Annotated in this window: 42 protein-coding genes and 1 riboswitch (1 of these 43 running past the window's edge); of the genes, 33 read left to right on the forward strand and 9 right to left on the reverse strand. The window is 69.6% G+C overall.

Annotation, left to right across the window (positions count from 1 at the left end):
- The 13 genes from J4030_RS04700 to gcvP all read left to right on the forward strand — a co-directional run.
- Positions 1-813: the 3' portion of a nucleotide sugar dehydrogenase gene (locus J4030_RS04700; protein WP_208048046.1), read on the forward strand. 372 nt of this gene lie to the left of the window's left edge; 813 of the gene's 1185 nt are visible here — the last part of the coding sequence; its start codon lies off the left edge, out of view; it ends in the stop codon at positions 811-813.
- Between the two features lie 44 nt (positions 814-857).
- Positions 858-3146: an FdhF/YdeP family oxidoreductase gene (locus J4030_RS04705; protein WP_307864558.1), complete on the forward strand. Its 2289-nt coding sequence runs from the start codon at positions 858-860 to the stop codon at positions 3144-3146.
- Entirely contained in the window at positions 3146-4036 is an 891-nt protein-coding gene (fdhD, locus tag J4030_RS04710; protein WP_208048047.1) for a formate dehydrogenase accessory sulfurtransferase FdhD, read from the forward strand. Before J4030_RS04705 ends, fdhD begins: the two co-directional genes overlap by 1 nt.
- Before the next feature lie 10 nt (positions 4037-4046).
- Positions 4047-4679, forward strand: a complete 633-nt coding sequence (locus tag J4030_RS04715) for a CDP-alcohol phosphatidyltransferase family protein (protein ID WP_208048048.1) — start codon at positions 4047-4049, stop codon at positions 4677-4679.
- On the forward strand, positions 4679-5566 hold the full coding sequence (locus J4030_RS04720) for a DUF881 domain-containing protein (RefSeq protein WP_208048049.1): 888 nt from the start codon (positions 4679-4681) through the stop codon (positions 5564-5566). Before J4030_RS04715 ends, J4030_RS04720 begins: the two co-directional genes overlap by 1 nt.
- A complete protein-coding gene (locus J4030_RS04725) occupies positions 5563-5895 on the forward strand; it encodes a small basic family protein (RefSeq protein WP_208048050.1) in 333 nt (110 codons plus the stop codon). Before J4030_RS04720 ends, J4030_RS04725 begins: the two co-directional genes overlap by 4 nt.
- On the forward strand, positions 5892-6632 hold the full coding sequence (locus J4030_RS04730; RefSeq protein ID WP_208048051.1) for a DUF881 domain-containing protein: 741 nt from the start codon (positions 5892-5894) through the stop codon (positions 6630-6632). The genes J4030_RS04725 and J4030_RS04730 overlap by 4 nt, the downstream gene beginning before the upstream one ends.
- Before the next feature lie 44 nt (positions 6633-6676).
- The gene (gcvH, locus tag J4030_RS04735) at positions 6677-7063 is read left to right on the forward strand and encodes a glycine cleavage system protein GcvH (RefSeq protein ID WP_208048052.1); all 387 of its coding nucleotides are present in this window, start codon (positions 6677-6679) and stop codon (positions 7061-7063) included.
- Between the two features lie 78 nt (positions 7064-7141).
- The gene (locus J4030_RS04740) at positions 7142-7576 is read left to right on the forward strand and encodes an FHA domain-containing protein (RefSeq protein WP_208048053.1); all 435 of its coding nucleotides are present in this window, start codon (positions 7142-7144) and stop codon (positions 7574-7576) included.
- Positions 7560-8270 carry a MerR family transcriptional regulator gene (locus J4030_RS04745; RefSeq protein WP_208048054.1) on the forward strand — a complete coding sequence of 237 codons (711 nt, stop codon included), beginning with the start codon at positions 7560-7562 and terminating at the stop codon, positions 8268-8270. Before J4030_RS04740 ends, J4030_RS04745 begins: the two co-directional genes overlap by 17 nt.
- Positions 8267-8797, forward strand: coding sequence for a bifunctional nuclease family protein (locus J4030_RS04750; protein ID WP_208048055.1), 531 nt, complete (start codon positions 8267-8269; stop codon positions 8795-8797). The genes J4030_RS04745 and J4030_RS04750 overlap by 4 nt, the downstream gene beginning before the upstream one ends.
- Before the next feature lie 225 nt (positions 8798-9022).
- Positions 9023-9613 (forward strand): MerR family transcriptional regulator, encoded by a 591-nt coding sequence (locus J4030_RS04755; RefSeq protein ID WP_208048056.1) that lies wholly within the window; start codon positions 9023-9025, stop codon positions 9611-9613.
- 51 nt (positions 9614-9664) lie between these two features.
- Positions 9665-9762, forward strand: a riboswitch (glycine riboswitch).
- 100 nt (positions 9763-9862) lie between these two features.
- Complete coding sequence (gene gcvP / locus J4030_RS04760) at positions 9863-12757, forward strand: aminomethyl-transferring glycine dehydrogenase (protein ID WP_208048057.1); 2895 nt, start codon at positions 9863-9865, stop codon at positions 12755-12757.
- A 73-nt stretch (positions 12758-12830) separates the two neighbouring features.
- Here gcvP and J4030_RS04765 read toward each other — a convergent pair whose 3' ends face one another.
- The 3 genes from J4030_RS04765 to J4030_RS04775 form a co-directional block, all read right to left on the reverse strand.
- Positions 12831-14048, reverse strand: coding sequence for a pyridoxal phosphate-dependent aminotransferase (locus J4030_RS04765; protein ID WP_208048058.1), 1218 nt, complete (start codon positions 14046-14048; stop codon positions 12831-12833).
- A 64-nt stretch (positions 14049-14112) separates the two neighbouring features.
- Positions 14113-17202: an AAA family ATPase gene (locus tag J4030_RS04770; protein ID WP_208048059.1), complete on the reverse strand. Its 3090-nt coding sequence runs from the start codon at positions 17200-17202 to the stop codon at positions 14113-14115.
- The gene (locus tag J4030_RS04775) at positions 17199-18374 is read right to left on the reverse strand and encodes an exonuclease SbcCD subunit D (protein ID WP_208048060.1); all 1176 of its coding nucleotides are present in this window, start codon (positions 18372-18374) and stop codon (positions 17199-17201) included. Before J4030_RS04775 ends, J4030_RS04770 begins: the two co-directional genes overlap by 4 nt.
- A 108-nt stretch (positions 18375-18482) precedes the next feature.
- Here J4030_RS04775 and J4030_RS04780 point away from each other — a divergent pair, with 108 nt between their 5' ends.
- Together J4030_RS04780 and J4030_RS04785 are read left to right on the forward strand one after the other, a co-directional pair.
- Entirely contained in the window at positions 18483-19406 is a 924-nt protein-coding gene (locus J4030_RS04780) for an HNH endonuclease (RefSeq protein WP_307864560.1), read from the forward strand.
- A gap of 265 nt (positions 19407-19671) precedes the next feature.
- A complete protein-coding gene (locus tag J4030_RS04785; protein WP_208048061.1) occupies positions 19672-21159 on the forward strand; it encodes a glutamate--cysteine ligase in 1488 nt (495 codons plus the stop codon).
- Between the two features lie 9 nt (positions 21160-21168).
- Here the strand turns inward: J4030_RS04785 and J4030_RS04790 are convergent, their stop codons facing one another.
- Positions 21169-21786 carry a histidine phosphatase family protein gene (locus J4030_RS04790; protein WP_208048062.1) on the reverse strand — a complete coding sequence of 206 codons (618 nt, stop codon included), beginning with the start codon at positions 21784-21786 and terminating at the stop codon, positions 21169-21171.
- 29 nt (positions 21787-21815) lie between these two features.
- Here J4030_RS04790 and J4030_RS04795 point away from each other — a divergent pair, with 29 nt between their 5' ends.
- On the forward strand, positions 21816-22355 hold the full coding sequence (locus tag J4030_RS04795) for a DUF1697 domain-containing protein (protein WP_208048063.1): 540 nt from the start codon (positions 21816-21818) through the stop codon (positions 22353-22355).
- A 154-nt stretch (positions 22356-22509) separates the two neighbouring features.
- Here the strand turns inward: J4030_RS04795 and J4030_RS04800 are convergent, their stop codons facing one another.
- Positions 22510-22986 (reverse strand): cupin domain-containing protein, encoded by a 477-nt coding sequence (locus tag J4030_RS04800; protein ID WP_208048064.1) that lies wholly within the window; start codon positions 22984-22986, stop codon positions 22510-22512.
- 23 nt (positions 22987-23009) lie between these two features.
- On the opposite strand from J4030_RS04800, the gene J4030_RS04805 reads away from it, so the two are divergent.
- The 14 genes from J4030_RS04805 to J4030_RS04870 all read left to right on the forward strand — a co-directional run bounded on the left by J4030_RS04805 (position 23010) and on the right by J4030_RS04870 (position 37457).
- Positions 23010-23630 carry an L-threonylcarbamoyladenylate synthase gene (locus tag J4030_RS04805; RefSeq protein ID WP_208048065.1) on the forward strand — a complete coding sequence of 207 codons (621 nt, stop codon included), beginning with the start codon at positions 23010-23012 and terminating at the stop codon, positions 23628-23630.
- 24 nt (positions 23631-23654) lie between these two features.
- Positions 23655-24638 carry a quinone oxidoreductase gene (locus J4030_RS04810; RefSeq protein WP_208048066.1) on the forward strand — a complete coding sequence of 328 codons (984 nt, stop codon included), beginning with the start codon at positions 23655-23657 and terminating at the stop codon, positions 24636-24638.
- Between the two features lie 285 nt (positions 24639-24923).
- Positions 24924-26291: an HNH endonuclease signature motif containing protein gene (locus J4030_RS04815; protein ID WP_208048067.1), complete on the forward strand. Its 1368-nt coding sequence runs from the start codon at positions 24924-24926 to the stop codon at positions 26289-26291.
- A gap of 263 nt (positions 26292-26554) precedes the next feature.
- Positions 26555-27775: an acetyl-CoA C-acetyltransferase gene (locus tag J4030_RS04820; protein WP_208048068.1), complete on the forward strand. Its 1221-nt coding sequence runs from the start codon at positions 26555-26557 to the stop codon at positions 27773-27775.
- Positions 27776-27835: 60 nt separating this feature from the next.
- Positions 27836-28588: an SDR family oxidoreductase gene (locus J4030_RS04825; protein WP_208048069.1), complete on the forward strand. Its 753-nt coding sequence runs from the start codon at positions 27836-27838 to the stop codon at positions 28586-28588.
- A gap of 1 nt (position 28589) precedes the next feature.
- Positions 28590-29393 (forward strand): SDR family oxidoreductase, encoded by an 804-nt coding sequence (locus tag J4030_RS04830; protein WP_208048070.1) that lies wholly within the window; start codon positions 28590-28592, stop codon positions 29391-29393.
- A gap of 6 nt (positions 29394-29399) precedes the next feature.
- Positions 29400-30392 carry an NADPH:quinone oxidoreductase family protein gene (locus J4030_RS04835; RefSeq protein ID WP_243762847.1) on the forward strand — a complete coding sequence of 331 codons (993 nt, stop codon included), beginning with the start codon at positions 29400-29402 and terminating at the stop codon, positions 30390-30392.
- Between the two features lie 61 nt (positions 30393-30453).
- Complete coding sequence (locus J4030_RS04840) at positions 30454-31107, forward strand: HAD family phosphatase (RefSeq protein ID WP_208048071.1); 654 nt, start codon at positions 30454-30456, stop codon at positions 31105-31107.
- Positions 31108-31142: 35 nt separating this feature from the next.
- Positions 31143-31595 (forward strand): MaoC family dehydratase, encoded by a 453-nt coding sequence (locus tag J4030_RS04845; RefSeq protein ID WP_208048072.1) that lies wholly within the window; start codon positions 31143-31145, stop codon positions 31593-31595.
- Positions 31592-32614, forward strand: a complete 1023-nt coding sequence (locus tag J4030_RS04850; protein WP_208048073.1) for a phosphotransferase family protein — start codon at positions 31592-31594, stop codon at positions 32612-32614. The genes J4030_RS04845 and J4030_RS04850 overlap by 4 nt, the downstream gene beginning before the upstream one ends.
- Position 32615: 1 nt before the next feature.
- The gene (locus J4030_RS04855; protein ID WP_208048074.1) at positions 32616-33839 is read left to right on the forward strand and encodes an acyl-CoA dehydrogenase family protein; all 1224 of its coding nucleotides are present in this window, start codon (positions 32616-32618) and stop codon (positions 33837-33839) included.
- 1 nt (position 33840) lies between these two features.
- Positions 33841-34989, forward strand: coding sequence for an acyl-CoA dehydrogenase family protein (locus J4030_RS04860; protein ID WP_208048075.1), 1149 nt, complete (start codon positions 33841-33843; stop codon positions 34987-34989).
- Between the two features lie 64 nt (positions 34990-35053).
- A complete protein-coding gene (locus tag J4030_RS04865) occupies positions 35054-36568 on the forward strand; it encodes a long-chain fatty acid--CoA ligase (protein WP_208048076.1) in 1515 nt (504 codons plus the stop codon).
- 7 nt (positions 36569-36575) lie between these two features.
- On the forward strand, positions 36576-37457 hold the full coding sequence (locus J4030_RS04870) for a YhjD/YihY/BrkB family envelope integrity protein (protein ID WP_208048077.1): 882 nt from the start codon (positions 36576-36578) through the stop codon (positions 37455-37457).
- Positions 37458-37484: 27 nt separating this feature from the next.
- Here J4030_RS04870 and J4030_RS04875 read toward each other — a convergent pair whose 3' ends face one another.
- Together J4030_RS04875 and J4030_RS04880 are read right to left on the reverse strand one after the other, a co-directional pair.
- Entirely contained in the window at positions 37485-38159 is a 675-nt protein-coding gene (locus J4030_RS04875) for a hypothetical protein (RefSeq protein WP_208048078.1), read from the reverse strand.
- Positions 38160-38162: 3 nt separating this feature from the next.
- Positions 38163-38690, reverse strand: a complete 528-nt coding sequence (locus tag J4030_RS04880) for a GNAT family N-acetyltransferase (protein ID WP_208048079.1) — start codon at positions 38688-38690, stop codon at positions 38163-38165.
- Positions 38691-38851: 161 nt separating this feature from the next.
- Here J4030_RS04880 and J4030_RS04885 point away from each other — a divergent pair, with 161 nt between their 5' ends.
- Complete coding sequence (locus J4030_RS04885) at positions 38852-40582, forward strand: choline dehydrogenase (protein WP_208048080.1); 1731 nt, start codon at positions 38852-38854, stop codon at positions 40580-40582.
- 24 nt (positions 40583-40606) lie between these two features.
- Here J4030_RS04885 and J4030_RS04890 read toward each other — a convergent pair whose 3' ends face one another.
- Positions 40607-41455, reverse strand: a complete 849-nt coding sequence (locus tag J4030_RS04890; protein ID WP_179480634.1) for a PAC2 family protein — start codon at positions 41453-41455, stop codon at positions 40607-40609.
- A 243-nt stretch (positions 41456-41698) separates the two neighbouring features.
- Here J4030_RS04890 and metH point away from each other — a divergent pair, with 243 nt between their 5' ends.
- The gene (metH, locus tag J4030_RS04895) at positions 41699-45412 is read left to right on the forward strand and encodes a methionine synthase (RefSeq protein ID WP_208048101.1); all 3714 of its coding nucleotides are present in this window, start codon (positions 41699-41701) and stop codon (positions 45410-45412) included.
- Positions 45409-46083, forward strand: a complete 675-nt coding sequence (locus J4030_RS04900) for an HAD family phosphatase (RefSeq protein ID WP_243762907.1) — start codon at positions 45409-45411, stop codon at positions 46081-46083. The genes metH and J4030_RS04900 overlap by 4 nt, the downstream gene beginning before the upstream one ends.
- A gap of 13 nt (positions 46084-46096) precedes the next feature.
- On the opposite strand, the gene J4030_RS04905 is transcribed toward J4030_RS04900, so the two are convergent.
- A complete protein-coding gene (locus J4030_RS04905; RefSeq protein ID WP_208048081.1) occupies positions 46097-46960 on the reverse strand; it encodes a PD-(D/E)XK nuclease family protein in 864 nt (287 codons plus the stop codon).
- Positions 46961-47039: the final 79 nt, after the last annotated feature.

A 47039-nucleotide genomic window follows, 5' to 3' on the forward strand; every position in this document is an offset into this window, starting at 1 on the left:
TGCGTGCACGCGCTGCGCGAGCAGTTCGGCACCGAGGCGATCCTGCACTCCCCGGAGTTCCTGCGGGAGGGTCGCGCCCTGTACGACAACCTGCACCCGTCGCGCATCATCGTGGGCGCGCAGACGCAGGAGGCGAAGGAGTTCGGCGAGCTGCTGCGCGAGGGCGCCGAGGCAGACGGGACCGACGGCGAGATCGCGATGCTGCTCACCTCCAGCAAGGAGGCCGAGGCGATCAAGCTCTTCTCCAACACCTTCCTCGCGATGCGGGTCGCCTACTTCAACGAGCTCGACACCTTCGCGATCACCCACGGCGTCGACAGCCGCCAGATCATCGACGGCGTCAGCCTCGACCCGCGCATCGGCAGCCACTACAACAACCCGTCCTTCGGGTACGGGGGTTACTGCCTCCCCAAGGACACCAAGCAGTTGCTCGCCAACTACCGGGACGTCCCGCAGAAGCTGGTGGAGGCCATCGTCGGCGCGAACACCACCCGCAAGGACTTCATCGCCACGGACATCCTGCGCCGCAACCCCTCCGTCGTCGGGATCCACCGGCTCATCATGAAGACCGGCTCGGACAACTTCCGGGCCAGCAGTGTGCAGGGAATCATGAAGCGCATCAAGGCCAAGGGCGTCGAGGTGATCGTCTACGAGCCGGAGCTGGAGGGCGACACCTTCTTCGGCTCCCGCATCGTGTCCGACCTGCAGGAGTTCATCGCCGCAGCCGACGTGATCGTGGCGAACCGGCATTCCGCGGAGCTTGCCGTGGCCGGTGAGAAGGTCTACACCCGCGACCTCTTCGGCGGAGACTGACCGAGGGCCGCCTCAGCCCGACGCGCGCGGCGTACCGTGATCGGGTGGCACGCGAACTGAAGGTCGAAGACAGCGACGATCACCTCGAGGTGAGCCCGCCGCTGCACTCCGCCGCCGGCGTTCCCGCGGTCACCCGCGCGATGCGGATGGCGATGAAGCAGATGGGCCCGGCACGCTCCGGGCGCACGCTGCTGCGACTGAACAAGCCCGGCGGCTTCGACTGTCCGGGCTGCGCCTGGCCCGACCCGGGTCACACCCACGCCGCGGAGTTCTGCGAGAACGGCGTCAAGGCCGTCGCGGAGGAAGCCACCACCCGCCGGGTCACCCCGGACTTCTTCGCGCAGCACAGCATCGAGGACCTGCGCGGCCGCACCGACTACTGGCTCGGTCAGCAGGGGCGCCTCACCACGCCGATGCACAAGGCAGCGGGTGACACCCACTACCGACCGGTCAGCTGGGACGCCGCACTCGACATCGTCGCGAATCACCTTCGCGGGCTGAACGATCCGAACGAGGCGGTGTTCTACACCTCGGGCCGCACCAGCAACGAGGCGGCGTTCTGCTATCAGCTCTTCGCGCGCTCGTACGGCACCAACAACATGCCCGACTGCTCCAACATGTGCCACGAGTCGAGCGGCACTGCCCTGACGGAGTCGATCGGGATCGGCAAGGGCACCGTGACCCTGACCGACGTGGAGAACGCCGAGCTGCTCGTCGTGGCCGGACAGAACCCCGGCACCAACCACCCGCGGATGCTCTCGGCGCTGGAGGCGGCCAAGCAGCGCGGCGCGCGCATCGTGGCCATCAACCCGCTGCCGGAGGCGGGACTGATCAAGTTCCGCAACCCGCAGACCCCCCGTGGCGTCGTCGGACCCGGGACGCCCCTGGCCGACCTCTACCTGCAGGTGCGACTCGGCGGTGACCAGGCGCTCTTCCAGGCGCTGGGGCACCTGCTGCTGCAACGCCCCGACGTGCTCGATCGGGACTTCATCGCGGAGCACACCAGCGGGTTCGAGGAGTACGCCGCGTCGCTGGCGACGCTGGACTGGGACGCCACCGGCCGCGCCACCGGGCTCGAACGCAGCGAGATCGAAGCACTGGCCGACGAGTTCGCCCGCTCCCACGCGACGATCGTGTGCTGGGCGATGGGGCTGACCCAGCATCGGCACTCGGTCGCGACGATCCAGGACCTGACCGACGTGCTGTTGCTGCAGGGCAACATCGGCAAGCCCGGTGCCGGGGTGTGCCCCGTGCGCGGGCACTCCAACGTGCAGGGCGACCGCACGATGGGCGTCTGGGAGAAGCCCGGTGAGCCGTTCCTGCAGGCGCTGGACGACGAGTTCACGATGAACGCTCCCCGCGAGCACGGGTACGACGTGGTCGACGCGGTCCGTGCGTTCCGGGACGGGCACGCGAAGGTCTTCATGGCCGTGGGCGGCAACTTCGTACGCGCCACGTCCGACACCGACGTGACCGCCGCCTCCTTGGAGAAGGCGGCACTCACCGTGCATGTCTCCACCAAGCTGAACGGCTCGCACGCGGTCACCGGCGACGAGGCACTGATCCTGCCGACCATCGGCCGCACCGAGCAGGACCTGCAGGTCTCCGGGCAGCAACGGGTGAGCGTCGAGGACTCGATGAGCATGGTGCACGCCTCACAGGGGCAGTTGCGGCCGGCCGATCCGACCCTGCTCAGCGAGGTCGCGATCATCTGCGAGCTCGCCCGCAAGACGTTGCCGGACAGCACCATCGACTGGGCGTCCATGCGGGGCGACTACCGGGTGATCCGTTCGCACATCGCGGCGGTGGTGCCCGGGTTCGAACACTTCGAGACCCGGCTGGAGCACCCCGGTGGCTTCCTCCTGCCGAGCCCGCCACGCGACGAACGCCGATTCGTGACCGACTCCGGCAAAGCAACCTTCACCACCCACGAGATGTGGGCGCCGGACTGCCCGTCCGGTCATCTGTTGCTGCAGACGGTGCGCAGCCACGATCAGTACAACACCACGATCTACGGGATGGACGACCACTACCGCGGCATCAAGAACGGCCGTCGGGTGATCTTCGTCAATCCCGACGACCTGGCCGACCTGGGCCTGCAGGACGCCCAGCTCGTCGACATCGTCTCGGTGTGGCGTGGCGACGAGGGCACCGACGAGGTGCAGGAGCGCCGGGCCGACCGCTTCCGGATCGTCTCCTACCCGACCGCTCGCAGCTGCGCCGCCGCGTACTTCCCCGAGACGAACGTGCTGGTGCCGCTGGACTCCACGGCGAAGCGCAGCAACACCCCGACCTCGAAGACCGTCGTGGTCCGTCTGGAGCCCTCGATCTGATGGGCCGGATCACCACGCGCCACAAGGCCGTCCGCTTCGATATGGCGGGGGAGTCGCGCGGCCGGATCGACACGGTCGCCGTCGAGGAACCCCTGGAGATCCGGGTCGGCGGTGAGCAACTGACCGTCACGATGCGCACGCCCGGTCACGACATGGAGCTGGTCCACGGCTTCCTGCTCGCCGAGGGAGTCATCCGGCACCGGGACGACGTCCTCCTCGCCAGGTACTGCAGCGACACCGAGACGCTCAACGTCGTCGACGTGACGCTGCGCGACGCGACTCGGCCGCTGCCGGTGAGCGCGCAGCGCAGCCTGGTCATGCACGGCGGCTGCGGGCTGTGCGGCAAGACCACCATCGACGCCGTCCTGGCCGCGACACCGCCGGCGGCCGACGCGCAGGCGGGCGATGCGACCGAGCCGGCCTGGACGCCGCAGATCCTGGCGCGGTGCGCGGCCGGGTTGCGTGAGGGGCAGGCGGTGTTCGAGCGGACCGGGGGAGTGCATGCGGCGGGGCTGTTCAACGCGAGTGCACGTGCGCTGGTGGTGCGCGAGGACATCGGCCGGCACAACGCGGTGGACAAGGCGATCGGCTGGTCGGTCATGCACGAGGAGCCCGGCGCCGACCGCTCCGCCCTGGGGCTGATCGTGACGTCCCGGGCGTCGTTCGAGATCGTCCAGAAGGCGGCGATGGCCGGCATCCGGCTGCTGGCCTGCGTGTCGGCGCCGTCGAGCCTGGCGATCGAGGCGGCCCAGGAGCTGGGGTTGACCCTGGTGGGTTTCCTGCGCGAGGACCGGATGACCGCGTTCGCCCACCCGCAGCGGTTACAGGCTGGGAAGGGACACGGGCAGGCTCAGGCACGGGTCGCCGAGGGGCGGATGGTCACCAACTAGGCTGCGCGCTGTGCGGGACAAGGGTGCGGAGGGTGAAGCGGCGCGGACGCCGCAGCCCGTCAGCCACCGCATCGTGACCGTCCCCAACATCCTGTCGACCGCCCGGCTCGTCGGCGTGCCCATCTTCCTGGTCCTGATCCTGCAGCGGCAGGACCTGTGGGCGCTGCTGGTGCTGGTGCTGTCGGGGATCACCGACTACCTCGACGGGAAGATCGCCCGCGCGTACGGGCTGGTCTCACGCTTGGGCCAGTTGCTCGACCCCACCGCCGACCGTCTCTACATCCTGTCCACCTTGCTCGGGCTGGCCTGGCGGCACATCATCCCCTGGTGGCTCGTCGGCCTGCTCGTCCTGCGCGAGCTGTTCGTCCTCGCCCTCGGTCCGGTCCTGCAGATCCACCACCTGCCGATCCCACCGGTGCACTTCATCGGCAAGGCCGCGACATTCAACCTCATCTACGCGTTCCCATTGGTGCTGCTCGGGCAGCAGTCCGGGGTGGTCGGCACTGTCGCGCTGCCCGTCGGCTGGGCCTTCGTGTGGTGGGGGACGGGGCTGTACTGGGTCGCCGGCGTGCTGTACGCCGAGCACGTACGTCAGATGGTGCGCGACCGGCCCGGCACGACTCGCGAGCAGGTGGACGCGTGATGTCCGGTGCCACCGACCAGCAGGCCACCCGGCCGCCCCGGGATCCGGCGGCCTCCATGTCGCTGATCACCGAGCTGATGAAGAACCCGGTGGACCCGGCCTACCGCCAGGAGGCCGACCGCCGGAAGGCCGCCGGTGACATCGTCTCGACCGGCCGCCGCTCGCCGATCCTGATCGCCGTGGTGATCCTGCTCGGGTTCGCTTTGGCCACAGCGGTGTCCGCCCTGCGGGTGCCTCGTACGCAACTGGATCGGCAGCGCACCACGCTGATCTCCAGGATCCACCAGGAACAGGGCGACATCGCCGCCAGCTCACGACGCATCACCGGTCTGCGAGGCGAGATCGGCACCCTGCAGAACAAGGCATTGGCGCGTAACAACGGAGCCAGCACCGCCGCACAGCTGAACGCGCTCGGCGCCAGCACCGGGCTCGTGGCCGTGCACGGGCCGGGAGTGGTCCTCAGCGTGGACAACGCACCCACCGGCAGCGCGGGCGCGGGCGTCGACCCGCGGCACCAGCAGGGCACTGACACGACGTCCGCCGAGGGCCAGGTGACGTCGTCGGACCTGCAACTGGTCGTCGACGGCATGTGGCAGGGTGGCGCCGAAGCCATCGCGATCAACGGTCAGCGCCTCACCGCCCAGAGCGCCATTCGATCCGCCGGGGAGGCGATTCTCGTCAACTTCCAGCCTTTGCAACCGCCGTATGTCGTCTCGGCGATCGGGCCGCCGTCGCTGCGTTCTGCGTTCGGCGACTCCGAAGGAGGGATCTACCTGCACGGACTGGCCAGCGGATACGGCATCCGCACGAACCTGAGCTCCGACGGTTCGTTGAAACTGCCCGCCGCCGTCGTGGCCGACCCGCGCTACGCCAAGGCGACCCGGTGATCCCCGCACTCGGGCTGATCGGGGGCCTGCTCCTCGGACTCTTCCTGCACCCGGACGTGCCGCTCTGGCTGCAGCCCTACCTTCCGGTCGCGGTCATCGCCGCGCTGGACGCCGTCTTCGGCGCGGTCCGGTCGATGCTCGACGGGATCTTCAGCGACAAGGTCTTCGTCGTGTCGTTCCTGTCCAACGTCGTCGTCGCGGCCCTGATCGTCTTCATGGGCGACCAGCTCGGCGTCGGATCCCAGCTGTCGACCGCGGTGGTCGTCGTGCTGGGCCTGCGGATCTTCTCCAACGTCGCCGCGATCCGCCGGCACCTCTTCCACGCATGAGCGTCGGGTCGGGCGAGTCGGGGTGGCGGACGCTGGCCCGGATGGGCCGTCCCCGGGCGACGAAGGCCAACGCCCTGGCCGCCGTACTCGCCGCGGCGCTCGGATTCGCGATGGTCACCCAGGTCCATCAGAACCGCTCCTCGGGACTGGACAACCTCTCCCAGGACGACCTGGTCGCCCTCCTCGACGGCGAGGCGCAGCAGGCCGTCCGCCTGGGCCACGAGAGCGACACGCTCACCTACACCCGCGATCAGCTGCGCGGCAGCAGCGGCGATCAAGCGGCGCTCAGCGCAGCCCAGCAGCGTCTGACCCAGCTCGGCATCCTCGCGGGGACGCTGCCGGCCAAGGGGCCGGGCATCCGGGTGACCGTCGCCGATCCCAAGGCCGGCGTGCAGTCGGCCAACCTGCTGGATGCGGTCGAGGAGCTGCGCGATGCCGGCGCCGAGGCCATCCAGGTGAACTCGGTGCGCGTCGTGGCGAGCACCTACTTCTCGACCGGCAGTGACAACCGCCTGCAGGTCGACGGGACCGCGATCAGCCCGCCGTACGTGCTGCTGGCCATCGGCGACCCGCACACCATGTCGACCGCGATGGCCATTCCGGGTGGCGTGGTGAGCACGCTGCGCCAGTTGGGCGCCACGACCGTGGTGACCAGCTCGACGGCCGTGTCGGTGAGTGCGTTGCGAGCCCGAAGCGGCGATCGTTACGCTCAGCCCGACACCACGTCGACCGGCTGACCGGCCGAGCCCGACCTACCGCCTGCCTTATCTCGAGGAGCCCCATGTCCCAGCTGGAGTACCCCGCCGACCTGCGTTACACCGAGGATCACGAGTGGGTGCGAGAGCAGGGCGACGTGGTGCGGATCGGCATCACGGCCTTCGCACAGGACGCGCTCGGCGACGTGGTGTACGTCAGCCTTCCCGCTGTCGGCGACCAGCTCACCTCGGGTGACTCCTGCGGCGAGGTCGAGTCGACCAAGTCGGTCAGCGACCTCTACGCGCCGCTCGCCGGCGAGGTCACCGCGGTGAACGAAAGCCTCGACAGCACACCGGAGTTGATCAACACCGACCCCTACGGTGAAGGTTGGATGTTCGAGTTGCGCGTCGCCGACGCATCGGCGGTCGCGGCCCTGCAGGACGCCGACGCGTACACCGCGTCGCTGGGCTGAACCGAGCACTTCCATCGGGCCTGCCACGGCACGGCCCGCCTCACCGACCCCGATACACCGATCACATAGGGTGACGCAATGACCGAACAGCCGGCGTCCGGCGACACCACCGCACGCATCCCCGCAGCCGCGGCCGAGCCGGCCGATCCGGCCGCGTCGAACGAGGTGCGCCTGTCCAGCGTGGACCAGGCGACGATCGACGCGCTGCGTCCGGGAACGGCTCTTCTCATCTCTCAGCGCGGGCCCGGTTCGGGGGCGAGGTTCCTGCTCGACGCCGACGAGGTCAGTTCCGGGCGCCACCCGGACAGCGACATCTTCCTCGACGACGTCACCGTGTCGCGGCGGCACGCGATCTTCCGACGCACCGGCCAGGGGTACACGGTGCAGGACGTGGGGTCGCTCAACGGCACCTACGTGAACGGCCAGATCACCGACTCGGCACCGCTGCAGACCGGCACGGAGGTCCAGATCGGCAAGTTCCGCCTGGTCTACTACGGTGCCGCCGGCTCCTGAGGGCGGCAGCCACACCGTCGGCGCCGTCCTCGCGCTGCTGCGGGAGGACTTTCCCGACCTGACGATCTCCAAGGTCCGCTTCCTGGACGCCGAGGGTCTGGTCAGTCCGGGGCGCTCGCCGTCGGGATATCGCCGGTACAGCAACGCCGACCTCGATCGTCTGCGGTTCGTCCTCACCGCCCAGCGCGACCGCTTCTGGCCGTTGAAGGTCATCCGCGAGGCGCTCGACGCCTACGACCGCGGGCTCCAACCGCCCCAGGGTCCCGACGCACGTCCCGTTGCGCCACCACCCGTCGGCGATCCCGCGCTGCGCGCGCCCGATGCCCCACTCCGAGAAGAACGCGAGAAGCGCGCCGAGCCGCCCCTGCGACTGACCCTCGCCGAGGTGGCGCGCGGGTCAGGGCTGAACGAGGCGCAGGTGCGCGATCTCGCCGGCTTCGGGCTGATCACTCCGGACGCCGGCTACTTCGACCGTCAGGCCCTGGTCGTCGCCCGCAGTGCGGCGGCGCTGATGGCTCGCGGTCTCGGGGCCCGGCATCTGCGTACCTTCCGGCTGGCCGCCGAACGAGAGGCCGCGATGGTCGCGCAGCTGCGTGGCCGAGGCGGCCGGGGCGCCGAGAGCGAGCAGGTCGTCGGCGAGTGTTTGGCGCTGCATCTCGCCCTCCTGCGGGCGCAGGTAGCGTTACACCCATGAGACGGGTCGATGTCATGGGTGTGCGGGTCGAGATGCCGACCAACAAGCCGATCGTCCTGCTGCGTGAGCGGGACGGCGAGCTCTATGTGCCGATCTGGATCGGCGCGCCGGAGGCGACCGCGATCGCGTACGCGCAGCAAGGGGTGGCGCCCCCGCGGCCGCTCACCCACGACCTGCTGGTCAACGTGCTGACCGAGCTCGGACACACCCTGGAACACGTGGTGGTCAGCCGGATGGAGGACAGCGTCTTCTACGCCGAGCTCGTCGTCGACGGCGACACCACCATCAGCGCGCGATCCTCCGACGCGATCGCGATCGCGCTGCGGGCAGGGGTGTCGATCTACGTCGCGGACGAGATCTTCGACGAGGTCGGCGTCGCCGTGCCGGTCGAAGAGGACGACGAGGTCGAGAAATTCCGCGAATTCCTCGACAACGTGTCGGCCGAGGACTTCGAGACGTCCGAGGGCGAAGGGCCCGGCGAGGCGCCGGATAAGGGGCCGGATGACACACCCTCATCCTCCACTTGAGGGTTACTGTTGCACGAACTGCCGCGACACGCCGAAATTAGTGATCGCCGGTCGTTGACCCCGCCTGCAGCGAGCCATACGTTGCGAGCACGGTTCAGGTGGTTCGCGGGCCCTCCGCAAAGCCATTCCGGCCGTAGAATGCAGGTACAGCAGCCCGTTCGTCGGGTTGCTCACGCGGGTCGGTAGGACCCCGGAAACTGGAGGTCGACCGTGGCTGCGACAGGCATGACAGGCGATGCTGCGTCGGGACTGCAGGACGGAACCCGCGGTGCGCAACCGCTGCAGGGCGCGCTGTTCGCGCACCCCGGCGAGGCGGCCGACACCGAGTCCGTCGGTTACCGCGGTCCGGCTGCCTGCAACGCGGCGGGTGTCACCTACCGGCAGCTGGACTACTGGGCCCGCACCGGTCTGCTCGAGCCGTCGGTACGCAACCCGTCGGGCTCCGGTCACCAGCGTCTCTACAGCTTCCGCGACATCCTCGTGCTCAAGGTCGTCAAGCGGCTCCTGGACACCGGGGTCTCCCTGCAGCAGATCCGGATCGCGGTCGGTGCCCTCCGGGCCCGTGGTGTGTCCGACCTCGCCGGGATCACCCTCATGTCCGACGGTGCGAGCGTCTACGAGTGCACCTCCGACGAGGAGGTCATCGACCTGATGCGCGGCGGGCAGGGCGTCTTCGGGATCGCGCTCGGCTCGGTCTGGCGTGAGGTCGAAGGCACCTTGAGCGAACTGCCGAGCGAGCGGCCCGAGGCGCAGGAGCCTGCCGTGCACCCCGGTGACGAGCTGCGCCAGCGTCGCCAGGCCCGCCACGCCGGCTGATCCGGCCGTCGTACGACGCGGCGGGGAAGCGTAGTAATCTTGGGCACGCTCGCGACGCCGGCGGGAGAGAACTCGCACGATCCTGTGCGAGGACGCCGAAGGGGCAATTCTCCCCAGAACCTCTCAGGCTCCCGGACCGCCCGGTCGAGGCATCTCTGAAGGCACGTCCCCGCACGGTCGCAGTCTGGCCGGGGACCACCGACAGAAGGGGAGGCGACCGAACGCCGCCTGCCCTCTGCGAGGAACGCCATGAGCACCCCCACCCAGCACGACGCACCCGCCCCCGACTTCGTCCGCCGTCACGTCGCGCCCACCGAGGACGACGTCGCCGTGATGTTGAAGACGGTCGACCAACCCAGCCTCGAAGCCCTGCTGGACGCCGCGGTGCCCGGTCGCATCCGCGCGAACCACCCGCTGGAGTTGCAGGCCGCACCGTCCGAGCCCGCGGTGATCGAGGAGCTGCGCGCGATCGCGGCCCGCAACACGGTGCGCACCAGCATGATCGGCCTCGGCTACTACGGCACCCACACGCCCGCGGTGATCCGCCGCAACATCCTGGAGAACCCCGCCTGGTACACGGCGTACACGCCGTACCAGCCCGAGATCTCCCAGGGCCGCCTCGAGTCGCTGCTCAACTTCCAGACCGTCGTCCGCGACCTGACCGGGCTGCAGACGGCGGGCGCCTCGCTGCTCGACGAAGCCACCGCGGTCGCCGAGGCCATGACCCTGATGCGGCGCGGTAGCAAGGCCGCCGCCGACGCGGTACTGCTGGTGGACCAGCACGTGATGCCGCAGTCGATCGCCGTCACCCGGACCCGCGCCGTGCCGCTGGGCATCGAACTCGTGGTCGCCGACCTGCGCGGTGTGGACGATGCGGTGGCGTTGCGACAGGTCGCGGGGGACCGCGACGTCTTCGGTGTCGTCGTGCAGTACCCCGACGCGTCGGGGCGCATCGTCGACTGGACCGCGCTCACGCAGGCAGCTCATGACGCCGGCGCGTTGGTCACCGCCGCCGCCGACCTCCTGGCGTTGACGCTGCTGACCGCTCCCGGTTCCTGGGGTGCCGATGTGGCCGTGGGGACGACTCAGCGCTTCGGGGTGCCGATGGGCTTCGGCGGGCCGCACGCCGGGTACATGAGCGTCCGCGCCGGTCTGGAGCGCACGATGCCCGGCCGACTGGTCGGGGTGAGTGTCGACGCGGTCGGCAATCCGGCGTACCGGCTGGCGCTGCAGACCCGTGAGCAGCACATCCGCCGCGAGAAGGCCACCTCGAACATCTGCACCGCTCAGGTGCTCCTGGCGGTCATGGCCTCGATGTACGCGGTGTGGCACGGTCCGCAGGGCCTGACCCGGATCGCCCGCGAGGTGCACGCGAAGGCGACGGCCCTGGCCGCAGCGCTGCGCGAGGCGGGCGCGCAGGTCGCCGACGGCGACTTCTTCGACACGCTGACCGTGACGGTGTCCGGACGCGCCGACGACGTACGCGCCGCGGCGCTCGCGCAGGGCGTGAACCTGTGGCGGGTCGACGCCGACTCGGTCTGCCTGAGCGTCGACGAGACCACCACGGTTGACGACCTCGCAGCGGTGGCAACGGCATTCGGCGCGGCGGCACCGCAATACGCGGCCTCCGCGGCGGGGGAGCCCGACTGGGCCGACGCGATGCGGCGTACCGACGAGATCCTCACCCACCCGGTCTTCCACAGCCACCAGAGCGAGACGGCGATGCTGCGCTACCTGCGCACGCTGGCCGACCGCGACTACGCGCTGGACCGCGGGATGATCCCGCTCGGCTCCTGCACCATGAAGCTCAACGCCACCACCGAGATGGAGGCGATCACCTGGCCGGAATTCGCGAACCTGCACCCGTTCGCGCCCGCCGACCAGACCGAGGGGATCCGCTCGATCGTCGCCGACCTCGAGGGATGGCTCGCCACGATCACCGGCTACGACTCGGTGTCCCTGCAGCCGAACGCCGGCTCCCAGGGCGAGCTCGCAGGGCTGCTCGCGATCCACGCCTACCACCAGGCGAACGGCGACAACGACCGCCGGGTGTGCCTGATCCCCGCGTCCGCGCACGGCACGAACGCCGCCAGCGCCGTGATGGCCGGCCTCAAGGTCGTGGTCGTCAAGACCGCGCCGACTGGTGAGGTCGACCTGGACGACTTGCGCGCCAAGATCGACCAGCACGGCGACACGCTGGCCGCGGTGATGGTCACCTACCCCTCCACGCACGGGGTCTACGAGGACACCATCACCGAGTTGTGCGAGCTGGTGCACGAGGCCGGCGGCCAGGTCTACGTCGACGGCGCCAACCTCAACGCGCTCATCGGGATCGCCGAGCCGGGCAGCTTCGGCGGCGACGTGTCGCACCTGAACCTGCACAAGACGTTCTGCATCCCGCATGGTGGTGGCGGCCCCGGCGTCGGTCCGGTCGCCGTCCGCTCGCATCTGGCGCCGTACCTGCCGAACCACCCGCTGGCCGCGGAGGCCGGACCGGAGACAGGCATCGGCCCCATCTCGGCCGCGCCCTACGGCTCGGCGTCGATCCTGCCGATCTCGTGGGCCTACGTCCGCCTGATGGGCGGGCAAGGCCTCACCGACGCGACGCACACCGCAATCCTGTCGGCCAACTACGTCGCCGCGCGCCTGCGCGACTCCTACCCGGTGCTCTACTCCGGTGAGGGCGGCTTGGTCGCCCACGAGTGCATCCTCGACCTGCGCGGAATCACCAAGACCTCAGGGGTCACCGTGGACGACGTCGCCAAGCGCCTCGTCGACTACGGCTTCCACGCGCCGACGATGTCCTTCCCGGTGGCCGGCACGCTGATGGTCGAGCCGACCGAGAGCGAGAGCCTGGAGGAGCTCGACCGGTTCTGCGAGGCGATGATCGCCATCCGCGCCGAGATCCAGCAGGTCGAGGACGGCGTCGTACCGGCCGCGGACAGCGCGCTGCGGCACGCACCGCACACGGCGCAGTCGCTGACCCAGGACTGGGAGCACCCGTACTCGCGCGCCGAGGCGGTCTACCCGGCCGGCGTGGACCCGATGCGCAAGTACTGGGCGCCCGTGCGGCGGATCGACGGCGCGTACGGCGACCGCCACCTCATCTGCTCGTGCCCCTCACCGGAGGCGTTCGAGGACTGAGCGGTCCGTGGTTGTCAGCGGATTCCTGGCGGATGCGCCAGGAATCCGCTGACAATGGCGTGATGTACGCGCGTTACGCGCGGATCGTGCTGAGGTACCTACTGATCCGGCCGATCGCCTCGGTAAGCGTGTCGACGTCCGGCAGAGTGACCAGCCGGAAGTGATCCGGAGCGGCCCAGTTGAAGCCGGTGCCGTGGGTGACCAGGATCTTCTCGGCTCGTAGCAGGTCGATGACGAACGCCTGGTCGTCCTCGATCGGGTAGATCCCGGGATCCAACCGCGGGAAGCAGTAGAGCGCTCCCTCCGGCTTGACGCAGCTGACGCCGGGGATCTCGTTGAGCAGCCGCCACGCGAGCATCGACTGCTCGTAGAAGCGGCCGCCGGGCACGATCAGCTCGTCGATGGACTGGTATCCGCCGAGGGCGGTCTGGATGGCGTGCTGCGCGGGCACGTTGGCGCACATCCGCATGTTCGCCAGCAGCGTGAGACCTTCGAGGAAATCGGCTGCCAGATGTCGCGGCCCGGTGATGGCGAGCCACCCGGAGCGGTAGCCGCACACCCGGTAGGCCTTGGACAGCCCGCTGAAGGTCAGGCACAGCACGTCGTCGCCGGCGAACGTCGCGGCGTGGTGGTGCACCGCGTCGTCGAAGAGGATCTTCTCGTAGATCTCGTCGCACATCAGGACCAGTTCGTGGCGTCGGGCGATGTCCACGAACCCGCGGACGATCTCTTCGCTGTAGACCGCCCCGGTGGGGTTGTTGGGGTTGATGAGCACCAGCGCGTGCGTGTTCGGCGTGATCCGTGACTCGATGTCGGCCAGGTCGGGGTTCCAACCGTTGTCCTCGTCGCAGCGGTAGTGCACCGGCGTGCCTCCCGCCAGCGAGACCGCGCCGGTCCACAGCGGATAGTCCGGCGCCGGGATGAGGATCTCGTTGCCGTCGTCGACGAATGCCTGCAGCACCAGAGAGATGAGCTCACTGACCCCGTTGCCGATGAAGATGTCGTCGACCTCGACGTTCGTCAGGCCCTTGCTCTGGTAGTAGTTCGCGACTGCCGTACGCGCGGAGAAGATGCCGCGGGAGTCGCTGTACCCCTGGCTCTTGTGCAGGTGGTGGACGACGTCGCGCTGGATCGCGTCAGGTGCTTCGAAGCCGAACGGGGCAGGGTTGCCGATGTTCAACTTGAGGATGTGGTGGCCCTCGGCCTCGAGGCGCTCGGCCTCGACGAGGATCGGTCCGCGCACGTCGTACCGGACATGCTGAAGCTTCGCCGACTGCTTGATCTCACGCACGGCGCACAGCCTCGCACAGGGGCAGCGCCCGGCACCGACGCCACGGCGGGTGCCCGGTGTGTCGTTACGCGACCGCGTCCTGCGCCGCGCCGCGGACCTCGATGTGCGACCCGCTCTCTGTCTTGCGGACCTCGACGTGGCTGCGGATCCGCGCCCGGAGTTCACCCACGTGACTGACGATGCCGACGCTACGGCCGCCGGCGCGCAGCCCGTCGAGCACCTCCATCACCTGGTCGAGGGTCTGGTCGTCGAGCGACCCGAATCCCTCGTCGACGAAGAGCGTTCCGAGGGGGCGGCCGCCGGAATCGTGCAGGACGGCGTCCCCGAGTCCGAGTGCGAGGGCGAGCGATGCGGTGAACGCCTCGCCGCCGGAGAGGCTCGCGGTGTCGCGGGCACGACCGGTCCAGGCGTCGAGCACCCGCAGTCCGAGACCGCTGCGGGCGCCACCCCGGGCAAGCTGGTCGCTGTGCTCGAGGGTGAAGCGACCGTCCGACATGACCCGCAGGTGGTCGTTCGCCAGAGCTGTGACGAGCTCCAACCTGGCCGCCAGCACATAGGACGTCAGGCGCATCCGCAGCACGTTGTCGCCGTGGCCCGCCGCCGTGTCGGCCAATGGACCGAGGACCGCCAGCTCCTCCCGGGCGGGCGCCGATGCCGCAAGCAGGTCGCGGACCGCAGCGCCGATGGTGTCCAGGTCGCGCACGGCGCGATCGGCCGTCGATACCGCCTGTGCCGTCGTGGCGCGCCGGTGCTCGGCTGCGTGCGCCATTTCCTCGAGGGCGACCACATCCGGTGCCGGGGACCTCTCGGCATCGGCGACGTGCGGCTGATCCAGCACGCCGACAGCGCGGTTGTAGGCGGCGCGCTCGGCGACCGCCGCCTCCTCGAGGTGCTCGAGGCGCGCGGCGGAGAGCATCGCGTCCTCGGCATGCGGAAGGTCCGGAAAACCCTGTGCGGCGAGGATCTCGGTGAGGTCGCCGGCCGCACGCCCATCGGCGGTCTGCGCCACCTGCAGCGCCCGATCCGCGTCTCGCAGTGCATCGCCGGCTCGCACGAGCTCCACGTGGCGGGCCAGCGGATCGTCGCGATCGACGGGGTCGCAGCAGCACTCCAGGGTGTGCCGCCCTCGGCGCTCGGCCACGCGTCGGCCGATGTCGGTGAGCCGCTCGCGAGCATCGGTCAGCCGGTCGGCCGCCGTCGTACGACGGGCGTCGGCGCGGGCGAGCTCCTCCCGGGCCAGGGACAGGGCAGCGGACGCTTCGCCGAGCTGTTCGGTCAGGGTCCGGCGGTGGTCGCGGGTCGACGCCGCGCCGGCGGCAGCCCGCTCGGCCTGCGCCAACAACTCGTGCAGGGTCTCAGCGTCCGGGGCGGCATCCGTCTCGGTGCGCCCGGGCAACGCACTCAGCGCGAGCGTGTCGGCCGCGACACACTCCTCGTGGCGCCCACGAGCGGTCGCCAGCTCCGCCTGAGCGTCGGCGTGGGACGTGCGTGCTGCGGCGGCGTCGGCCTCCGCCTGCTCGACATCGGTGGCGGACACGGCGTCGTCGATCGGAGGTGCGGGCGACGGGTGCTGCTCGGAACCGCAGACGGGGCAGGGGCATCCGGGTTGCAGGCCGCCGCCGATCTCGCCGACCATGCCCGCCAGCCGCCGACGACGAAGGTCGAGCACGCGTTCTTCGGCGGCGACATAGACGGTGGCGATGCTGTCGGCTCGTGCGGTGGCCGCGTCGACGGCACGGTGCGCCTTGACGCGAGCCGTCAGTGAGCGTTGCGCGGTGCGGACCGAGTCCACGACCCGCTCCGCATCATGCACGGCATCCGGTCCGGGATCCTGCGCAGATACCAGCTCGGCATCGATCCGCTCAACCACCTCACGCGCCCCGGTGAGCTGCTGCGTCGCCGCCACCGACTGCTCCACCGCGATCCGCGCGCTGTCCTCGTGATTTCGGATGCTCTCTTCCTCGGTGATGCGTTGCGAGCTCAGCTCAGTCAGACCTGTGAGCGCCAGCCCACCGGCGGTGATCGCCGTCATGGTTGCGGATCGTTCCTCGGGCGAGTCGAGGGGACGGTCCGGACCGACGAGCGCGCGGACTCGGTCGATCGCGGCCCCGGCGGAGGACGACGCAGCGTGCAGGCTCTCGGCGGCCTCGCGGCGCCGCTGCGCGACCGGTCGGACCACGGCCGCGCGCCGGGAGGCCCGGACCGCCTCGCGTTCTGTCGTGCGCGCGTCCTCGCGCGCGGCGTACGCCTCACAGACCGAACGTGCTGCGCCGGCCTGGCGCTGCAGCTCGACGAGCCGGCCGCCCTGCGAGAAGGCGTCACGGGTCAGGTCGCGCTGCCGCGCAGCGTGATCGGCGTCGACGAGTGCGCGGGTCGCGTGATCGGCGGCCAGCCGGCGGCAGTCCTGGATCGTCGCGAGCAGGGCCGCGGCGCCCGGCCGGTCGCAGATCTCCGCAGGGGCCTCAGTAGCCGGAAGGTCCAGTTCCGCGAGCAGGTCGATGAGCCGGTCGGCCTGATGCCCGACGGCGGTGTCGGCGTCGCGCACCTGGGCCGCGAGGTCGCGTCGGCGATCGGCGAGCCAGTCCTGCGCCGCGCTGAACCGCTCGATGTCGAAAAGTCGCGCGAGCAGCGCGGCGCGATCCTCGGGTTTCGCGCGCAGGAACGTCGCGAACTCGCCTTGGGGGAGCAGTACCACCTGCGCGAACTGCTCCAATCCCAGACCCAGGTGATCGGCGACGATCTCGGCGGCCTCGTCCATCCGGGTGCTCTGCACGACCCACTCGGCGCCTCGTAGGACCTCCAACAGCACGGTCGCCGGACGACGGGTGGTGCCGTTGCCGCGTTTCTTGGGCGCGTCCCACTCCGGACTGCGCCGGATCCGCAATCGCTCACCCGCTGCGGTGAGCTCGATCCGCACGTAGGACTGGACGGTGGGGTCGGCGTGATCGCTGCGGATGGTCTCGCGATGCCCGGTGCGGCTGCCGGGAAGGGCGCCGTAGACGGCGTAGCAGACCGCGTCGAGGATCGAGGTCTTGCCGGCTCCGGTGGCACCGTGGATCAGATAGAGCCCGGCCGCATCGAGCGCATCGAAGTCGACCATCTCGACTCCCGCGAACGGCCCGAACGCCTGCACCTGCAACTGATGAAGTCTCATGCGACACCCCGGTCGCCCGATGCCATCCGGGCCGCGCCCTCGTCGACCGAGGCGTTCCGGGAAGTGCGACCGTGCTCGAACGCCGCACGCCAGACGGCGCGCTCGGCGTCCGTCGCGGCCACCCCATCGCGGACGTGCTCGGTGAAGTCGCAGCACAGGTCCAGGTCGTCGCGGCCGTCGACGCGCTCGGCGTAGCTGCGGCGGTCGATCGGGGTCGCCCCTTGGGCGAAGCCGAGTGTCAGCGTGTGCGGGAACCGGCGGCGCACCTGCTCCATGGCCGCAGGCGGGCGCGTCGGGTCGGTGAGGGTGACCTCGCACCAGGCGAGTTCGTGCTCCGCGAGGGTCGGGTCCGAGAGCAGATCGGCCAATGTGCCGCGCAGCCGGGCGATCGGGCGACGGACCGGAGCCGCGATCAGTTCGGTCCGCGACAGCCCGTCCTGCAGGTCGACCAGCACCGACGACTTCACCTGGCCGGCCTCCGAGAACGACATCGCGACGGGCGATCCGCTGTAGCGGATGCCGTCGGCCAACTCCATCGGACGGTGGATGTGGCCCAACGCGGCGTACGTCATCCCCGCGAAGACGGCGCGCGGCACGGCGGCCACCCCGCCGACCGCGATGTCCCGCTCGGAGTCGCTCGTGGTGGCCCCGGTGACGAAGGCGTGCGCCATCACGACCGTCGGGGTACGCCGGGTGGCGGCGTCCGCGCGCACCCGGCTCATCGCGGCGCGCAGCACATCGGCGTGCGTGGGTGCTGCGCCCAAGGTGGGTGCGACCACGGAGGGTTCGAGGTAGGGGAGCGGGTAGACCACTGCGCCGCCGAGATCGACGGGCCTGCCGATCCCGTCCAGCGACGTGCGGATGTGCAGCCCGGCGCGCTCCAGCACCCGGGAACCGAACCCCAATCGCGTCGCCGAGTCGTGGTTGCCGCTGGACAGCACCACCTGGGCACCGGCATCGAGCAGCCTCACCACGGCCTCGTCGAGCGCCGCGACGGTCGCGGGGGCGGGCAGCGCGCGGTCGTAGATGTCGCCGGACACCAGCACCGCGGCGACCTTTTCCTGGCGCACCACGTCGACCAGGTGGTCGAGGTAGTCCACCTGCGCGTCGAGCAGCCCGGCACCGTGGAAGGAACGGCCCAGGTGCCAGTCGGAGGTGTGGATGATGCGCACGTTCCGAAGGCTAGGAGCCACCCCCGACAGGCCCGCGCATTTGCCCCGGCGTGTGGCCGGGCACTCGAGGCGTACCTGCTCCAGGACTGGTTCTGCCAAGGTAAGCCCGTGAACCCCTGGCCGGCTGAGCGCGACATGCGCGTTCGCCATGAGGCAATGGCCTGGCTGAGTGCTCGCACCAACGACGGGTCGCTGCCGGTCAGGGGCGAAGACCTTGCGGACTTCCAATTCGACGGCGAGCGATTTGCCCTGGTCGACCGGCAACGGGGTATTCGTAAGCCGGCGGCGCTGGCGGCGGCCTTTTCGATTCGCACCGTCTATACCCAGCCCGGGCAACCGCGTCCTTATGACGATCTGCCGGGAGTGGATGGCCGCTTGAGGTACAAGTGGCGAGGCACCGACCCGCAACACCCCGAGAACGTTGCGCTCCGCCGGGCCATGCAGCATCGACTCCCGTTGATCTGGTTCTTCGGCGTCGGCCAGGGCCTCTATCAGCCGACGTTCCCGGTCTACCTGGTGGCTGAGGAAGTGGCTCGACACCAATTCGTCGTGGGTTACGAGCCGGAGCTTGCCGCTGCCGCACCGGACTCGCCGGTCGAGGCCGCATTACGTAGGTACGTCCTCCAAGAGACGAAGGTCCGCCTCCATCAGCCTGTCTTTCGCGCCACAGTGATGCGCGCTTACGGAACGCGATGCGCGGTGTGCTCGTTGCGACACGGCGAGTTGCTCGACGCCGCTCACATTGTCCCCGACTCGACAGAGGGCGGCATCGCATCGGTGACCAATGGGCTTGCCCTTTGCCGGATTCACCATGCGGCGTACGACCGTCGCATCCTCGGCATCAACCCGGACTACGTCGTGCACATCCGCCACGACCTCCTGGACGAGATTGACGGGCCGATGCTGGAGCACGGTCTCAAACGGCGGCACGGTCAACCGCTGATGGTGCTTCCGGAAATCGGTCGAGAACGGCCCGATCGTGATCTTCTCGCTCAGACGTGGGAGCAGTTCGCCTCGCGTGGGTCGAGCTGAGACTTCAACGCGGCGCACGTGCTGAAGGAAAGTGACCGCAGGGCCACAACCCACCCCGGCAGGCGGCTGCGCTGCGGGAAAGTGACCGCAGGGCCCACAACCCACCCCGGCAGGCGGGCGCGCTGCAGGAAAGTGACCGCAGGGCCCACAAATCCACCCCGGCACAGGGCGACCGTCAGCGTCGGGCGACAGAGCGATTCGTGGTCGGTGCAGCACGTCGGGTGCCGTCACCCCGTAGGTTGGGCCCGATCTTCGAGGAGGCCTGATGGGCGCGGAAGTTTCGGGCACGACGTACACCCGCGAGCAGCGACAGCGGTACCGCGAGAAGGTGCGCCAGGACCTGGACGTCTTCGAGCGGATGCTGTCGTCGCACCGTTTCGAGTACGAGCAGCAGCTGACCGGCATGGAGATCGAGCTCAACCTGGTCGGCCAGGACGCGATGCCGCTGATGTCGAACGCCGCGGTGCTGGAGAGCATCGCCGACACCGACTACCAGACCGAGCTCGGCCGCTACAACATCGAGCTCAACGTCAGCCCGCGTCCGATGCCGGGGGATTCGGCGATCCAACTGGAGCGGGAGCTGCGCGAGAGCCTCAACCGTGCCGAGGCGAAGGCGAACGAGGCCGGCGCGCGCATCGTGCAGGTCGGCATCCTGCCCACCCTGATGCCCGAGCACTTCTCACCGGACTGGATGAGCGCCAACGCCAGGTACGCCGCGCTGAACGAGTCGATCTTCGCCGCGCGCGGCGAGGACCTCTTCATCGATATCGAGGGCACTACCGGCGAACGCCTTGCGATGTATGCCGATTCGATCTACCCGGAGTCCGCGTGCACGTCGGTGCAATTGCACCTGCAGGTGCAGCCGAACCAGTTCGCGGCGTACTGGAACGCCGCCCAGGCGCTATCCGGCGTGCAGCTGGCGATCGGTGCGAACTCGCCGTACCTCTTCGGCAAGCAGCTGTGGCAGGAGACCCGCGTCGAGTTGTTCCTGCAGGCCACCGATACCCGCTCGGTCGAGCTGAAGTACCAAGGGGTGCGGCCGCGGGTGTGGTTCGGGGAGCGGTGGATCACCTCGATCTTCGACCTCTTCGAGGAGAACGTCCGCTACTTCCCGGCGCTGCTGCCGGAGACCACCGACGAGGACCCGATCGCCGTGCTCGACGACGGGCGCGCACCGGACCTGGCCGAGCTGAAGCTGCACAACGGCACGGTCTACCGCTGGAACAGGCCGATCTACGACACGGTCGACGGCGCACCGCACCTGCGGGTGGAGAACAGGGTGCTGCCCGCCGGACCCACGATCGCCGACACCCTGGCGAACTCGGCGTTCTACTACGGCGTCGTGCGGATGCTGGCCGAGCACGACCGGCCGGTGTGGTCCCGGATGAGTTTCGCCGCGGCCGAGCACAACTTCACCGAGGGTGCGCGGCGGGGGATCGACGCGACGATCTACTGGCCGGGGTACGGCGAGGTCGCGGCCGAGGAGCTCGTGCTGCGCCACCTGCTGCCGCTCGCGCACGAGGGCCTGCGCAAGTGGGGGGTCGCGACGGCGGTCCGCGAGCGCTACCTCGGGATCATCGAGGAACGGTGCCGCGTCGGACGCAACGGCGCGACCTGGCAGGTCGAGTGCGTGCAGGCGCTGGAGGCGAAGGGACTCAGCCGGATGGACGCCCTGGCGCAGATGGTGACGCTGTATCTGGACGGCATGCACAGCAACGAACCGGTGCACACCTGGAAGCTTCCGGGGGACTGAACCTCGCGGTCACACGCCTTCGCGGGTCGACCGGTTCCACACCTGGATGCACGGGTTGCCGTGGTAGTAGCCGAGCATCGAGATCGCACCGGCGTCCAGCATGAGCCGGGCGCCCAGACGCGGCACGTTCTGCAGGAACACGGTGGCGAGGATGCGTAGCGCATGACCGTGCGCGACCACCACGACGTTGCCCTCGTCGAGCAACGGCACCGAACGCTCGATGATGTGACTGACCCGTGCGGCGACGTCCTCGACGGTCTCGCCGGGCGTCTTGCCGGGCACCACGCCATCCTTGAAGATCTCCCAGCGCGGGTCGCCGGACCGCTCACGGATCTGGGGAGTGGTGAGACCTTCGTAGCCGCCGTAGTCCCATTCGCGCAGGTCGGCGTCGATGGTGTAGTCGGTGATTCCGGCCAGCTCGGCCGTACGACGTGCGCGCTGCATGGGCGACACGAACGACGCGACGCGCGGCATGTCCTTGATGACCTCACCCGCCCGGCGCGCGCAGTCCTCGCCCTCGGGAAGCAGCGGCAGATCGGTCGTCCCGGTGTGCTGACCGGTGCGCGACCACTCGGTTTCGCCGTGCCGAATGAGGATCAGGCTGAAGTTCGGGCTGTCGGCGCTCATCTGGGCAATCTAGTGGCAGCCTGAGCGACGTGCCGACCTACGTTGTGTTCCTGCGCGCGGTCAACGTGCGGCCACGCTGGGTGAAGATGGCGGTGCTGCGCGATCTGCTGTCGGACAACTCCTTCACCGACGTGGAGACCCACATCCAGAGCGGCAACCTGCGCATCGGCAGCACGATGCGGTCGGCGGCGAAGGTACGCACGGAGCTGGAGCGGCTGATCGGGGCCGAGTTCGGGTTCGAGGTGCCCTGTGTCGTGCGTACTCCCGCGGCTCTGGCCACAGTCGCGGTGTACGCGGAGGGGCTTCCGTCGCCGTTCCCCGACGACGAGCCGCGTCGGTACGTCACGTTCTGCGCGGCGCCGGTCACGGCGGACGCCGTCAGGCTGCTGGACGGGTGGGAGGAGCCCGGCGAGCGGCTGCGGGTGCACGGGTCCGAGGTCTACTGGTGGCTGACCAAGCCCGCGCACGAGGCGAAGATGACCAATGCGCGCCTGGAGAGGACCGTCGGCACCGCGACCACCCGCGACCTGAAGGTCGTGCGCACCCTCGCCGAACGCTGGGGGAGCTGAGCGCGCGTCCCGGCACCGCGTTGACCTGGACGAGTGCCGTACGCACGCGGGGCGCACGTTCGGGGCCGAGCGGCCCCCAACGAACCCCGCACCCACCGGCCGGCGCACGTTCGGGGCCGAGCGGGCCCAAACGCGCATCCCGTACGCCGGCGTGTCAGCCGTCGTACAACTCGAAGTCCGCGAAGTCGAAACCCGGGATCACCACGCAGCTGACGAGCACCGGCTCGGTCCGGCCCATCAGCCCGAACGGCGACGCGCGCTGCCAGTGCCCGGCGGGCACGAGCGCCTGGGGCACCGCGAAGTCGCGGTCGACGGCCGGACCGACGCCCAGGTACTCGGTGGTCCTGGCGTCGGGCACCTCGCCGTCACCGCCGAGCTGCAGCGCGAGCAGACCGCCGCGCTGGTGGATCCACAGCTCGTCCGAGGTCACCCGGTGCCACTCGCTCTGCTCGCCCGGCATCAGCAGGTACAAGATGGCGGTCGCGAGCGAACGGTGCCCGCCCGTACCGCCGGACAGGAAGTCCGGTATCTGCAGGTCGCTGCGGTAGGTCTCGCGGAACCAGCCGCCCTCCGGATGTCTCTGCAGGTCGAGCCGCTTCGCCCAGTCGGGCAGTTTGTTCCGGGCGGTCATCCTCGTCCCCTAACGTGTGCCGAATGGCGAGGTACTTCGATGTGCACCCTAGGGATCCCCAGCCGCGCAGCATCGCCCAGGCGGTGGCGATCGTGCGCGACGGCGGCCTCATCGCCTACCCGACCGACTCCGGTTACGCGCTCGGCTGCTCGCTCGACAACCCCGAGGGCAAGGAGCGGATCACCCGGATCCGGCACCTGGACAGCCATCACCACTTCACCGTCGTCTGCCACGACTTCGCCCAGGTGGGCCAGCTGGTCCACTTCGACAACCGGGTTTTCCGCGCGGTGAAGGCGGCGGCGCCCGGCTCGTACACGTTCATCCTCCCCGCCACGGGCGCGGTGCCGCGGCGGCTGCTGCACCCGAAGAAGCGCACCGTCGGCGTACGGATCGCCGCCCACCCGGTCGCGTGCGCGCTGCTGGAGGAGCTGGGCGACCCGATGCTGTCGAGCACGCTGATCCTGCCGGACCAGGAGGACCCGATGACGGACGGATGGCAGGTCAAGGAGGAGCTGGACCACCAGGTCGACGCCGTCATCGACTCCGGCGAGTGCGGCGACGAACCCACCACGGTGATCGACTGGTCGGGCGACACACCCGAGGTCGTGCGGGTCGGATCGGGCGATCCCGCCCCCTTCGAATGACGCCGCCGACCTAGGGTGGCCGGTATGACGCGCGCACTCTTCGTGACCGAGAACGGCGACCGTTCGGTGCTGGCGGTGCGGGACCACGACGTTCCCGCTCCGGCACCCGACGAGGTGCAGGTCCGGGTGGCCGCCACCGGTGTGAACTTCATCGACGTCTACAAACGCGAGGGCATCTACCCGGGTCCGACGCCGTTCGTGGCCGGCGACGAGGGCGCGGGCACCATCGAGGCAGTCGGCTCGCAGGTCACCGATCTGCACCCGGGTGCACGGGTCGCCTGGGCCTCCGGCCCCGGCTCGGCCGCCGAACTGGTCAACGTGTCCGCGGCGGCCGTCGTCCCCGTGCCGGACGGCGTCGACCTGCGGCTGGCCGCCGCGGCGATGCTGCAGGGGATGACCGCGCACTATCTGGTCGAGTCGACGTACGCGGTGCGCGAGGGCGACATCGCCCTGGTGCACGCCGCGGCCGGCGGTGTCGGACAGTTGCTCGTCCAGCTCATCGTCGCCAAGGGCGCCCACGTCGTCGCGACCGCCGGCAGCGCCGACAAGCTGGCCATCGCCTCGCGGCTCGGCGCACACCACACGATCGGTTACCACGAGTACGACGGGAAGCCGAAGGACCTTGCGGCGGCGGTGCGGGAGGCTGCCGGCCGGGGGGTCGACGTCGTCTACGACGGTGTCGGCCAGGCGACCTTCGAGGCATCGCTCCGGTCGCTGCGCCCGCGGGGTCTGATGGCACTCTTCGGCGCAGCCAGCGGCCAGGTGCCGCCGTTCGACCTCCAGCGCCTGAACCAGCTGGGCTCGCTCTTCGTCACGCGTCCGACTCTGGCGTCGTACATCGCGACTCGCGAGGAGCTGCTGTGGCGGGCCGGAGCGGTGTTCGGTGCGGTCGAGCGCGGATCGCTGCACGTCGACATCAGTGCGAGCTATCCGCTCGACGAGGCCGTTGCGGCGTACGAGGCCCTCGAAGGCCGCGCGACCACGGGCAAGCTCCTGCTCACCCCCTAACGCGGCACCCTCATCAGGAGCAGGCGTCCCAGCTGTCGAGTGCGCGATTCGCGCACCACAGGTGGCACACGCGTCACACCCGTATCCCGACATGCGCAGTCGGCCGGTGGGGGTGTGGACAACCCCGCAAACACCCACCTCGACGAGGGGGATGTGGATAACTCCTTCACGAATGATCAATATTTGCAGCATCTTTCGTGGCATCTACCCTTGCTGTCCATATCGAACACGCGTATGATAAAGAGTGCAGGGATGAGGTAGGAACGGGTAGCCACAGGAGGGGCCATGGCGCAGTTGACCAACGCGACACGTCAGCCCGCTGCGCCGGGGACGGGTGCCCGGTTGATGGCCCATCTGGAGCAGGTCGCCGCGGACCTGCAGGAGTGGCCCGGGGCGTTGTGGCAGTTGGACGAGGCGGCCCTGGGTGCGGTGGTCGGGTCGATGCTGCGGATCGGGTCCCGCTTCGAGAACGTCGCTGCGTTGGTGACCGCCGAGGCGTTGAGCCGGGGGACGGTCGCCAACTCGACCGCGACGGGTGCTCCGGCGTGGGTTGCCCGGCAGGCGGTCGGCGCCGAGCCGACTGTGGTGCGCCGGGTCGGGGCGGTGGGGGTCGAGTGCGCCGATCCCCGCAACGACGTGGTGGCCGAGGCGTTGGCTTCTGGGTCGGCGAGTGTGCCGGCGGCGGCGGCCGCGTTGCGGGAAGTGCCCCGGGTCCTGCCGCTGCTGCCGACCGCGGATCGCGACGACCTGTTGGGCCGCTACCTGTCGCTGTCTGACCACGGCTGGCGCACGCTGCGGCAGCTGTCCACCCGGATCGTCGGCGAATTCGCGCCCGAGCAACTCGTGCGGGACGAGGAACGTCAGCAGGAGTGTGAGTCGGTGTTCTGGACCGACCTGCCCAGTGGGTTGACCCGGTTCGTCGCCGAACTCTCCGGTGGTCACGCCGCCGCCGTGAAACACGCTCTGCAGGCGCTTTCTGCGCCAACGCCAGAGACCGGAGACGATGCATCAGAGCGTGACCTGCGGACCCCCGCCAAACGGCGTGCGGACGCCCTGGTGCGGCTGGTCGACACCGCCGCCGGGGTCCTGGACGGCAGCAGCCCACGACCGGTCGGGGAGTTCGGCGGGACCGCCAAAATCCTGGTCACCCTGGACTACAACACCCTCTACGAGGGACTCCGCAGCGCGGGCCGGCTCGACCAGCTCAGCGAACACGGTTCAGCAGCAAATGGATGCGCGCCCACGTACCTGCCCGGGATCGGGCGCACCACCGACGGAGAGCTGCTCGACGCCGGCACTCTCCGGAGGCTGGCCTGCGACGCCGATCTGATCCCCGCAGTCCTCGGCGGCGACTCTGAACCCCTCGACGTCGGCCGCGCCAAACGCCTCTTCACCGGCGGATTACGCACCGCGGTCATCCACCGGGATCAGCACTGCACCTTCCCCTGTTGCGACCGGCCACCGGACTGGTGCGACGCGCATCATGTGAGGCCCTGGTGGGCCGGCGGAGAGACAACACTGACCAACGCAGCACTGCTCTGCGCCAGGCATCACACCATCGTGCACCGCGACCTGCTCACCGCCCAGGTCACCACCACCAGCGTCACCTGGGACCTCACCCCCGGACGAATGCCCTGCCAACCCGCAGCCTGACGCTGACGGCGTTCGCAACAATTGACGGCGTTCCAACACCGTCAACGAAAGCGAACACCGTCAGCGTCGCGTGGGAGCTCGGCCCGGGCCGCCCGGCTGCGAGCGAGCAACGTGATCACATGCACAAGCACCCACCGCATCACTCCCCGGGACCTCGTTGGGTCACGGATCAGCGACCGCTAGGGTGAGCTGGCACACAGTAAGCAAGCGCTTAGTAAGCCGACGCGGCCTCCCCGACGTCGGCCCGAATACGGGGAGCACCCATGCCCGAAGCTGTCATCGTCGCCACCGCCAGGTCACCCATCGGCCGGGCGCGCAAGGGGTCGCTGGTCGACATGCGACCGGACGACCTGACCGTCCAGATGGTCCAGGCCGCACTCGACAAGGTGCCCGAGCTGGATCGCTCCGACATCGAGGACCTGATGCTGGGCTGCGGGCAGCCCGCCGGTGAGTCCGGCTTCAACATGGCCCGGGTCGTGGCCACGCTGCTCGGCCTGGACGGGGTCGGCGGCACCACGGTGCAGCGCTACTGCTCCTCGAGCCTGCAGACCTCCCGGATGGCGATGCACGCCATCCGCGCGGGGGAGGGTGAGGTCTTCATCTCCGCAGGCGTCGAGACCGTCAGCCGCTACGACCGCGGCTCGGCCGACGGCTACCCCGACACGAAGAACCCCCTCTTCGACGACGCCGGCCGACGTACCGAGGTCGCCGCGGCCGGTCAGATGCCGCCGTGGCACGACCCGCATGAGGACGGCGAGCTGCCCGACATCTACATGCAGATGGGGCAGACCGCGGAGAACGTCGCGTCGTTCAAGGGTGTGACACGCGCCGATCAGGACGAGTTCGGCGTACGCAGCCAAAACCTCGCCGAGGAGGCACAGAAGAACGGCTTCTGGGCGCAGGACATCACGCCGGTGACGCTGCCGGACGGCAGCACGGTGGAGAAGGACGACGGTCCGCGCGCCGGCGTGACACTGGAGAAGGTCAGCGGGCTGCAGCCGGTCTTCCGCCCGGACGGCACCGTGACCGCCGGCAACTGCTGTCCCCTCAACGACGGTGCCGCCGCGGTGATCATCATGAGCGACACCAAGGCCAAGCAGCTCGGGCTGACACCACTGGCCCGCATCGTCTCCACCGGTCTGACGGCGCTGTCCCCGGAGATCATGGGCCTGGGCCCGGTCGAGGCGTCCCGTAAGGCGCTCGCGAACGCCGGCATGAGCATCGGCGACATCGATCTGGTCGAGATCAACGAGGCCTTCGCCGCGCAGGTCATCCCGTCCGCCCGCGACCTCGGCATCCCGTGGGACAAGCTCAACGTCAACGGCGGCGCCATCGCCGTCGGGCACCCCTTCGGCATGACCGGGGCCCGCATCACCAGCACCTTGATCAACTCGCTGCGCTTCCACGACAAGCAGTTCGGTCTGGAGACCATGTGCGTCGGCGGCGGCCAGGGCATGGCGATGGTGCTCGAACGCCTCAGCTGACCTCGTCGGCGCTTCCACACAGATATAACGTCAGATGCATTGTGCGACAAGGAGATACGAGTGAGCAGACTGTCCGGTAAGACCGCCCTGGTGACGGGTGCGAGCCGAGGCATCGGCCTCGGGATCGCCCGTCAGATCGTCGCCGAGGGTGGCCGCGTGGTCATCACGGCGCGCAAACAGGAGGCCCTGGACGAGGCCGCCGCCGAGCTCGGCGGTCCGGACGTCGTCGTTGCGGTCGCCGGCAAGGCGGACGACCCGGCGCACCAGCAGCAGGCGATCGACACCGCCATCCGCACGTTCGGATCGCTGGATCTGCTGGTCAACAACGCCGGCATCAACCCCTCGTTCGGCCCGCTGGTCGACGTGGACCTCGCGGCTGCGCGTAAGACGACCGAGGTCAACGCGATCGCGGTCCTCTCCTGGGTGCAGCTCGCCTACCGCTCGTGGATGCGCGAGCACGGCGGCTCGATCGTCAACGTCGCGTCCGTGGCCGGGGTCCGCCCGGCGCCGGGCATCTCGCTGTACGGCGCGACCAAGGCGATGCTCATCTCGCTCACCGAGAGCCTCGCCGTGGAGCTCGGCCCGACCATCCGGGTCAATGCCGTCGCACCGGCCGTGGTGAAGACCCAGTTCGCGCAGGCGCTCTACGCGGAGGGTGAGGAGAAGGCATCGGCCGACTACCCGCTGAAGCGGCTGGGCGAGCCCGAGGACATCGCCACCGCCGTCACCTACTTCCTGTCCGCAGACAGCTCCTGGGTCACCGGCCAGACGCTCGTGCTGGACGGCGGCATCACCCTGCGCGGGGGAGTCTGAGGTGTCGGCTCCGGCAGCTGGAGCACAGACCGTCGTCGTCACCGGCGCTGCCCGAGGAATCGGTGCGGCCATCGCCACCCGGATGGCCGCCGACGGGGCCCGGCTGGTCGTCAGCGACCGCGACGGCGACGAACTACGCGAGCTCGCCGAACGGATCGGCGCGCACCCGGTGGTCGCCGACATCGCCTCCGATGGCGGCGTACAGAACCTCGTCGACGCGTCGCTGGAGGCTCTGGGCCGGATCGACGTGTTCTTCGCCAACGCCGGGATCGCCCTGGGCACAGGACTTTCCGGTACCAGTGACGAGCAGTGGGCGACGATCCTGGACATCAACGTCCTCGCGCACGTACGTGCGGCGCGGGCCCTGGAGCCGATCTGGGAGAAGCAGGGCGGTGGACGCTTCGTCGTCACCGCGTCCGCTGCAGGTCTTCTCACGATCCTGGACGACCCGTCGTACGCGGTGACCAAGCACGCGGCCGTCGCGTTCGCGGAATGGCTGAGCGTCACCTACCGCCACCGCGGCGTGGTCGTGCAGGCGATCTGCCCACAGGGCGTGCAGACGCGAATGCTCGAGGCGTCCGGCGAGCTGGAGGAGCTGCTCAGCCACGACCAGGCGCTGCCGCCCGAGCGGGTGGCCGATGCCGTCGCGGCGGCGCTCACGACCGAGGATTTCTACATCCTTCCCCACCCCGAGGTGGCCGGGTACGCGGCGCTGCGCAGCGCCGAGCCGGACCGCTGGCTGGCCGGGATGAACAAACTGCAACGCAAACTCGAGGACGCGCGGGCGACGCGCTATGGAGGCTGAGACGACATGGCGACGATGAGAGCACTGCGGATCGAGGAGCTGGGGCAGCCGAACAAGGTGCTGCAGGTGGTCGACGCACCCGTGCCCGAGCCGGGCCTCGGTCAGATCTGCGTGCGGGTGCTGGGTGCGGCGCTCAACTTCCCGGACGTGCTGATGTGCCGGGGCGAGTACCAGGTACGCCCGCCGCTGCCGTTCACGCCGGGCGTCGAGGTGTGCGGTGAGGTCACCGCCCTCGGTGACGGTGTCGACCACCTCTCAGTGGGAGCGCGGGTGCTGGGTTCCCCGGCCCTCCCGGCAGGCGGTTTCGCCGAGTTCGCCCTGATGGAGGCCACCGACGCGCACCCCGCGCCCCCCGCACTCGACGACGCGCAGGCAGCGTCGTTCTGGATCGGGTACCAGACCAGCTGGTTCGCCCTGCACCGCCGCGCCGCCCTGCAACCGGGGGAGACGCTGCTCGTGCACGCCGCGGCCGGTGGGGTGGGCAGCTCCGCCGTCCAGCTCGGCAAGGCCGCCGGCGCCCGGGTCATCGGCGTGGTCGGCGGCGCCGAGAAGGCCCGCTTCGCCCGTGAATTGGGCGCGGACATCGTGGTCGATCGGCACACCGAGGACTTCGTGCAGATCGTGAAGGACGCCACGGACGGCCGCGGCGCCGACGTGATCTACGACCCGGTCGGCGGCGACACCTACGACCGGTCGACCAAGTGCATCGCCTTCGAGGGCCGCATCGTGGTCATCGGTTTCGCGGGCGGCCGCATCCAGTCCGCCGCGCTCAACCACGCCCTGATCAAGAACTACTCGATCCTCGGACTGCACTGGGGTCTCTACAAGTCCAAGATCCCGGGCCTGATGACGGAATGTCACGAAGTGCTCTCCCAGATGGCGCAGGACGGCGTCGCCGTCCCATTGGTGAGCGAGCGGGTCGGTCTCGAGCAGGTGCCGGACGCGCTCCAGCGACTCGGCGACGGCTCCACCGTCGGTCGCGTGGTGATGGTTCCGTGAGCCACCCCACGAAGTTCTCCCCCGCCGCGCTCCGCCGATACTTCGTGGGGGCCCCGACCTCATGAGCTCAGTGGTGCAAGCGGTCCTCTTCGACTATGGCGGCGTCATCACGACGCCGATCCGCGGCAGCATCGCGTCGTGGACGAGCGAAGCCGACATCGACCCGCAGTCCTTCTCGCGGGTGCTCAAACGGTGGCTGGGACGCGACGCGTCGCCGGACAGCCCCATCCACCGGCTCGAACGCGGCGAGCTGTCGGCGTCCGAGTTCAACACTCTGCTCACGCGCGAACTACGTTCTCCGGGCGGCGATCCCGTGCCCCCCGGCGACTATCTGCGCGGCATGTTCAAGGCGAGCAAGGTCGACGAGGGCACGGTCGCCGTCGTACGCGACCTGCGAGCGGCCGGCGTCCGCACGGGCCTGCTGTCCAACAGCTGGGGTTTTTCCTACGACCGCACGCTGCTGGACGAGTTGTTCGATCCGATCGTCATCTCCGGCGAGGTCGGCATGCGCAAACCGGAGAAGCGCATCTTCGACCTCGCCGTCGAACGGCTGGGGCTGGCACCCTCCGACGTGATCTTCGTCGACGACGCCGAGCCCAACCTCGTGGGTGCACGCGCGGCAGGCCTGCGCACCGTTCTGCACGAGGACGCCGCCACCACCCGCGCGGCGTTGGGCGAGCTGCTGCAGCACTCGCCGACGCCCGCCCCCCGCTGAACGACCCTGTTGACCATCCAGACAAGGAGCACCACATGCGCACATTTCACGGACTGGACGATCTCGAAGCCGCCGTCGGCGACGAGCTCGGAGTGAGCGACTGGCACACCGTGACCCAGGAGCAGGTCGACACCTTCGCCGAGGCCACCGGTGACCATCAGTGGATCCACGTCGACGTCGAACGGGCGAGCAAGGGCCCGTTCGGTGGGACCATCGCGCACGGCTACCTGACCCTCTCGCTGCTGCCCACCCTCGTCTCCGAGATCTACACGGTCGACGGACTGTCGATGGGGATCAACTACGGCTCCAACAAGGTTCGCTTCCCCACTCCGGTGCCCGTGGGGTCGCGCGTGCGGGCCCGAGCGGTGCTCAAGGAGCTCAACCGCGGCCCGAACGGCGCACAGAGCGTCGCCACCGTGACCGTCGAGCTCGAGGGCGCCGAGAAGCCCGCCTGCGTCGCCGAGACCGTCTCGCTGCTGGTTCCGTGACCGACAGCCCGCAGGGTCTGGACCTGCAGGCGCTGTCCGGTTTCCTGCAGCGGGAAGCACCGGGGTTGCTGCACGGCGAGCTCACCGGACGCATCCTTGCCGGCGGCAAGTCCAACCTCACCTATGAGGTCGGTGACGGCACGACGAGCGTCGTCGTACGCCGCCCGCCGCTCGGTCACGTGCTGTCCACCGCGCACGACATGGTGCGCGAGCACACGGTCATCACGGCGTTGGCGCCGACGGACGTCCCGGTGCCCACGACGTACGCCGTGTGCCCGGACGACAGCGTCATCGGCGCCCCGTTCTACGTGATGGAGCTGGTGGCCGGTACGCCGTACCGGCATGCGGCCCAGATCGCGCCGCTCGGGCCCGACCGCACCCGCGACATCGCCCACCGGCTCGTCGACACGCTGGTGGCGCTGCACGCGGTCGATCCGGAGTCGGTCGGCCTGGGCGAGTTCGGACGCCCGCACGGGTTCCTGGAGCGGCAGGTTCGCCGCTGGCGCCGTCAGATGGACGCCTCCGCCAGCCGGGACCTGCCCCGCGCCGAGGAGCTGTCCGACGCGCTCGCCGCGGCAGTGCCCGGTGACGGCGACGTGTCCGTGCTGCACGGCGACTACCGGCTGGACAATCTGCTGGTAGGGGAGTCCGACCAGGTCACCGCGGTGCTGGACTGGGAGATGGCGACGCTGGGGGATCCGCTCTCGGACGTCGCGCTCTTCGTCGTCTACCAACAGCTCTCCCAGGTCACACCCGGCGCCGGCGTCTCCGATGTCGCCGCCGCGCCGGGCTACCCCGACACGGACACGATGCTGGCGCGCTACACCGCGGCCAGTGGTCGGGACGTCTCGCACATCGGGTGGCATATGGGGCTCGCCTACTACAAGTTGGCGACCATCCTGGAGGGCATCCACTACCGCTACACCCAGGGCCAGACCGTCGGCTCGGGTTTCGACAACGTGGGGACCGCCGTCGGTCCCCTCCTGGACGCCGGGCTCGCAGCCCTGCGGGAAGGCTGACATGGACTTCGAGTACGACGAGCGCACCACCGCGCTGATGAAGCAGCTGCGATCGTTCGTGGACGAGCGCGTCATCCCCTCCGTGGGCACCTTCCACGACGAGCTGGACGCCTCGGACGACCGGTGGGCGTGGTCACGCACCCCGGTCCTGCAGACGCTGCGGCAGGAGGCCCGCGACGCCGGCCTCTGGAACCTCTTTCTGCCCGGTGAGGGTGGCGCGGGGCTGACGAACCTGCAGTACGCGCCGCTCGCCGAGATCACCGGCCGTGCCATGGAGCTCGCCCCATCCGTCGTGAACTGCTCGGCGCCGGACACCGGCAACATGGAGGTGCTGGAGCAGTTCGGCACCCCCGAGCAGAAGGAGCAGTGGCTGAAACCGTTGCTGGAAGGGCGTATCCGCTCGTCGTTCGCGATGACGGAGCCGGCCGTCGCGTCCTCGGACGCGACCAACATCGAGACCCGCATCGAGCGCGACGGCGACGAATACGTCATCACCGGTCGCAAGTGGTGGATCACCGGTGCCATGAACCCGGACGCCGCGATCTTCATCGTGATGGGCAAGACCGACCCGAGCGCCGAGCGGCACCGCCAGCAGAGCCAGATCCTGGTGCCCCGCGACACCCCCGGTGTGCAGATCGTGCGGGGCATGCACGTCTACGGGTACGACGACCACGACCACGGCGGCCACGCGGAGATCGTCTTCGACCAGGTCCGGGTGCCGGCGAGCAACCTGATCAGCGGTGAGGGCGAGGGATTCGCGATCGCGCAGGCACGGCTCGGCCCCGGCCGCATCCACCACTGCATGCGCTCGATCGGCGTGGCCGAGCGCGCGATCGAGCTCATGTGCGAGCGGGTCAGCGACCGAGTGGCGTTCGGTCGACCGCTGTCCGAGCAGGGCGTCATCCGGGACTGGATCGCCGAGTCCCGCGTGCGCGTCGAGCAGTTGCGGCTGCTGGTGCTCAAGACCGCCTGGCTGATGGACACCGTCGGCAACCGCGGCGCGCACGGCGAGATCCAGGCCATCAAGATCGCCACCCCGAGCACCGTGGAGTGGATCCTCGACAAGGCCATCCAGGCGCACGGTGCCGGCGGCCTGAGCCAGGACTTCCCGCTCGCGCGGGCGGCGGCAGGCATCCGCACGCTGCGGTTCGCCGACGGCCCGGACGAGGTGCACAAGAACTCCCTCGCCAAGCGCGAACTGCGCCGTCACACGGCGGGCGGCTGAGATGGACCTGTCGCTGAGCGAGGACCAGCGCGATCTGCGCGATCTCGTCCGCGAATTCCTGGAGAAGGAGGTCGTGCCGCACCGGGCGCAGTGGGATCGCGACGAGAGCGTCGACACCTCGATCGTGCCGCGGCTCGGCGAGCTCGGCGTCTTCGGCTTCGGGATCCCCGAGGAGTACGGCGGCGTCCAGGCCGACTTCTTCACGTACGTCCTCGTGATGGAGGAGCTCGGGCGGGCGGACTCCGCGATCCGCGGCATCGTGTCGGTCAGCAACGGCCTGGTCGCCAAGACCATCGCGGCGCACGGCACCACCGAGCAGAAGGAGCAGTGGCTCCCGGGTCTCGCCGCAGGGCAGCAGCTCGGGTGCTTCGGGCTAACCGAGCCGGGCAACGGATCCGATGCCGGCAACCTCACCACGAAGGCGCGACGCGAGGGCGGCGACTACGTCCTGCGCGGCGAGAAGATCTTCATCACCAACGGCACCTGGGCCGATGTGGCTCTCATCTTCGCGCGTACCAGTGACGAGGGTCCACGCGGTGTCACAGCATTCCTGGTGCCGACGGATGCTCCCGGCCTCACGCGTACCGAGATCAAAGGCAAGCTCGGCCTGCGCGGACAGGCGACCGCATCCTTGTCGCTCGACGACGTACGCGTGCCGGAGTCGGCCGTCCTGGGGGAACCCGGGGCCGGCTTCAAGATCGCCATGACGGCGCTCGACAAGGGCCGGGTCGGCGTCGCCGCGGGCTGCGTCGGCATCGTGCAGGCGTGCCTCGAGGCGGTCGTCGAATACACCTGCGAGCGAACGCAGTTCGGCAAGCCCATCGCCGGCTACCAGCTGGTGCAGGACATGATCGCCGACATCTCCCTGGACGCTGACGCGGCCCGGTTGATGGTCTGGCGAGCGGCCGACCTGATCGACCGTGGAGAGCCGTTCCGGGTGGCCGCGTCCAAGGCCAAGCTGTTCGCCAGCGAGGCGGCGGTGCGCTCCTCGAACCTGGCCATCCAGGCGTTCGGCGGATACGGCTATGTCGATGAGTACCCCGTGCAGAAGCTCATGCGCGACGCCCGGGTGATGACGCTCTACGAAGGCACCAGCCAGATCCAGAAGCTCCTGATCGGCCGGGCCGAGACGGGCATCAACGCGTTCTAGGGAGACGGTCCCGACGCCGGGACCGCCTCCGCGCAGCAGTCGTCAGATCGAGGATGGGAACTCAATGCCAACGCTGTCGCTCGCCAGCATCCTGTCGGACTCGGCCAAGCGCCGTCCGACGAAAACGGCCGTCGTCCAGGGCGAGCGGCGTGTCAGCTACGCCGACCTGTGGGACTCCTCGCTCCGGGTGGCCGGCTCGCTCGCCGAACGAGGCGTCGGACCCGGCGTCCGGGTGGCGGTCCTGCTGCCGAACGTCGTGGAGTTCGTCACCGCGTACTACGGCGTCATCGCCGCGGGCGGCACCGTGGTGATGATCTCCCCGCTGCTCACCCCCGAAGAGGGCAGCGACATGGTTCGTCGCTCGAAGGCGGACATCGTGCTCTATCACGAGTCGTTCGGCGACCTCGCGCGCAGCATCGCCGAGCAGAGCGACGCGCAGGCACTGCAGGTGAGCGACCTGATGGACCACCCGCATCCGCTGCCGACGTACGTGACGCGCGCCCCGAACGACATCGCCGTGATCATCTTCACCAGCGGCACGACCGGCCGGCCGAAGGGCGTGATGCTCTCGCACCTCAACCTGCTGTTGTCGATGCACAACATGGCCTACGACTCCGACACCCCGGCGAACTCGACCGATGTGGTGATGGGCTGTCTGCCGCTGTTCCACATCTTCGGCCAGCAGGCGGTGATGAACACCCCGCTGCGGATCGGCGGGACGATCGTCCTGCTGCCGCGCTTCGACGCGGCCACCTGCCTGCGGCTGTTGAACGACGAGCACGTCACGATCTTCTCCGGCGTCCCCACGATGTTCGTGCAGCTGCTGCAGGCCGCAGCCGAACCGGGCGCACCCGGCATCCCGCAGATGAAGCGGGTCGCCTCCGGGGGCGCCGCCCTCCCGGTCTCGGTGCTGGAGCAGGTCGAGACCACCTTCGGCGCCCAGATCACCGAGGGGTACGGGCTGTCCGAGACCTCACCCGGTGTCAGCTCCAACCAACAGGTGTACGGCGTGCGGCCCGGCACGGTCGGCCACCCCGTGTGGGGTGTCGAGGCGGAGATCGCCGACAGCGACATCGAGGACCGCGTGGAGCTCCTCACGACCGGACAGCGGGGCGAGGTCGTCGTACGGGGGCACTGCGTCTTCGAGGGATACCTCGACGACCCGGAGGCCACCGCCGCAGCCATCCAGGACGGCTGGTTCCGCACCGGCGACATCGGGGTGAAGGACGAGGACGGCTTCCTGTCGATCGTGGACCGCAAGAAGGACCTCATCATCCGCGGTGGCTTCAACATCTACCCGCGGGAGGTCGAGGAGGTACTGGTGCGCCACCCCGCGGTGCAGATGGCGGCCGTGATCGGCGTCCCCGACGACGAACAGGGCGAGGAGGTCATGGCGTTCGTCACCCTGGTGCCGGGCGCTACCGCCACCGAGGAGGAGATCCACGCGTACGGCAGGGAGCATCTGGCACGGTACAAGTACCCCCGGCGGGTGCAGATCCGCGAAAGCCTGCCCCTCGGACCGTCCATGAAGATCCTGCGCCGCGAGCTGCGCGACGACGTAGCGGCCCAGCAGGGATAATCACCTGGTGAAGAGAAGAGAGCAGGCGGCGCAGCTGACCTCCTCGCTTCTCGCACGATGGCGCAGCACCCTGCCCGGACACACCCTGAGCCGGTCGCAGGCCCTGGATCTGGGCCACTACACCCTCGCCCTCGCCGCGCAGCAACTGCTGTGCATGGTGCCGCTCCTCGTCGCCACGTCCTCGGTGCTCCACCGGGTGCACGAAGGGTCGGCCGCCGGTCTGATCAGCGACGCGCTGGGGTTGAACGCCGACGGCCGACATGACCTGCACGTGTTGCTGCAGCCCGCGGCAACACCTGGATGGGGTGAGCTCGTGGTGGGCCTGCTGCTCGCCGTGGCCTTCACCGTCGGCGTCGCCGGCACCACGCAACGCATCCTGGAGATCGCGTGGGATCGCCCGCGGGCACCCTGGCAACGATGGTGGTGGATGCGGCTGGTGTGGGTGGCCTCGCTCGTGCCGTTCCTCGCGACCGCCATCTGGCTGAGCGGGCGCACCCGCAACTGGCCCATCGGGGGCGTGCTGGAGATCGCGATCGAGTCGATCACCGTCGGGCTGTCGATGGGCGGCTTCTACTGGTGGACCCAGTGGTGCCTGCTGCTGCGTCGCGTGCCGTGGGCCAAGCTGCTGCCGGGTTCGCTGCTGATCACCCTCGGCGCCACGGTCGTGTCCGTGGGTTCGGAGATCTGGCTGCCCGGCCAGGTCACCGAGCAGGTCGACGACTACGGCCTGGTCGGGACGACCTTCGTGTTGTCGGTGTGGGTCCTGGTCGTCAGCGGAGTGGTGGTGGCGGGGATCCTCGTGAACGCGGTCATCGACGAACGCCGCGCCGCGCGGCGGCGGGGGGACTCGGTCCGCCTGGCCGACTGGCGGACCCGCAGCGACGTCTGAGGCCGTACCTGCGCGGTCCCTGTGACTTCACCGGGTCGCGGCGTCGAACCCCAGCCCGGTGCGGTGCCGCAGGGCGAGCAGTGCGCCGACGGCGAACGCCAGCGGCATCACGATGAGCATCACCCAGAAGTAGAGGCCCGGGCCGAGCGACATCGCGAAGAACACGCCGACGCCGAGGACGAACGCGACGGCCGCCTGCGCGCGGTCGCCCCACATCGCCGCACCGGCCCAGAAGAGCGTGCACGAGCACCCGACGGCGGCCGCGTGAGCGACGACGACGATCTTGTCGTCGCTCAGCTGGAGATAGGTGTTGGCGACCAGGGGAGCGAGGCTCGACGCGCCGGCGACGGCCCACCCCGCGCCGTACATCAACGCCCGGTTCACCGGTTCGCCCCGCAGGTGGAAGTTCTCCCTGACCGACCCCAGGATCCCGACGGCGACCACTACGAAGTGCCACCCCACGAACCACAGCGACGGGATCCACACCCCGGCCGAGACCACCGGATGCTCTCCCGACCGCAGCGCCAGCGGTAGGAGGCCGACGATGTAGCAGAGCACCCCGGCGATGCACACACTGCGCGTGGGGAAGTCGAACTGCTCGCCGGAGTAGTCGAACTGATCGATGCTCGCCTCGGTCATGGCCATGGGTATCACGCGGATCGGCCGGTCGATGAGGACGCGCGCGGACGATCTGCCGGGCACGTCTCAGACGGTCTCCTCGGGCGGGTCAGCGGCGACGAGCAGCGCCCGCTGCATCCGGGCGACGTCATGCCACCGACCGTGCTTCCAGCCGACCGACCGGAAGACCCCGACGTGTTCGAAGCCCATCGACTCGTGCAGCCGCACGCTGGCCGGATTGGGGAGGGTGATCCCGGCCACCGCTTGGCGGAACCCTCGCGCGGTCAACCGGTCCAGCAGCACGCCGTACAACAGGCGACCCACCCCGCGTCCCCGCGCTTCAGTGGTCAGATAGACGCTCGGTTCGCAGGTCCATCGGTACGCCGGCCGCGCGGCGTACGGGTGGGCGTAGGCGTATCCGAGGAGCACGCCCCGCTCGTCCTGCGCCACCAGCCATGCATGCCGGTGCTGGGCCTCTTCGATGCGCCGCGCCATCTCCGCCGCCGCCGGTGCGGTGAGCTCGAAGGAAACCGCGGTGTCGAGCACGTACGGCGCATAGATTTCGGCGCACGCCCGGCCGTCGGCGGCGTTGGCGTCACGCACATCGACGGTCATGATCCGACGCTATGGCACCGTTCCACCTCCGCGGCAGCGGCCCGCCCACCGGTGCACGGCGGTGACCCCGTCGTCGCCGTACAGTTGTGCCAGATCCCTGCGACGGGTGCGGGCGGGTGGCACTATTCGGGGAAAGTCGCTGGGGAGACAGGAGTCCAGGCATGGGACGACGACGGGCCACGCCCGATGTCGGCGCCGGTGCGGGTTTCGACACCGTCATCGTGGGGGCCGGGTCGGCCGGTTGCGTGCTCGCCGATCGGCTCAGCGCCGACCCGAGTCACCGCGTGTTGGTGCTCGAGAGCGGTCGGATGGACTGGAAGTTCGACATCCTCACGCACATGCCGAACGCGCCGGTCCCGACCGGGAGCGACAGCTACGCGTGGCGCTACCTGTCCGAGCCCGAACCGGGCCTGGACGGGCGTCGGCTGGTCCACAGCCGCGGCAAGATGGTCGGCGGTTCCAGCTCGATCAACGCGATGATCTTCCTGCGGGGCAACCCGATGGACTACGACCGTTGGGCCACCCTTCCGGGCATGCAGGGATGGGACTGGGCCCACTGCCTGCCCTACTTCATGCGGATGGAGGACGCCACCGCCACGGGATCGGATGATCCGCGACGTGGTCGCAACGGGCCGATCGTGCTGCAGCGGGGCGATCCCGACCACCCGCTCAACGCCGCGTTCCTCCGTGCGGCGGCGGAGTGCGGCCACGAGGTGATCGACGACATCAACGGCTATCGGCAGGAGGGGTACGGCGTCCTCGACCGCAACACCTCGGCCGGCAGCCGCTGCTCGGCCGCGGACGGCTACCTCCGGCCCGCACTGTCCCGGCCCAACCTGGACCTCGTGACCCGCGCGTTCGTCACGCGGGTGCTCTTCGAGGGGACCCGCGCGGTGGGGGTGGAGTACCGCGCGGGCGACCGGCTGCACACGGTGTACGCCGACGAGGTCATCCTGTCCGGTGGGGTGTTCAACTCCCCGCAGGTGCTCCAGCTGTCCGGCGTCGGCAACGCCGAGGAGTTGAGCGCCCTGGACATCCCGGTCGTGCAGCACCTGCCCGGTGTGGGGCAGAACCTGCAGGACCACCTCGAGGCGTGGGTGCAGTTCCATTGCGACTCACCGGTGTCCGAGCAGCCCCACCACCATCACCGGCTTCGGCACGCTCCCCGGATGGTCACCCACTGGCTCTACAACCGCGGCGGGCCCGGCGCGTCGAACCATCACGAGGTGGGCGGGTTCAGCCGCTCGCGCACCGACACGGCGTACCCCGACATCATGTGTCACCTGCTGCCCTCGTTGCGCGAGGTGAGCGGAGTGCCCCAGAGCGGGCACGGTTTCGAGATGCACGTGGGCCCGATGCTGTCCAAGGCGACCGGCCACGTGAAGACGGTGTCGCGCAATCCCGCGACCCGTCCGGCGATCCGCTTCAACTACCTGACCGCGCCGGAGGACCAGCGCGAGTGGCTCGCCGCCATGCGGGTGGCGCGCGATATCGGTCGGTCCCCGGCCATGAAGGAACTGGGCGTCTACGAGCTCGCGCCGGGGGAGTTCCTCACCTCCGACCGTGACGTGCTCGCCTGGGTACGTCGCAACGTGAGCTCGGCACTGCACCCGTCGTGCAGCTGCAAGATGGGCACGGACGAGATGTCGGTCGTGGACCCGGACACCTTGCGCGTGCACGGGCTGGACGGGATCCGCGTCGTCGACGCCTCGGTCCTGCCGGTCATCCCCAACTCGAACATCTACGCGCCCGTGATGATGGTCGCCGAACGCGCGGCGGACATGATCACCGGCGCCGACCCGCTCCCGGCGTCCGACCTGACCTACCACCGCGCCGAGGTGTCGCCCGATGTGTCCGCCGAGACCGAGACGGTGCGCGACCAGGCCGGTTGAGCCGGCCGAGCCCGACCGCGGGGGTCAGTCCTCTTCGTCGTCCCGGCGCCGCAGGTAACGCTCGAACTCCCGGGCGATGGCGTCGCCGCTGGCCTCGGGAAGCTCCGTGGTGTCCTGCGCCTCCTCCAGGGAGTGCACGTACTCGGCCACCTCGTCGTCGGACGCCGCGAGTTCGTCGACACCGTGCTCCCACGCGCGCGCCTGGTCGGGCAGATCGGCGTGCCCGATGAGCGTGTCGAGCAGCTCCTCGAGGCGGGTGAGGAGCGCGAGGGTCGCCTTGGGGGACGGGCTACCGCCTGCGTAGTGCGGCACGGCGGCCCAGCACGACAGGTTCGGCACCCGCGCCGTACGGGCCGCGTCGCTGAGCACGCCTACGATCCCGGACGGTCCTTCGTACTTGCTGGCCTCCACGTCGTAGCGCAGCTGCGACTGCTCGTCGTCGGAGGTGACCGTCACCGGGATGGGCCGGGTGTGCGGCACATCCGCCAGCAGGCCGCCGAGGGTGATGATCATCGACACGTCGACCTCCGCCGCCAGGCTCATCAGCTCGCGGGTGTAGCCGAGCCATCGCATGGAGGGCTCGATGCCCTGCACGAGCAGGACGTCGCGCTCCAGCGGCGTGTTGCGCGCCAGGAAGACCTTGGTGGTCGGCCAGGTGATCTTGCGGTCGCGTCCCTCGCCGGAGACCTGGGGGCGGTTGACCTGGAAGTCGTAGTAGAGCTCAGGATCCATCGCGCAGAGCGGTTCGGCGTCCCACATCGCGATCAGGTGGGCGAGTGTCGAGCTGGCCGTCTCACCGGCGTCGTTCCAGCCCTCGAACGCGGCGATCATGATCGGGTCGCGCAGCAGTGGCACGTCCTCGAACTCGATCAAGGTGTCCTCCTCCGAGCGAGCGGAGCGCCCGGGGGAATACCCGGCGCTGCGTGCAGCCTATTGAGTACGCGTCTCATGGCGAACGACCGACATCCACCGTGACGCCGCCGCCTCATAGAATCGGGCGCATCACCCGATGAAGGGACACCACCTGTGAGCAGCCGCTCCGAGGGCTCCCGGCCCGCACCCGCCCTCCAACCTGACCGCACCGCCGAGCTGCAGGAGCTGCTCGCGGGTCGAATCATGATGCTGGACGGCGCGATGGGCACCATGATCCAGCGGCAGCGCCTGGGGGAGTCGGACTACCGCGGTGAGCGGTTCGCCGACTGGCCGAGCGACCTCAAGGGCAACAACGACCTGCTGTCGTTGACCCAGCCCGATCTGATCCGCTCGATCCACACCGAGTACCTCGACGGCGGAGCCGACCTGGTCGAGACCAACACCTTCAACGCGCAGCGGATCTCGCTGGCCGACTACGGCATGCAGGACCTCGCGTACGAGTTCAACCTGGCCTCCGCGCGACTGGCGCGTGAGGCGTGCGACGCGGTGACCGCGCAGGACCCGCAGCGACCGCGGTTCGTCGTCGGCGCGCTCGGGCCCACGAACCGGACCGCGTCGATCTCACCGGACGTCAACGACCCGAGCAAGCGCAACGTCCTCTTCGAAGAGCTGGTGGACGCCTACCTGGAGCAGGCCGACGGCCTGGTCGACGGCGGCGCCGACCTCCTGATCGTCGAGACCATCTTCGACACCCTCAACTCCAAGGCCGCGATCTTCGCGCTCGAGACGCTCTTCGAGCAGCGTGGCCGCCGCTGGCCGGTCATCATCTCCGGCACCATCACCGACGCCTCCGGCCGCACGCTGACCGGTCAGGTCACCGAGGCGTTCTGGAACAGCGTCCGGCACGCCCGGCCGCTCGCGATCGGCCTCAACTGCGCCCTCGGCGCGGCCGAGATGCGTCAGTACGTCGCCGAGCTGTCCTCCATCGCGGACTGCTTCGTGTCCTGCTACCCCAACGCCGGGCTCCCGAACGCGTTCGGGGAGTACGACGAGGAGCCCGACTCGATGGGCGAGATCGTGTCGTCGTTCGCGGCGGACGGGTTGGTCAACATCCTGGGCGGCTGCTGCGGCACCACGCCCGAGCACATCGCAGCCATCGCGCAGCGGGCAGCCGGACACGCGCCGCGCAAGCCCCCGACCGTCGCGCCCGCGCTGCGGTTGTCCGGCCTCGAACCGCTCACCGTGGTGCCCGAGTCCCTCTTCGTGAACGTCGGCGAGCGCACCAACATCACCGGCTCGGCCCGTTTCCGCAAGCTCATCAAGGAGGGCGACTACACCACGGCCCTCAACGTCGCCCGGCAGCAGGTCGAGGCCGGTGCGCAGGTCATCGACATCAACATGGACGAGGGGATGATCGACGGCATCGAGGCGATGGACCACTTCTGCAAGTTGATCGCCTCCGAGCCGGACATCTGCCGCGTACCGGTGATGGTCGACTCGTCCAAATGGGACGTCATCGAGGCCGGGCTGCGATGCATCCAGGGCAAGTCGATCGTCAACTCGATCTCGATGAAGGAGGGCGTGGAGCCTTTCATCGAGCACGCCCGGATGTGCCGGAAGTACGGCGCCGCCGTCGTCGTGATGGCGTTCGACGAGGAGGGCCAGGCCGACACCCTCGAGCGCCGCAAGGAGATCTGCGGGACCGCGTACCGGATCCTCACCGAAGAGGTGGGCTTCCCGCCCGAGGACATCATCTTCGATCCGAACATCTTCGCGCTGGCCACGGGCATCGAGGAGCACGCCAACTACGGCGTGGACTTCATCGAGGCCACCCGCTGGATCAAGGAGAACCTGCCCCACGCGCTGGTCTCCGGCGGTGTCTCGAACGTGTCGTTCTCCTTCCGCGGCAACAACCCGGTGCGCGAGGCGATCCACGCGGTCCTCCTCTTCCACGCCATCAAGGCCGGCATGGACATGGGCATCGTCAACGCCGGCGCGCTCGTGGTCTACGACCAGATCGACTCCGAGCTGCGCGACCGCATCGAGGACGTGGTCCTCAACCGTCGTGAGGACGCCGCCGAGCGGCTGCTCGAGGTCGCCGAACGCCACAACGCCAGCGGTCCGGCCTCTCCGGCCGAGCAGCAGGAGTGGCGCTCGCTGCCGCTGCGCGAGCGCATCACGCACGCCCTGGTGAAGGGCATCGACGAGCACGTGGTCGACGACACCGAGGCCCTGCGGCTCGAGCTGGTCGAGAGCGGCGGACGACCGCTGGACGTCATCGAGGGTCCGTTGATGGACGGCATGGACGTCGTCGGCGACCTCTTCGGCTCGGGCAAGATGTTCCTGCCGCAGGTCGTGAAGTCCGCCCGGGTGATGAAGAAGGCCGTGGCCCACCTGATCCCCTTCATCGAGGCCGAACGCAAGCCCGGTGACGTCAGTCGTGCCAAGGGCAAGATCGTGATGGCCACCGTCAAGGGCGACGTGCACGACATCGGCAAGAACATCGTCGGGGTGGTGCTGCAGTGCAACAACTACGAGGTCGTCGATCTCGGTGTGATGGTGCCGGGTCAGAAGATCCTGGATGCCGCCAAGGCCGAGGACGCCGACATCATCGGACTGTCCGGCCTCATCACCCCGTCCCTGGACGAGATGGTCAGCTTCGCCGAGGAGATGGAACGTCTGGGGATGACCATCCCGCTGCTGCTCGGCGGGGCCACGACCTCGCGGGCGCACACGGCGGTCAAGGTGACACCGAAGTACTCGGGACCGGTCGTCTGGGTCAAGGACGCATCCCGGTCGGTCGGGACCGCGGCCGCGCTGCTGTCCGACGAACGGCGCGACGGGTTCCTCGCCGAGGTCGAGAAGGACTACGACTCGATCCGGGCGCGGCACGCCGCCAAGAGCACCGACCGCAAACTGGTGGGCTACGACAAGGCACAGGAGCGTCGTACGCCGATCGACTGGACGGGCTATCGCCCGCCGCGGCCGCGTTTCCTGGCTGCCCAGGAGAAGGACTTCCACGAGGGTGAGAGCAGCCACGAAGGCACCCAGTGGACGAAGGTCTACCGGGACTACCCGCTGGACGTGCTGCGCGAGTACATCGACTGGCAGCCGTTCTTCAACGCCTGGGAGATGAAGGGACGCTTCCCCGACATCCTCAACAACCCCGCGTCCGGTGACACCGCGCGCAAGCTGTGGGACGACGCCCAGACGATGCTCGACACCATCATCGAGGAGGGCTGGCTGCGCGCGAACGGCGTTGCCGGGTTCTTCCCGGCGGCGGCACGGGGCGACGACATCGAGGTGTACGCCGACGAGGAGCGCACCCAGGTGCGCACCGTCCTGCACCAGCTGCGCCAGCAGGGCGAGCACCGGGAGGGCGTGCCCAACCGGTCGCTGGCCGACTACGTGGCGCCGACGGATGCCGGGCTGCGCGACTACGTGGGCGGCTTCGCCGTCACCGCGGGGTTGGGGTCGCAGGAGCGCGCGCAGAAGTTCAAGGACGACCTCGACGACTACAGCGCGATCCTGCTGGAGTCGCTGGCCGACCGGCTCGCCGAGGCGTTCGCCGAGCGCCTGCACGCCGTCGTACGCCACGACCTGTGGGGGTACGCCGGCGACGAGCACCTCACCAACACCGAGATGATCGAGGAGAAGTACCGCGGCATCCGCCCGGCGCCGGGATATCCGGCCTGCCCGGACCACACCGAGAAGGCGACGATCTGGGAACTGCTCGACGTGGAGCAGACCACCGGCATCGAGCTGACGGAGTCGATGGCCATGTGGCCGGGCGCCGCGGTGAGCGGGCTCTACTTCTCCCACCCGGACAGTCAGTACTTCGTGGTCGGGCGCCTAGGGCGTGACCAACTTGAGGACTACGCCGACCGCAAGGGCTGGCCGCTGCGCACCGCCGAGAAGTGGCTGTCGCCCAACCTCGGCTACGAGCCGGAGGACTGAGGGTGGCAGCGCCCGTCCTTCCCAGCGCCGTCCTGTGGGACATGGACGGCACGATCGTCGACACCGAGCCCTACTGGATCAGCGCCGAACACGACCTGGTGGAGTCCTACGGCGGCACATGGACCCAGGAGCTCGCGCACGAGTGTGTGGGCAACTCGTTGCTGGTCTCGGCCGAGATCATCCGCGCCAACTCCCCGGTCACCTTGTCGGCACCCGCGGTCGTCGACGTGCTCCTCGCGGCCGTCGTCGCGCAGATGCGCGAGCACGTGCCGTGGCGCCCGGGCGCCCGCGAGCTGTTGATCGCCCTCGGTGAGGAGGGTGTACCCAACGCGCTGGTGACGATGTCCTACCTGTCGTTCGCCCAGGTGCTGGTGGACGCGTTGCCCGACGGCACCTTCGCGGCGGTGATCACCGGAGACGCGGTCCGCGAGGGCAAGCCGGCACCCGAGCCCTACCTGGCCGCGTGCCGGGCGCTGGACCTGCCGCCGTCGCGGTGCGTGGCGATCGAGGATTCGATCCCGGGGGTGACCTCGGCGGTCGCCGCCGGCGTCCCGACGATCGCGGTGCCGCACGTCGTCGCGCTGCCCGCGGACATCGGCGCGGTCCAGCTGGGCACCCTCGCGGGGCTACGTCCGGCCGATCTGCTCGGGATGTTCCACCCGGTCCACTGAGCCCACCGGCGGGTCACTCCGTGTCGTCGGTGCTGCCGGATCGCGACGGGTCGAGCGCCAGCTCCTGGGCGCGTTCGGGCAGCGGAGGAGCGATTCCGCCGTGGGCCGGGCACAGGTCGCGGAAGCTGCACCAGTCGCACAACCGGGACGGGCTCGGTCGCCAATCGCCGTCGGTGGCGGCGCGCTCGATCGCCGCCCAGAGCGCGCGCACCTTGCGCTCGGTGGCGAGCAGATCGTGCTCCTCAGGCTCGTAGCGCACCAACTCGGAGTTGCCCAGATAGACCAGCTGCAGCATCCGCGGAACGACGCCGCGGGTGCGCCAGAGCACGAGCGCGTAGAACTTCATCTGGAAGAGCGCCTTGGCCTCGAACAACTGGGACGGCGAGCGGCCGGTCTTGTAGTCCACGACCCGCAACTCGCCCCCGGGTGCGACGTCCAACCGGTCGACGTACCCGCGCAACGTCAAGCCGTCGACCTCGGCCTCGACGTAGAGCTCGCGCTCGGCCGGCTCCAATCGGGTCGGGTCCTCCAACTCGAACCAGCGCTCGACCAGGACACCGGCGTCGGACACCCACTGCCGCATCGCGTCCGGACCCTCCGCGACCAACGTCGCGAGCTCCGGCTCGGCCTCGACGAGAGCGTCCCACTGCGGGGCGATCAGGGTGCGTGCGTGCTCCACGGTGCGTTCGGGCGCAGGGACGTCGAAGAGCCGCTCCAGGACCGAGTGCACCAGCGTGCCCCGCGCGGCGGCGGGGCTGGGCGGCTCAGGGAGCTTGTCGATGGTGCGGAAGCGGTAGAGCAGCGGGCACTGCATGAAGTCCGAAGCGCGGCTCGGTGAGAGCGCCGCGGTGCGGGGGAGTGCCGTGTGCTGAGCCATGGAGGTGACTGTAGGACCGGCCCCCGACAACTGCCCGGCGAGCCCACCGGGCAGTGCGTGGGTCGGGTCGGTGGAAGGG

The organism is Allobranchiibius sp. CTAmp26, assembly GCF_017565405.1.
Classification (GTDB): domain Bacteria; phylum Actinomycetota; class Actinomycetes; order Actinomycetales; family Dermatophilaceae; genus Allobranchiibius.

What these genes read in the sequence shown, in the direction of transcription:
- fdhD (WP_208048047.1), top strand. Translation starts at nt 3,146, where the DNA reads ATGGGCCGGATCACCACGCGCCACAAGGCCGTCCGCTTCGATATGGCG.
- J4030_RS04720 (WP_208048049.1), top strand. Translation starts at nt 4,679, where the DNA reads ATGTCCGGTGCCACCGACCAGCAGGCCACCCGGCCGCCCCGGGATCCG.
- J4030_RS04730 (WP_208048051.1), top strand. Translation starts at nt 5,892, where the DNA reads ATGAGCGTCGGGTCGGGCGAGTCGGGGTGGCGGACGCTGGCCCGGATG.
- gcvH (WP_208048052.1), top strand. Translation starts at nt 6,677, where the DNA reads ATGTCCCAGCTGGAGTACCCCGCCGACCTGCGTTACACCGAGGATCAC.
- J4030_RS04740 (WP_208048053.1), top strand. Translation starts at nt 7,142, where the DNA reads ATGACCGAACAGCCGGCGTCCGGCGACACCACCGCACGCATCCCCGCA.
- J4030_RS04750 (WP_208048055.1), top strand. Translation starts at nt 8,267, where the DNA reads ATGAGACGGGTCGATGTCATGGGTGTGCGGGTCGAGATGCCGACCAAC.
- J4030_RS04755 (WP_208048056.1), top strand. Translation starts at nt 9,023, where the DNA reads ATGACAGGCGATGCTGCGTCGGGACTGCAGGACGGAACCCGCGGTGCG.
- gcvP (WP_208048057.1), top strand. Translation starts at nt 9,863, where the DNA reads ATGAGCACCCCCACCCAGCACGACGCACCCGCCCCCGACTTCGTCCGC.
- J4030_RS04770 (WP_208048059.1), bottom strand. Translation starts at nt 17,202, where the DNA reads ATGAGACTTCATCAGTTGCAGGTGCAGGCGTTCGGGCCGTTCGCGGGA.
- J4030_RS04785 (WP_208048061.1), top strand. Translation starts at nt 19,672, where the DNA reads ATGGGCGCGGAAGTTTCGGGCACGACGTACACCCGCGAGCAGCGACAG.
- J4030_RS04790 (WP_208048062.1), bottom strand. Translation starts at nt 21,786, where the DNA reads ATGAGCGCCGACAGCCCGAACTTCAGCCTGATCCTCATTCGGCACGGC.
- J4030_RS04800 (WP_208048064.1), bottom strand. Translation starts at nt 22,986, where the DNA reads ATGACCGCCCGGAACAAACTGCCCGACTGGGCGAAGCGGCTCGACCTG.
- J4030_RS04805 (WP_208048065.1), top strand. Translation starts at nt 23,010, where the DNA reads ATGGCGAGGTACTTCGATGTGCACCCTAGGGATCCCCAGCCGCGCAGC.
- J4030_RS04810 (WP_208048066.1), top strand. Translation starts at nt 23,655, where the DNA reads ATGACGCGCGCACTCTTCGTGACCGAGAACGGCGACCGTTCGGTGCTG.
- J4030_RS04815 (WP_208048067.1), top strand. Translation starts at nt 24,924, where the DNA reads ATGGCGCAGTTGACCAACGCGACACGTCAGCCCGCTGCGCCGGGGACG.
- J4030_RS04820 (WP_208048068.1), top strand. Translation starts at nt 26,555, where the DNA reads ATGCCCGAAGCTGTCATCGTCGCCACCGCCAGGTCACCCATCGGCCGG.
- J4030_RS04835 (WP_243762847.1), top strand. Translation starts at nt 29,400, where the DNA reads ATGGCGACGATGAGAGCACTGCGGATCGAGGAGCTGGGGCAGCCGAAC.
- J4030_RS04840 (WP_208048071.1), top strand. Translation starts at nt 30,454, where the DNA reads ATGAGCTCAGTGGTGCAAGCGGTCCTCTTCGACTATGGCGGCGTCATC.
- J4030_RS04845 (WP_208048072.1), top strand. Translation starts at nt 31,143, where the DNA reads ATGCGCACATTTCACGGACTGGACGATCTCGAAGCCGCCGTCGGCGAC.
- J4030_RS04855 (WP_208048074.1), top strand. Translation starts at nt 32,616, where the DNA reads ATGGACTTCGAGTACGACGAGCGCACCACCGCGCTGATGAAGCAGCTG.
- J4030_RS04860 (WP_208048075.1), top strand. Translation starts at nt 33,841, where the DNA reads ATGGACCTGTCGCTGAGCGAGGACCAGCGCGATCTGCGCGATCTCGTC.
- J4030_RS04865 (WP_208048076.1), top strand. Translation starts at nt 35,054, where the DNA reads ATGCCAACGCTGTCGCTCGCCAGCATCCTGTCGGACTCGGCCAAGCGC.
- J4030_RS04880 (WP_208048079.1), bottom strand. Translation starts at nt 38,690, where the DNA reads ATGACCGTCGATGTGCGTGACGCCAACGCCGCCGACGGCCGGGCGTGC.
- J4030_RS04885 (WP_208048080.1), top strand. Translation starts at nt 38,852, where the DNA reads ATGGGACGACGACGGGCCACGCCCGATGTCGGCGCCGGTGCGGGTTTC.
- metH (WP_208048101.1), top strand. Translation starts at nt 41,699, where the DNA reads ATGATGCTGGACGGCGCGATGGGCACCATGATCCAGCGGCAGCGCCTG.
- J4030_RS04905 (WP_208048081.1), bottom strand. Translation starts at nt 46,960, where the DNA reads ATGGCTCAGCACACGGCACTCCCCCGCACCGCGGCGCTCTCACCGAGC.